This window comes from Candidatus Microbacterium phytovorans (genome assembly GCA_029202445.1).
Taxonomy (GTDB): Bacteria; Actinomycetota; Actinomycetes; order Actinomycetales; family Microbacteriaceae; genus Microbacterium; species Microbacterium phytovorans.
The window spans coordinates 2,848,907-2,905,565 of sequence record CP119321.1 but is presented as its reverse complement, the minus strand read 5'-3'; the positions used below and the strand labels follow the sequence as shown (position 1 = coordinate 2,905,565).

The following is a 56,659-nucleotide window of genomic DNA, read 5'->3' as shown; positions in this document are numbered from 1 at the left end:
GGCGCGACGACGGCCTACAACCTCGACGGGGGCGGGTCGAGCGAGATGTGGTTCAACGGCGAGGTGGTCAATCAGCCCTCCAACGGCGGCGAGCGCGCGACGAGCGACATCCTCTACCTGGCGGGGTGATCCGGATGCACATCGTCCTCATCCCCGCCTTCGAGCCCGACGCCCGGCTCGTGGACCTCGTGACGGCGCTCGCGCCCGACGGTCCCGTCCTCGTCGTCGACGACGGCTCGGGTCCCGCGTTCGCGTCCGTCTTCTCCGCTGCGGCCCACGCCGGCGCAATCGTCGTGAGCCACCCGCGCAACCGCGGCAAGGGCGCGGCGCTGCGCAGCGGGTTCGCGGAGGCCGCGTGCCGGTGGCCGTCGGCATCCGTCGTCACGGCCGACGCCGACGGACAGCACACGGCCCACGACATCCGCCGGGTCGCGGAGGTGCTGGCATCCGCCGACGCGGAAGGCCCCGCGATCGTGCTCGGCAGCCGGACGTTCCTCGCCGGCGCCGTGCCGCTACGGAGCCGAGTCGGCAACGTCGTGACGCGCACGCTCTTCCGCGCGACGACGGGCAGGCGCCTCACCGACACCCAGACGGGCCTGCGCGGCTTCCCCGCCGCGGCGCTCGGGTGGCTCCAGAGCGTCCCCGGAGATCGCTTCGAGTACGAGTTCGCCATGCTGCTACGGGCCAGGGATGCCGGATTCGGCATCGTGGAGGTGCCGATCGCCACCGTCTACCTCGACGGGAACGCATCGAGCCACTTCCGGCCCCTCGCCGACTCGGCCCGGATCTATGCACCGCTGGCGCGGTTCGCGGCATCCGCCGTGCTCGCCTTCGGAATCGACACGCTCGCGCTCCTCGTGTTGCACGCGGTCACGGGCGTGCTCTTGTTCTCGGTCGTGGCGGCGCGGGTGCTGAGCGCGAGCATGAACTTCGCCGTCAACCGGTCGCTCGTGTTCGGGGCGGGACGCACCATCCCGGTGCGCACGGCCGCCGCCCGGTACTTCTCGCTCGCGGGGCTGCTGCTCATCGCCAGCTACGGCCTGATCACCGCGCTCGCCGATGTCGGCGTGCCCCTCCTGGCGGCGAAGATCCTCACCGATGCGACGCTGTTCGCGGTGAGCTTCGCCGTGCAGCGGGCGGTGGTCTTCGCACCCGTCGCAGCTCCGCCGGTGGCCGACCCCGGACGAGCGTACGCGGCGGCGCGAGAACCGCTGTCCGTGCGGGAATGACCATGCCCCTGCATGCGTTTACCCCCTCAGGAGGACCAGTGGGCAAGAACTACGTCGACATCGAGAACGACCGGGGCGAGACGCTGCGTTACCGCAAGCACGTCAACGGTCGAGGCCTCATCGCGAACGGGGCCAAGGTACACGCGAGCGCGCTCGTCGAAGCCGGAGCCTATGTCGAACCCGGAGCACAGATCGCCGCGGGCGCGCACATCGGCCGCGGCGCCTGGATCGAACCGGATGCCGTCATCGGCCCCGACGTCGAGATCGCGCCCCACGCGCACATCGGACCGGGAGCGGCCATCGGGCCGCGCGCCAAGATCGGCGTCCGCGCCTTCGTCGGCGCGAACGCGCGTGTCGCGGGAGGGTCGCTGATCGGCGACGACGAGTCGATCGCCGATGGCGAGGCCGTCGCGACCGACCGGCGCGGGCTGCACCTCGCGGCCTGAGCCGCGCGGCCCGGGCCTGGGCCGGCGTGTGGTGTGTGGTTCCGCCGAGGCGTGTGGCTCCGCCGCGGCGCGTGGCAAGCCGGGTGTGTGGCTAACTCCTTCGAACTCGGCGGCGAAGGGGCTCTCGGGCCCTTCCGGAGCCTTGAGGGCACCGATCGAAGGAGTTGCCCGCAGCGGGCGCCGCGCACCGGCTAGGGTTCGGGGGTGAAACGCACCCGAACGGCCGTGTCCGCCGTGGCGATCGCCGTCGTGCTGGCCGGGGCGCTCTGGTTCGTCATCGCCTCGGGAACGCTGGGCGGCGGCGAGGCGAGGCCGGTGACGACACCGTCGGCCGACGTGCCACCTCGGCCGGCCGACGCCTTCGGGCTCACGGTTGCGCACGTGTCCGACGGCGACACGATCCGCGCGACCACGACGGGGGCGACCGTCATCGGGCCCGGCGACGTGCTCGCCGACGGCGCCACCGTGCGCGTGCGCTTGATCGGGATCGACACGCCGGAAGGAACCCCGACGGTGGAGTGCGGCGCCGACGAGGCGCGGGAACACTTGCGTCGGCTGCTCCCCGAGGGCTCACGCGTGTGGGCGGCCACCGATCGGGAGCCGCGCGACCGGTACGACCGCGTGCTGCTCTACCTGTGGACCGATGACGGCACGTTCGTCAACCACCGGCTGGTGGCCTCGGGAGATGCGCGCGCGTTGACGGTGCCGCCGAACACGACGCACGCCGACCTGTTCGCCGAAACGGAGACGGCGGCACGCGCGGCATCCATCGGCCAGTGGGGGTCGTGCTGACGTGTGCCCGCGAGGGCGGACCGGCCGCGGAAAACGCAGGGCGAAGCGCTGCCGAACGTCAGGCGAAGAGGAAGAGCACGAAACCGATCAGCGGGAGGGTTCCTTGCACGAGCGCCGGGCGCAGGTACTTGGCGCCGGAGGTGACGAGCACGAGGGATGCCGCGAGCATCGACCCGAGGCTGAACAGCACGAGCGTGCGTCCGGCGACGTCGCCCGCCGCGTCGGACCCGCCCGCCCAGAAGAGCGCGAGCCCGATGATCGCACCGATGGCGAGGAACAGGTTGTAGAAGCCCTGGTTGTACGCCATCGGCTTCGTGACATCCGCGGCGGCCTGGTCGGCCACCCCGAAGCGACGCCACACCTTGGGCTGCGTCCACTGGATGCTCTCCATGACGAAGATGTACACGTGGAGCAGCGCGGCCAGCGAGGCCGCGATCGTCGCGATGATCGGCACCATAGCCCGACGATAGCGCGACTACGCTGGCTGCATGGCTGCCGGACGCGCATCGAAGGGCGGGCGCCGCCCCCCGAAGCCCTCGCGGCCCGCGAAACCGCAACGCTCGACGACGTCGAAGGCTGCCCCGGCCGCCAAGAAGCGCACGCGTCCGACACCGCCTCCGCCGGCGGCCGTCCCGGCAGTCCCCGTGGGGCCGTTCCGCCTGGGCGCCGTTCCCGGCACGACGCCGGGCAAATGGATCGACATCTGGCAGGAACGGATGCCGGAGACGGCACTGGAGCTCGTGGCCGTGTCCGTGTCCGAGCAGCGGGAGGCCGTGGCATCCCGTGCCGTCGATGCCGCCCTCGTGCGGCTGCCGGTCGATCGCGAGGGTCTCCACGTGATCGCTCTCTATGACGAGGTGCCGGTGGTCGTGTGCGCGGCCGAGTCGCATCTGACCGCCGTCGACGAGCTCGGCCTCGACGACCTCGCCGGTGAGGTGGTCATCGTTCCCGGTGACGACGTACTCCACGTGGACGTGCCGGGGGCGGAGGCTCCCCGTTTCGCGCCTCCGGAGACGACAGCGGATGCCATCGCGACCGTGGCTGCGGGCGTCGGCGTCGTGATCGTGCCGATGTCGCTCGCCCGGCTACACCAGCGCAAGGACGTGGAGTACCGGCCGCTGCGCGATGCGCCCACGTCGACGGTCGCACTCGCCTGGCCGTCGGCAGATCCGTCGCCGCTCGTCGACACGTTCGTCGGCATCGTCCGCGGGCGCACGGCGAACTCCTCCCGCGGCTGACGTCGGACAGGCGAGACACCGCAGACAGACGAGGGGCCGGCGGTGCCCCCCGACCCCGCCGGCCCGAAGATCCGGCCCTCCCCCCAGAGTGCGTACCCGGTCTTCTGAACATCCTGGTGATCCCCCCCGGGGACGACGATCGCATCCCCATGCGGGCGTCATCAGGTCGTTCATTGATCAGGAGCGGGTCGGTGCCTCGCTGATACACGAACGGCGAACTTTTCTTCCCCGGGTGCGGAAGTGGTCCCCCGGGCGGTGGAGCGAGACGAAACGCCGCCACCTCCCCGGATCGACGTTTCGTCTCGTCGCTCCGCTCCTCGCTCAACGACCGGAACCCCAGCCACCCCCTCGGTCGTTGAGCGAGCGCAGCGAGACGAAACGCCGCATCCGGATCGACGTTTCGTCTCGTCGCTGCGCTCCTCGCTCAACGACCGGAACCCCAGCCACCCCCTCGGTCGTTGAGCGAGCGCAGCGAGACGAAACGCCGCATCCGGATCGACGTTTCGTCTCGTCGCTGCGCTCCTCGCTCAACGACCAGAACCCTCCGCCGCCACCTCCCCGGATCGACGTTTCGTCTCGTCGCTGCGCTCCTCGCTCAACGACCAGAACCCCCCACCCCCGGACGTTGAGCGAGCGCAGCGAGACGAAACGCCGCACCGCTCCTCGCTCAACGACCGGACGCGAGCGCGTCAGAAGCCGCTGCCGTGGCACTGGAAGGGCGCCACGATGCCGGTCGAGCGCTGCGCGGCGGCGAGCGCCTCCGCCGGCACGGTGCCGGCCGCAAGTCCTTCATGCACCGCGCCGAGCAGTTCGCACGCGTCATCGTCTGCGACGACGACCGGGGCGGCGATGACGCAATCCGCTCCCGCGTGCATCCACGCGCGCGTCATGCCGATCGCCTCCTCACCCCATCGCACCGATGACCGCCCCACCTCGCAGGCAGAGAGCACGACGGTGCGAGGCACGGGCCGCACCTGGTCGATGTCGTACCCGAAAAGGATGCCGTCGGCGAGCTCGAGCCCCGAGAAGAGCGGGTTGTCGGCCGCGTGCCGACCGTGCGCCGCGACGTGGAGGACGTCGACGTCGCGCGCCAGTTCGGTGACGCTCGCGACGGTCGCTGCGTCGGCCGGCAGGCGGCGGGCGGCATCCCACGCGGCCGCGGCGACCGCGATCTCCTCACCGCCACGCGCGACGCGCGGACCGGCGGCGAACCCGGCCGTACGGGGTGCCCGGAGCCGAGTACGCGCCCAGCGCGACGCGGACGGAGCAAGGGTGAAGGTGCGACCGACGAAGGCGGGCAGCATGCTCCACGGCACGCCCGCGAGCACGCCCGGCGTCGTCAGCACGAGCCGACGGTCGCCTGCGCGGCGCAGCGGCTCCTCGACGAGCGCGCGGGAGAGGTCGGCGAGGCGCCCCGACAGCGACCGCCGGATCACGTGGCTCATGGGGCCGGTCCGCACGGACGCCGCCATATCGAGGTCCGCGCGCAGCCCCGGCAGCGCCGCACGGGCCTCCGACCACCCCGGCAGGCCGACGAGCACGGCGTCAGCGGAGGTCACGACGAGACAGGCGAGACCCGCACTCCCGAAGACATACGCGAGCACCGCGGTGGCGGCATCTAGTCGCTGCTGCACCACCGCGAGGTCGAGTCGCTCTTCGACATCGGCGGCCCCCGTGCGCGTCCACTGGTGGTGGCGCACACGATCACCGAGGGCGACGGCCCGCGGGTCGGACAGCCAGTCCGCTCCCGGGAGGTCCGCGCGCAGCATGCGGAGTTTGGCGAGGTCGGCCGCCAGCTCCGGATCGGGCGGTGGCCGCAGCGGCACCACCTGCTGACTGAGCTGGCGCGCCCGCTCCGACCAGGCGAACACCCGCTCCGGACGCGCCGACGCGACCGCCGCGTCGATGCCCGTCAGCAGCAGACCCTGACCGTGCATCGCCACCGACGTCTGCAGATCGAGGCTGCCGAACGACGACTGCCACGTCGCGAGTTCGTCGAGTCCCGCCGCCGCGTGCCGCTCCGCCGCCGAAGGCGCATCGCCGCGGTGCGCCGCAGCCCCGACGACGCGGACGGCGCGGGCCGCGCGCACCTCGTGCGCCAGGAGCCGCACCTCGAGCGACGATGTCGGCGCGACGCGCGGCATCCGGGCCGCCGGCCGTCCCGTGCGGGCACGCCACAGCTCGCGGGCCAGGCGCAGCGCCGTCGCCTCGTTCGCGAACCCCGCCCCCGTGAGGCGACGGGCGACGCCATCGACCTCGGCCTCGTCGACCCTGTCGTCCACGTCGGCGACGATGCGGCCGGCGCGGTCCATCGCCCCGCCCGACAGAAGCGCGCGGAGACGGATGCCGTCGGCACGCGCCGCCCACGACGCGGAACCCACCTCGGTGAACCGGTCCGCCGCGACCCGCGCCACCGACTCGGCCCGCGCCGGGTCGTGGCGCAGGAGAGACGCGGCGAGGTGCAGTTCCGCCTCGGCGCGGGCCTGCGGCATCCCGTCGGCTCCGAACGCGGTCGCCGCCGCTTCGAGAAGCCGCTCGGCCTCGGTGACGAGCCCCGCGTCGCGGAGCACCTCAGCGCGGTCGCTGTCGCTGATCGCCGCATTGGCGGGGGAGAGATCGGCCAGCACAGGACGCGCGGCGCTCATCTCGCGCATCGCGCGGACGAGGTCGCCGGCGAGGAGCGCCGTGTACCCGAGGTTGTGCTGCGTCTCGGCGATGTCGGCCGCGGTCCCGTGCTCCGTGTACACGGCGAGCGCCCGTTCGAGATCGGAGAAGCTCGCGGCAAGGTCCCGACGCTGCATGTGCACGAGGCTGCGATTGACCCGCAGATTGGCGACGGCGAGGGGATCGTCCGGGATGGTGTCGATCGCTCGCCCCAGCCACTCGATCGCCTCGTCGAGCCGACCCTGGTGGACGAGCACGCTGCCCAGCTGACCGGCCAGGACACCACGCGTGTGGGCGCCGATCCGCTCATCGGAGAGGGCCGCGCGACATGTCCGCTCCCCCGTCTCGGCGTCGCCGATCTGCGTGAGCGCAAATGCGCGGGTGCCGATGATCCGCGCGGCCAGATCCGGGTCGGCGGCAGCGGCCGCGGCATCCGCGAGGACATCCGCCGCTTCGGCGTACCGGCGCTGCGCCGACAGCTCGCGCCCACGCGCGTAGAGCTCGTCGGCGGAGGGGGTCACTCCCTCAGCATGCCGTGACTCGGCCTTCGGCGCGATGCCGCGGGACCGGGACTGCCCGCTCAGCCCGCGCCGAGCACCCCCTCGACGACGTTTCGCACCGCGGGGATCTCCTTCTCCGGCGGCCCCGGCTCGACCGGCGGCGCCAGCTCCGCCGCGATCCGCCCGGCCACGAGCGGCGCGGCGAACGACGTGCCGCTCCAGACGGCGAAGCCACCGCGGAAGTCCTCCGGACCGATCGTCATCCGCTCGCGCTCGTACTGGTCGTCGCGCGCCGAGGCCTGGATGCCGCCGTAGAAGTCGGGCAGGGTGCTCACGACAGCCGCTCCTTCCGCATACGTCGCCACCCAGGGTCCGACATTGGAGAAGAGGGCGGTCGTGCGGCGGTCGGGGTTGAGCGCACCGACCGAGAGGTGCGGCGCACCGGCATCCGGTTCGATGCCGTTGTCGGATCCGGGCCACGGCCACAGCGAGGCCGGAAACGACGGGCGGTCGATGGCGTCGTTGCCCGCCGAGACGACGACGGTCGTGCCGAGGCTGCGGAGGACCGCGAGCAGGTCGTAGAGGTCGCGGGTGTAGAGCCCGTCCTCCGGGGTCTCGTGGTAGTAGCCGAGCGAGAGGTTCACGACGTCGATCGGGCGCCCGCCCTCCTCGCCGTGGACGTGCCGATGGACGAGGACTCCGAGATCCTCGATGACGGCCAGCAGGTTCGACTCCTCGACCATGCCGAGCGCGTCGGCGACCCGGATGGCGAGGATGTCGGCATCCGGGGCGGCCTGACGGACGATGCCGGCGATGAAGGTGCCGTGGCCGGCGACGTCGTCGAGCTCGCCGTCGAGCGGACCGTACAGGTCGGGGTAGATCTCGGGGTTCGCCTCGTCGTCGAGACCGATCACGTGCCCGTCGACGGTCACGTGCCGATCGACGATGTCGTCGGGCAGCCACGCGTGGACGCCCGCCCCCGTGTCGAGCACGGCGACCACGGCGCGGCGGCAACCCGGCGCGACGTCGGTGCGTCGAGGAGCCGCCCCGACCCAGGCGACCGGCTGACGCCCGCCCGACCCGCCCTCGGCGTATTCGCCGACGGGATTGGTCTTCGTGTACGGGTTGGTCTTCGTGTACGGGTTCGTCTTCGTGTACGGGTTCGTCTTCGTGTACGGGTTCGTCTTCGTGAAGGGATTCACGCCGATCGGGTCTACCGTCAGCACGTGATCGAGGCCGACGCGGTCCACTCCGGCGGCGCGCAGCGTCGCCGCGACATCCACCTCCCCGTCGCGTCCGCGCACCGCCTGCCGCATCGCGTCGCGCCGCACCTGCTGCAGCACGCGCCACGCATCGGGGAGCGCCGGGGAGATGCCGCGCGTCTTCTCGTCGGGCGTGGTGAGCCGCACCCGCAACACTCGGGGTGCGCCGGGGAGCCGCGCGGCGGGAAGCTCGCCGTCGACGTCGGAGCCGTCGAGCAGCTCCGGCACGACACCCCACCCGAACGCCCGCGCCGCACCGCGGACACGGTCGAACGGACCGCCCTCGCGGCCGAGCTCCTTGTCGTCGGGATCGAGGCTCACGAGCAGACGGTGCGGCACGTACACGGTCTGGAACGCCTCGATGCCGTCGAGAGGCTCCGACCCCGGGTCGAGCGTCGTCGCGGTGATCACCGACCCCCGCGCGCGGTCGCGCCACGACCATCCCTTCGGCAGCGGACCGTCCGAATCGCGTCGCTCATCGACCATGGGGGGAGTTCCTCTCGTGTGTTCCGGAACCGGTCACACCTCGAACCGCGGCGTGCGCAGTTCGGCGGGCGTGCCGGCATCCGTCGTGTCGGTCAGCACGATGCGCAACCGCGTCATGCCGGCCGGGATGTCTTCGAAGGCGAATCGGCCGTGCTCGGCCGCGGTCGTCCACGTGCGCTCGTCCTGTTCCAGTTCGACCGACGCGGCCGGCGCGTCGACCCAGCCGTCGACGCGCCGCAACCCGTCTGCGGCGGGAACGACATGCACGAGCACGCTCGCGGTGCCGTCGCTGAACTGCATCGTCAGCGCGTCGGCGTCGCCGCGGACCGCGGCCAGCTCCGTCGCCGTGACGAGCGTGAGCAGCGCGTACTCGCGCGACAGATCGGCCGTGGCGACAGCGGCGACCATGCGGTCGACCAGGTCGGCGGGCACCGGATCGAGTTCCTCCCACGTGCGCCGCAGCGCCCGGAACAGTTCGGCGTCGGTTTCAGCGCTCATCGGCGTCTCCTGTCCATCCGTCGGCGGTCAGCGCAGTACGCAGCTTCGCCAGGCAACGCTGTCGTGTGGGGCCGATCGACCCGACCGGCATCGCGAGGTCCTGCGCGATGTGCGCGTAGTCGGGTCGCTCCTCGAAAGCCACGATCCGCAGCAGCCGGCGACACCTCTCGTCGAGGCCGCCGACCGCCCGCCACAGCCGCGTGTCGCTGTCGGCGAGCTGTGCGCGCTCCTCGGCCGACACGTCGACCGGCAGATGGGGTTCGATCTCGGCATCCTCGGTGGGCCGCACACGCTGGTGCGCCTTCGCCGTGCGCCACGCCTCACGGCGGGCGCACGTCGTGAGCCATCCCGCGACGGCGCGCGTCTCGGCGATGCTGTCGTGGCGCCGCACGAGCGTCAGCCACGTCGTCTGCACGACGTCTTCCGCGAGCGCGCTCTCGAGCCCGTAGGCGCGCACGACGTGCCACAGGACGGGCGTCATGGTCCGCACGAGATCGTCCATCGCGCGTGTGTCGCCGCCGCGCCAGCGCGCGAACGCCGAGGCTGCGCGGTCCCAGATCGACGGGTCGCCCGACGGCCGCCCGTCGTCGTCGGGGTCGTCCCGCACGTGCGACGGGTCGGTTGCAGTCATACCGCCCATTGTGGCCACACACACAGGAGTGAGGCCAGCGCCCGCCTGATACATCCGGTTCGCAGGAAATCCGTCGGGCGCGACCGCGCACCGTCGTCAGCCTGGCCCCGTCCGCCCGCGCCCGCCTAGACTCGGGCCATGCGTCCGCTCGCCTACCTCTGCGTCCGTCCGCAGCGCGGTGCGGCCGCCGCCGAGTACGAGTCGTTCCGCAGCGCCATGCGCCTGGACGAGGAGAGCCTCCAGCGGTGGGACCTCGTCACCGACCCCCTCCCGGCGGATGCCGCCCAGCGCTGGCGGGGCGTCGTCGTCGGCGGCAGCCCCTTCAACGTCACCGACCCGGAGTCGACGAAGACCGACGTGCAGCGCCGCCTCGAAGCCGACCTGTCCCGTATCGCAGCGGCCGCGGCCTCCGGCGAGCTCGCCGCCCTTTTCACCTGCTACGGCATCGGCGTCGCCACCCGCACGCTCGGCGGCGAGGTCACGCGCGCGTACCCCGAGGACACGGGACCCACCAGCGTCACCCTCACGACGGATGCCGGCAGCGACCCGCTCTTCGGCGGCCTCGCCGATACGTTCGCCGCCCTCACGGCCCACAAGGAGGGCACCGGCCGGCTCCCCGAGGGGGCGGTGCTGCTCGCGACGAACGACACGTGCCCGGTGCAGGCCTACCGCGTCGGCGACCACCTGTACGCGACGCAGTTCCACCCCGAGCCCACGGGCCGCGCCTTCACCGAGCGGATGGCCGTCTACCGCGACGACGGGTACTTCGCGGCCTCCGACTACGACGCCATCGCCGGGCGGGTGCTCGCGGCATCCCTCACCGAGCCCGCGCGCATCCTCCGCGGATTCGCGCAGACGTTCTGAGACCGGCCGTCTCTCTGAGAGCGGCCGTCAGGCCACCCACGCCGCCTGCCGCGCCGCGCCCAGCGCGACGTACTCGCCGGGCTCCGGCACCTCGACGGGAACGCCCAGCACATCCGGCGCGATCCGGCGCACCGCTTCGGACTGCGCGCCGCCGCCGATCAGCAGCGCCCGCTCGATCGGAACGCCCTGCTCGCGCAGCGCATCCAGCCCCGCGCCGAGTCCACGGAGCATGCCCTCGACGGCGGCGCGCGCGAGGTTCTCGCGGGTGGTCGAGGCGAGGGTCATCCCGCTGAGGGATGCCGTGGCATCCGGCAGGTTCGGGGTGCGCTCGCCCTCGAAGTACGGCACGAGCGTGAGTCCGTCGGCGCCCGCCGGAGCGGCGAGCGCGAGGCGCGACAGCTCTGCGTGATCGACGCCGAGGAGGCGTCCGACCGCGTCGAGCACGCGCGCCGCGTTGAGGGTGACGACGATCGGGAGGAAGTGTCCGTCGGCGTCGGCGAAGCCGGCGATCGTGCCGGACGGGTCGCGCACGGGCTCCTCGCTGATCGCGAAGACGGTGCCGCTCGTGCCGATCGACACGACGACGTCGCCCACCCGCGCACCGACCCCGAGGGCCGCGCCCGCGTTATCGCCCGCACCCGGGGCGACGCGGCGGCCCTCGGGATCGGTGACCGACTCCCGCGGTCCGAGCACCCGCGGGAGGATCGCGTCGTGGCCGAGGGCCGCGACGAGCAGCTCACGGTCGTAGGCGTCGTCGGCGGGCCGCCAGTAGCCCGTGCCGGACGCGTCGGAACGGTCGGTCACGAGCTCGTCGAGCTCGGGTCGCTCGGGACCGAACCCGCGCAGGCGCCACGTGAGCCAGTCGTGCGGAAGGGCGACGGCCGCCACCCTCGCCGCGTTCTCCGGCTCGTGGTCGCGCAGCCAGCGGAGCTTCGTGATGGTGAAGGATGCCACGGGCACGAGCCCCGTCCGGGCAACGAGATCGTCGGCGCCGAACTCGGCGACGAGATCGGCCGCGGCACCGGCGGAGCGCGTGTCGTTCCACAGCAGCGCGTCGCGGACGACCCGCCCTTCGGCGTCGAGGGCGACCATGCCGTGCTGCTGCCCGCCGATCGACCATGCCGCGACGTCGTCGAGACCGCCGGCCGCAGTGATCGCCTCCTGGAGGGCGACCCACCAGGCATCCGGGTCGACGCTCGTCCCCTCGGGGTGGCGGGCGCGCCCTTCGCGGACGATCGCCCCGGTGGCGGTGTCGACGACGACGACCTTGCAGGACTGCGTCGAGCTGTCGACGCCCATCACGAGTGCCATGCGGGTCAGCGCGCTCCGAGCAGGTGCTCCGTCGCGAGCTGCTGCAGGCGGACGAAGCCGAAGCCCTTGCCGCCGAGGTAGGCGTCGGCGTCGAAGTCCTCGTAGGCCGAACGGTCGGCGACGAAGTCGTCGTACGTCTCACCCTCGGCGAACGTGGGCTGCGACAGCTCCGCGACGCGCGCGGCGGCGAGCGCCTCCTGCACCTCGGGGTCGGCGCGGAAGGCCTGCGCCCGCTCCTTCAGCAGCAGGTAGGTGCGCATGTTGGCCGCGGCGGAGTCCCACACGCCGGTCTCGTCCTCGGTGCGGCTCGGCTTGTAGTCGAAGTGCCGCGGGCCCGTGTAGGCCTGGCCGCCGTCGGGTCCGCCGTTTTCCAGCAGGTCGACGAGGGCGAAGGCGTTGTGGAGGTCGCCGTGGCCGAAGACGAGGTCCTGGTCGTACTTGATGCCGCGCTGACCGTTGAGGTCGATGTGGAAGAGCTTGCCGTGGTACAGCGCCTGCGCGATGCCCGCGGCGAAGTTGAGGCCCGCCATCTGCTCATGGCCGACCTCGGGGTTGAGGCCGACGAGCTCGGGACGCTCGAGCGACTCGATGAAGGCGAGGGCGTGGCCGACGGTCGGCAGCAGGATGTCGCCGCGCGGCTCGTTGGGCTTCGGCTCGATCGCGAACCGCAGGTCGTAGCCCTTGCTCACGACGTAGTCGCCGAGGAAGTTGACGGCCTCGCGGTAGCGCTCGAGGGCGGCGCGGATGTCCTTCGCGGAGTCGTACTCGGCGCCTTCGCGGCCGCCCCACATGACGAAGGTCTGGGCGCCGAGCTCCGCGCCCAGGTCGATCTGGCGGAGCACCTTGCGCAGGGCGAAGCGGCGCACGTCGCGGTCGTTGGAGGTGAAGCCGCCGTCCTTGAAGACGGGCGCGCTGAAGAGGTTCGTCGTCACCATCGGCACGATCAGGCCGGTGTCGGCGAGGGCGCCCTTGAGGCGGTCGATCTGCTTCTGACGCTCGGCGTCGGTCGAGCCGAACGGGAAGAGGTCGTCGTCGTGGAAGGTCAGGCCGGCCGCACCGAGCTCGGCGAGCTTCTCGACGGCGTGCACGACATCCAGCGGGGGTCGCGTGGGTCCGCCGAACGGATCGGTGCCGTTGTAGCCGATGGTCCAGAGTCCGAAGGTGAACTTGTCTGCCGGGGTCGGACCGGTGGAGGAAGTGGGCATGACGCTCCTTTGCGCGACGTGCGGGGAATTGTTGTGGTCTACAACCTATACCGCGGATGAGGCATCCGTCCAGTGCCGCTCACCGTCGTATCGTCCGTCGCCCTCCCGCGGCGCGCGCATTTCGGAAACGACGCAACAAAAGCCTCGCGCGCTCTACAGTGGACGGATGCGTGAGACGGTGGGCGTGCGGCAGACCAACCTCGCCCGGCTGCTGCAGCTCGTGCACCGGGGCGGCCCCCTCTCGCGCGCCGCACTGACCGAGGCGACCGGCCTCAACCGCTCGACCATCGCCGATCTCGTCGGCGAGCTCGTCGACGAAGGCCTCGTCGTGGAGCGTGCACCCGACCCGAGCCGCCGCGTCGGCCGGCCCTCGCCCCTCGTCTCCGCCGACCCGAGCGTGCTCGCCCTGGCGGTCAACCCCGAGGTGGATGCCGTGACGATCGCCGCCGTCGGTCTCGACCGGCGGATCGCCGCGCGCGTGCGCATCGACGTGCCCGCACCACCCACCCCCGAGACCACCGTCGCCCTCGTCACCGCCCAGCTCGACACGTGGCGCGCGGGCGACCTCGCGAGCGCCCGCATCGTCGCGATCGGCGTCGCGGTGCCCGGCCTCGTCCGCCGCGACGACGGCCTCGTGCGGGAAGCGCCGCACCTCGGCTGGGCCGACGCCCCCCTGCGCGAACAGATCCAGGTGGCCACCGGCATCCGCACCTCCGTCGCCAACGACGCGAGCCTGGGCGCCCTCGCGGAGCACCTGTTCGGCGCCGCGGTCGACGTCGACGACGCCGTCTACCTCAACGGCGGCGCGAGCGGCATCGGTGGCGGCCTCATCGTCAATGGGATGCCGGTGAGCGGCGCGGGCGGCTACGCGGGCGAGTTCGGGCAGAACCGTCCGGGCATCGCCGACGCGGGCGACCGGCGTGCGCCCGGGGGCGTGCTCGAGGACGAGGTGAGCCGCTCCCGCCTGCTGGATGCCGTCGGCCTCTCCTCCGCCGACGAGCCGACCCTCGCCGCCGCCCTCGCCGCCGACGTGTCCGCCGCGGTCGCCGACGAGGTCGATCGCCAGCGGCGCATCCTCTCGACGGCGCTGGCGAACGCCGTCAACGTGCTCAATCCTCAGGTCGTCGTGCTCGGCGGCTTCCTCGCGACCCTCGCCACGGCGGGGCTGGAGGAGCTCACCGCTCTCGTGCGGGCGCAGTCCATGCCCGCCAACGCCGCCGATGTCGTGATCCTGCCGGCCGCTCTAGGTGAGGATCGCCTGCTGATCGGCGCGGCGGAGGCCGCGTTCGGCGACCTCCTGCGCGACCCGATCAGCGCGGCGGAGCCGTCGTCGCCCGCGGGATGAGTTTCGTCGGCAGCCGCAGGTGGGTCACCTCCGGCTGCTCGCCGCGCAGGAGCGCCAAGAGCATACCCGCCGCCTCGGCGCCGAGCCTCCCCATCGGCTGACGCACGGTCGTGAGGGGTGTCGCGAGCCGCGTGGCCTCCGGGATGTCGTCGAAGCCGACGATCGACAGGTCTCGCGGGACGTCGAGGTGCAGCTCGGCGGCGACCTGGAGGATCGCCAGGGCGGAGATGTCGTTGGCGGCGAAGATCGCGGTGGGCCGGTCGGGCGCCGACAGCATGTCGATCGCCACCTCGCGCACGGTGGCCTCCTGGTAGCGCCCCGCGCCGACGTAGGCCGGATCGAAGCGGATGCCGGCATCCGCCAACGCTCGTCGGTACCCGGCGTCGCGGGCGATCGAGGAGCGCAGGTCGGCGCGACCGGCGATGTAGCCGATGCGGCGATGACCGAGTTCGATGAGGTAGTGGGTGGCCTCGCGTGCGCCGCCGAAGCTGTCGCACTCGACGATGGGGAGATCGGCGGGCCCCGCGTGGGGGTCGACCGCGACGAGCGGCACCTCGGTGCTGACGTTGACGACGGTGGGGGTGACCATGATCGCGCCGTCGATGAGGGTGCCGCTGAGGCGGGAGAGCGACCGCCTCTCCCAGCCGTCTTCGTCGCCGCGCGAGCCCGTGTAGGCGAGCAGGTCGTAGCGGGAGTCGCGGAGCGCCTCGCCGACACCCTTGAGCACTTCGGCGCTGAAGGGCTCGAAGTCGGCGACGAGCACGCCGATCACACCCGTGCGGTGCGAGCGCATGCTCCGGGCGATGAGGCTCGACTCGTAGCCGAGCTCTGCGACGGCCCGCAGCACACGGTCGGCCGTCTCGGTGGCGACGCCGTATCGCCCGTTCATCGCCTTGGAGACCGTGGCCACGGAGACGCCGGCGCGGTCGGCCACGTCGTGGATGGTCGGTCTGCGTTGACTCATGGGAGCACCTTAGCGTTTTGGAAAACGGTTTCGAAAACGTTTGACACCGTTTTGTTGTGTTTAGAAACTTATGCGACCGGCTGCACCGCCGGGATGCCGACTCGACGAAGAGAACAGGAATCACATGAAAGCCCACAAGATCCTCGCCGGAGCATCGCTCCTGGTCGCCGGCTCACTCGCGCTGAGCGCCTGCGGCGGGGGCGGTGAACCCACGGCGGAGGGCGGACCGGTCGAGATGACCCTCTGGCAGAACTCCACCACCGGACCCGGCCAGCAGTTCTGGAAAGACGCGATCGCGGCCTTCGAGGCCGAGAACGACAACGTCACCATCAAGATGCAGTCCGTCCAGAACGAGGACATGGACGGCAAGCTCCAGACAGCCCTCAACGCGGGCGACCCGCCCGACATCTTCCTGCAGCGCGGCGGCGGCAAGATGACCGCCATGGTGCAGGCCGGCCAGCTCATGGACCTGACCGACCTCATCAGCGACACGGCCCGCAGCGAGATCTCCGAGGGATCGTTCAAGGCCGAGACCTACCAGGACAAGGTGTGGGCGATGCCGCTAGCGGTGCTGCCGTCGGGCTTCTGGTACGCCTCCGACCTGTTCGACGAGGCCGGCGTCACCGCGACGCCCACGACCGTGGACGAGCTCAAGAGCGTCGTCGGCTCGCTCAAGGATGCCGGGATCGCCCCGATCGCGCTCGGCGCGAAGGATGCGTGGCCCGCTGCGCACTGGTACTACAACTTCGCGCTCCGCGAGTGCGCCCCGGCCACGATCGAGGCCACCGGCGACTCGAAGGACTTCAGCGACGCCTGCTGGCTGAAGGCCGCGCAGGACCTCGCCGACTTCGCCGCCATCGAGCCGTTCAACGAAGGCTTCCTCACGACCTCCGCACAGCAGGGCGCGGGAAGCTCCGCCGGCCTGGTCGCCAATCACAAGGCGGCGATGGAGCTCATGGGCGCGTGGGACCCGGGCGTGATCGCCTCGCTCACCCCCGACGAGAAGCCGCTTCCCGACCTCGCCTGGTTCCCCTTCCCGGAGCTGTCCGGCGGTGCCGGTGAACCCGGCTCGATGATGGGCGGCGTCGACGGCTACTCGTGCTCGGCCAAGGCCCCGAAGGAGTGCGCCGACTTCCTCAACTTCATCGCCTCCGCCGACCAGCAGAAGGCGTACTACGAGGCCTTCAGCGCCCCGCCGGTCAACACGGTCGCCCAGAGCGCCGTGCAGGAGGACTACCTGAAGCAGGTGCTCGAGGCCTACAACAAGGCACCGTTCGTCTCGCAGTGGCTCGACACCGTGCTCGGACAGAACGTCGGCAACGCGCTCAACGTGGCCGTCGTCGACCTCCTGGCCGGCAAGAGCACGCCCGAGCAGATGATGCAGTCGGTCGCCGACGCGGCCAAGAAGGGCTGACCGGGACCATGACCCTCAGCGAGACATCTGTGACGCCCGCGCCGCAGACGGATCTCGCGCAGCACGGCGGGGGCGGCCACACGCCGCCCCCGCCCTCGCCGCGCCGCCGTCCGCGAGGAATCGGCTGGACCGGCCGGCTGGAGATCGCCCTCCTCGTCGGACCGGCGCTCCTGATCTTCCTCGGCTTCGTCATCTTCCCCGTCGCGATGGCGGCCTACTACGGCTTCTTCCGGTGGCAGGGCTACGGTCCGCCCACCGACTTCGTCGGGCTGCAGAACTACCTGACGATCATCACCGATCCGACCTTCCTCGAAGCGCTCGGCCACAACGGCTTCATCGTGATCGCCTCGATCGTCCTGCAGGGTCCGGTCGCCGTGCTGCTCGCGCTCCTGCTGAACCGCCGCATGCGCGGACAGTCGATCATCCGCGTGCTCATCTTCGTGCCGTACGTCATCGCCGAAGTCGTGGTCGGCACGGGCTTCGGCCTCATGCTCCAGACGCAGGGAGCGCTCAACGGGATGCTGGAAGGCCTCGGTCTCGGCGCATTCACGCAGGACTGGATCTCCGACCCGTCGATCGCGATCTGGACCCTCATGGCGATCCTCACGTGGAAGTACGTCGGATTCGCCGTCATCCTCTTCCTCGCCGGCCTCCAGGGCATTCCCGAGGAGCTCTACGAGGCGGCCGCGCTCGACGGCGCCGGCTACTGGCAGACCCATTGGCGCATCACGCTGCCGCTGCTCGCGCCGACGCTGCGCATCTGGGCGTTCCTGTCGATCATCGGCGCCCTGCAGCTGTTCGACCTCGTCTACATCATCTGGGGCCAGTACGTCGCGTCCACCGCGGGCACCTCGACGATGGCGACCTACATGGTCGTCAACGGCCGCAACGCCGGCAACTTCGGCTTCGGCAACGCGGTCGCCGTCGTCATCTTCGTCATCTCGCTCATCGTCGCCCTCATCTACCAGCGCTTCGTGCTCCGGCGCGACACCGAGGGCGCCCTCACGGAAGGGAAGAAGGGCCGATGACCTCCGTCACCGCACCGGCATCCCCCGCCGCCTCCACCGACACCGTCGCTCTCGTCACGGGCGGGCGACACCGGCGCACGAGGGAGAAGCTGCCCTGGGGCAATCCCCTCGTCTACTTCGTGGCGCTCATCGTGATCGCACTGATGCTCGCCCCCGTGCTGTACATCATCATCGGCGGCTTCCGATCCAACTCGCAGATCACCGTCGACCCGGCAGGGTGGCCCGACCCGTGGAACATCGAGAACTACCTCACGGTGCTCACCGGACCGCAGTTCTGGGGCCAGGTACTCAACTCCGTCATCGCGGCGACCGCCACCACGGCGGGGGTCGTCGCCCTCGGGCTGATGGCCAGCTACGTCATCGCCCGCTACCGCTTCCGCGGGCGCGGCGCGCTGTACGCACTGTTCGCCGCGGGCCTGATGTTCCCCATCACGGTGGCCATCACCCCGCTGTACATCGTGATCCGCGACCTCGGCCTCATGAACTCGCTGGGCGGCATCATCCTGCCCCAGATCGCGTTCGCGCTGCCGACGACGATCATCATCCTCGTCCCGTTCCTGCGCGCGATCCCCGACGAGATCCAGGAGGCGGCCTTCATCGACGGATGCAGCCGGCTGGGCTTCTTCTGGCGGATGGTGCTGCCCCTGTCGGTGCCCGGCGTCATCACCGTCGGCATCCTCGCCTTCATCGGGAGCTGGAACAGCTACCTGCTGCCCCTGTTCATCCTCAACAACGAAGCGACCTACACGCTGCCGCTGGGGGTGCAGGCGTTCTCGTCGCAGTACTCCGTCGACACCGCCAAGGTGCTCGCCTTCACGTCGCTGTCGATGATCCCCGCCCTCGTGTTCTTCAGCCTGTTCGAACGCCGCATCGTCGGCGGCCTCACCGGCGCCGTCAAGGGCTGAGCCCTCCCGCCTTCCCCTCAAGGAGTTCCGTACCGTGACCCTGACCACCCCTGCCGTCTCGACCCGCGTCGCCGACCTCGTGGCCCGCATGAGCATCGAGGAGAAGCTCGCCCAACTCGTGGGCTACTGGGTCGACCAGGGCGACGACCTCGTGGCGCCCATGGCCGGCGAGATGGCGAGTTCCACCCGCTACGAGGATGCCTCGGCCCACGGGATCGGCCACCTCACGCGCGTGTACGGCACCCGTCCGGTCGATCCGATCGAGCGTGCCGCGTGGCTCTGGGGAGAGCAGCGCCGGCTCGTGCAGGAGACGCGCCTCGGCATCCCGGCGATCGTCCACGAGGAATGTCTGACGGGCCTCGCGGCGTGGAAGGCGGCGACCTTCCCGACGCCGCTCGCGTGGGGCGCGGCGTTCGACCCCGACCTGGTGGACCGCATGGGGCGCCTGATCGGCGAGTCGATGCGCACCCTCGGCATCCATCAGGGTCTGGCACCCGTGCTCGACGTCATCCGCGACCCGCGCTGGGGTCGGGTCGACGAGTGCATCGGGGAAGACCCGTACCTCGTCGGCGTCATCGGGACGGCGTACGTGCGCGGTCTGCAGGACGCGGGCGTGCACGCGACGCTGAAGCACTTCGTCGGGTACTCGGGATCGCAGGCCGGCCGCAACCACGCCCCCGTCCACGCCGGTCCCCGCGAGCTCGCCGACGTCTTCCTGCCCCCGTTCGAGATGGCCGTGCGCGACGGCGGGGTGCGCTCGGTCATGAACTCCTACGCCGAGATCGACGGGATGCCGGTGGCCGCCACCCCCGCCTACCTCACGGATCTGCTGCGCGCGCAGTGGGGATTCGACGGCGTGGTCGTCTCGGACTACTTCTCCGTCGCCTTCCTCCACACGATGCACGCGGTGGCGAGCGACCTCGGCGACGCCGCCCGGCTCGCGTTGGAAGCGGGCATCGACGTCGAACTGCCGACGGGCGACGCGTTCGCGGGACCTCTCCTCGACCTCGTGCGCTCCGGCGGCATCGACCTCGAGGTCATCGACCGCGCCGTCGTGCGCGTGCTGGCCCAGAAGGACGAGCTGGGGCTCCTCGACGAGACCTTCGACGACGCGCCGACCGCCATCGACCTGGACTCCCCCGCACACCGCGAGGTGGCGCGGGAGCTCGCGACCTCCTCGATCGTTCTGCTCACCAACGACGGCACGCTGCCGCTGCGAGAGCCTGGACGCGTCGCGGTGATCGGTCCCAACGGCGACAGCGCCGAAGCGCTCATGGGGTGCTACTCGTTCGCCAACCACGTGCTCGCCCACCACCCGGGAGTGCCGTTCGGGTTCGAGATCCCGACGTTCGCCGCGGCCCTGTCGGACGCGCTCGGCGAGGATCGCGTCGTGCGCGCGTACGGGTGCGACGTGGAGGGCGACGACCGGTCGGGCTTCGACGAGGCGGAGGCCGCCGCGCGCGGTGCCGACGTCGCGATCGTCGTCGTCGGCGACCGCGCCGGCCTGTTCGGCCGCGGCACGGTCGGCGAAGGGAACGACGCCGAGTCGCTGGAGCTTCCGGGCGTGCAGCGCGAGCTCATCGAGCACGTGCAGGCGACCGGCACCCCGGTTGTGCTCGTCGTGCTCTCCGGCAGGCCCTACGCGATCGACGGGGCACTGACCGGCGAGCGACCCGTCGCGGCGGCATTGCAGGCGTTCTTCCCTGGTGAGGAGGGCGGCACGGCGCTCGTCGACATCGTGACGGGCCGCGTATCCCCGTCGGGACGCCTCCCCGTCTCCCTTCCGCGCTCCGTCGGCGCGCAGCCCTACACGTATCTCCACCCGTTCCTGGGCGGCCCGAACGAGATCACGAGCGCCGACAGCACACCCGCGCTCCCCTTCGGCCACGGCCTGTCGTACACGACCTTCACGCACGACGAGCTCACCGCCCCGACCGAGTCGGCGGCCGGCGCACCGCTCACCGTGAGTGTGCGCGTGCGGAACACGGGCGCCCGCGCCGGCACCGATGTCGTGCAGCTGTACGCCCGCGACGCGTTCGCGAGCGTCACGCGCCCGGTCGCCCAACTCGTCGCCTTCGCCCGCGTCCCGCTCGAGGCGGGCGAGGAGGCGACAGTGTCGTTCGACGTGCCGCCGACGCGGTTCGCCTTCACCGGCCGCGACGGACGCCGCGTCGTGGAGCCGGGCGACGTCGAGCTGTGGGTCGGACCGTCGTGCGAGGCACGAGACGCCGAGACCGTCGTCGCTCTCACGGGCGAGGTGCACGTAGTGACCCCCGCCGACGCGCGCATCGCGTCGGTCACGGTGCGCCGCTGAGTCGGACGCGTTTCGTCTCGCTGCGCTCTGCGTTTCGTCTCGCTGCGCTCTGCGTTTCGTCTCGCTGCGCTCGCTCAACGACCGGGGGGGGGCGGGGAAGCGGGCGGCGTTTCGTCTCGCTGCGCGCTGCGTTTCGTCTCGCTGCGCTCGCTCAACGACCGGCGGGGCGGGGGCTCAGTCGAGCGCGAGCTCCACGGTGGCGAATGCGTGCGGCGGCAGCGTCAGCCGCAGGATGCCGTCGGCGTCGACAGCGGCCGCCAGCGGGGCCGGGGCCACGGCGGCGGGAGCCTCGGGCGTGTTGTGCGCCGCGGCATCCGGGCCCGTCAGCACCCGCGCCCGCGTGACGCGCGCCGCGCGGCCCCGGAGGTCGACGGCGAGGTCGATCGGCTCATCGACGCCCACGTGGGTGATCGAGACGAGGCCCGCGCCTTCCCGCGTGGAGGCCGACAGCGAGATGAGCGGCAGATCGTCGCCGTCGACGGCGACGACGGGCGTCTGGATCACGTGCGACGGCGCGAGGGCGGCGTCGTGGTGCGGAGAGTTCATCTCATACACGTGATAGGTCGGGGTGAGCACGAGCCCGCCGTCGTCGTCGGTGAGGATCATGGCCTGCAGCACGTTGAGGGTCTGCGCGATGTTCGCCATCCTCAGCCGCGCGGCGTGCCGGTGGAACGCGTCGAAGTGGATGCCGGCGACGAGCGCGTCGCGCACCGTGTTCTGCTGGAAGAGGAAGCCGGGGTTGGTGCCCGGCTCCACGGTCCACCAGGTGCCCCACTCGTCGCAGACGAGACCGATGCGCCGCTCGGGGTCGTAGGCGTCCATCACGGCCTCATGCGCCGAAATGACCCGCTCGACGCCGGTCGCGTGCGCGACGGTGCGGAAGTACTGCGTGCGGTCGAACTCCGTCGCCGACTCGCGCTGTATGCCGGTGCCGGCATGCGTGTAGTAGTGGAACGAGATCGCCTGATACGGAGAGGGTTGCGGGTCGGGGGTGTTCGACGACACGGCCGACGACATGAGCGCGTGGGTCCAGCGCACGTCGTCGTCGGCGGCGCCCGCCGCGATCCTCGTCAGGCGATTGCCGTCATGGTCGCGGCAGAAGGTCGCGTAGCGACGCGCGAGCGACGTGTAGTACTCCGGCGTCATGTGGCCGCCGCATCCCCAGGCCTCGTTCCCGAGGCCCCAGAACGCCACCGTCCACGGCTCGTCGCGCCCGTTCTGTCGGCGTAGGCGGGCCATGGGACTGTCGCCGGAGCGGGTGAGGTACTCGACCCACTCACTCATCTCCTGCACCGTGCCACTGCCGACGTTGCCGTTCACGTACGCATCCGCCCCGAGCATCTCGCACAGGTCCATGAACTCGTGCGTGCCGAAGGCGTTGTCTTCGACGACGTCGCCCCAATGCGTGTTCACCATCGTCGGGCGGTCCTGTCGCGGACCGACGCCGTCGCGCCAATGGTACTCGTCGGCGAAGCAGCCGCCGGGCCAGCGCAGGTTCGGGATGCGCAGCGCGCGGAGGGCCTCGACGACATCGGTGCGGATGCCGCGCACGTTCGGGATGGCCGAGTCCTCCCCCACCCAGAAGCCGCCGTAGATACACCGGCCGAGGTGCTCGGCGAAGTGTCCGTACAGGTGCCGGCTGATGGTGTCTCCAGTGACGTCCAGGTCGACGACGGCGTGCGCGGTGGTCATGGCACTCCCTTCCCGACCCCACCGTGGCAAACCAGGTCGACCGACACCAGCACTTTGCGCAAAAATAGAGGATGCCGTCGCGCCCCACTCTCGCCGCCGTGGCCGCCGCATGCGGGGTGAGCGTGGCCACGGCATCCCGCGCGTTACGCGGAATCGGCGAGATGTCGCCCGATACGCGCCGCCGCGTCGCCCGTGAAGCACAGCGCATGGGCTACGACCGCGCGCAGACAGCGAGGGGGCGCCCGGGCCGTCGCGCCGACACCCTCCTCGATCTCGTCCTGTCGCACGTCGACGGCGCGTGGGCCGACGAGGTCATCGCGGGCGCGCGCGCCGAGTCCACCCGCCTCGGCTTCGACCTCGTGCTGACGGCCGAGCGCGAGGACCCCGACGACGACTGGCCCGAGCGTCTGCGCGCGCGGCGACCGCCGGCCGCGATCCTCGGCCTCCTCCAGCCCACCGACCGACAGCTCGCGGCGGTCAGCGCAGTCGGCATACCGGTGGTGCTTCTCGACCCGCGCGGGGAGCCACGGCATCCTCTGCCGTCCGTGCGGTCGACCGACCCCACCGGGGTGCAGGACGCAGCACGGCTGCTGCTCGACCGGGGAGTGCACCGGATCCTCGTCGTCGAAGGCGCTCCGTCGTACCGGTTCGGGCGCGACCGGGTGGCCGGCTTCCTCGGCGGCCTGACGGCAGCCGGGACGATCCGTGCCGCGGTCGTGCCGGGCGCCGCGGGCGTGCCGGACGGCGCAGGTCTGCCGACCGTCGAACGGGTGCGCGCCTCGTGGGGCGCCGATCAGGCGCGGGAAGCGGCGCGACCCGCGCTCGCCCGCGCCGCCGCCGACGGCGTCGTGGTGGGCGTGTTCGCGTGCTCCGACGAGATGGCCGTCGGCGTGTACCGGGCGGCCGCCGACACGGGACTCGTCGTGGGACGCGACGTGCTCGTCGTCGGCTTCGACGACATTCCCGCCGCGGCATGGCTCTCGCCGCCGCTCACGACGGTGCGTCAGCCCATCCGCGAGATGGCCGCGGCGGCGGTGCGCACCGCCGCCGCGATCGTCGACGCGACACCGGCCTCGGCCGGCGACTCCGAGTTCCCTACGCGACTCGTGCGGCGCGGCTCCGCCTGAGACCGTCGCGTCGCTCCGCGCCGAGACCGCTCAGCTCTCCGCGCCCGCGTCCCGTCGCCCACACGATCACGGGAGCGAGAAGGACGATCGCCGCCGCCACCCACGCCGCCACCGCGATCGGCATCGACGCGGGCTCGCCGGTCGCGCGGGCGACACCGATCCACGTGAGACCCCAGGCCATCGCGAGCGCCGGGGCAAGGCGACCGCCGGTGCCCCACGCCACCGCGGCGCCGACGATGGCGACCACGGCGAGCACCGCTACGGCGACGGGCACCGCGGCATCCGCCCACGACGCGGGGGCCACCTCGGCGGTGAGCCATGCCGTCACGTTCGCGACGGTCGCCAGCGCCACCCACCCGAGGTGGAGCCCGACCATGAGGTCCATGAAGACGACATCGGCGACGGTCCGCTGCGGCACGCGCGTCAGCACGCGCAGCGTCACCCCGAGGGCGACCAGCAGCACCACGATGGCGAGTACCGTGACCGGGAGCGTCGTGAACTGCGCGGCCAGCAGCCAGCCACCGTTGAGGACGGCCGTCAGCGCGATCCACCAGCCCGCCGCCTGCTGGCGGTGCCGAGCGCGCTGGCCGGGGAGCGCCTGCCACACGGCGTAGGCGATGAGCAGGGCGTAGATGACCGACCAGATGCCGAAGGCGGGCCGGTCGGGCGCGAGCACCGTGGCATCCGCGTCGAGCGCACCGCCCTGCAGATCACGCACGTTCGTGCCGCCGAAGAAGCCGGTGCCGACCATCGCCGCGACGATCATGAACGACACCGCGGAGATCACCGCCACCTGGCGCAGGATGTCAGAGCGCTGGTTCATGACAGCGAGCGTAGGCGCCTCCGCCGCGGCTCGACAGACCCTTGCGACGACGCCCTCGCACCGCTAGCGCACCAGCCCCGGCGGCGCCCGCGCCTACCGCGGGCCCAGCACGACGGCGGTGTCCGGCGGGAGCACTCGACGGCCATCCCGCGCCGGCACCTCGTCGGTCGCGAGCCACTCCACCTCGTCGGCGCGCACCGGCACCTCCCACGGCACCGCCGAGAGGTTCACGAGCACCCGCGCGTCGCCGCGCTCCAGCTCGTACACGCGCCCGCCGATCGCCTCGGCCGCCGTCGCGCCGAGGGCGTCGGAGCGCGCGTCGGTGAGCTGGGGTCGCTCGCGTCGCAGCGCGGCCAGCCGCCGATACAGGTCGAGGAGGCGGGCGTGGTCGCCCTCGTCGCGTTCTGACCAGTCGAGCTGAGAACGGGCGAACGTCGCAGGGTCGTTCGGGTCGGGGACGATCGACTCGTCCCAGCCCATCGCGGCGAACTCGGCCTTCCGACCCCGCGCGGTGGCTTCGGCCAGCTCCGGCTCCGGGTGCGAGGTGAAGAACTGCCACGGCGTCGACGCGCCCCACTCCTCGCCCATGAACAGCATCGGTGTTCCGGGCGCCGTCATCGTGAGGACGGCCGTGACCGCGAGCCGACCGTACGAGAGGGATGCCGAGAGGCGATCGCCCGCGGCGCGGTTGCCGATCTGGTCGTGGTCCTGCGCGAAGGTCACGAGCCGCCACGTCGGCACGTCGGCGGGCAGCGGCGCGCCGTGGTCCCGCCCGCGGAACGACGAGTGCGTACCGTCGTGGAAGAAGCCGCCCCGCCACGTCTTCGGCACCGCGTCGAGCGCCGCGAAGTCGGCGTAATACCCCTGCGTCTCGCCCGTCACCGCAACGTGGACGGCATGGTGCCAGTCGTCGACCCACTGCGCGGCCAGCCCGTGCCCCCCGGCCTCACGCGGCAGGATCGTCACGGGATCATTGAGGTCGCTCTCGGCGATGAGCGTCAGCGGGCGACCGAGCCGCGCACTCAGGGCATCGGTCTCCTCCGCGAGCTCGCGCAGGATGTGCACGGGGCTCGCGGGCGACTCGTAGAGCGCGTGCACGGCATCCAGTCGCAGCCCGTCGACGTGATGGTCGCGCATCCAGGCGAGCGCGTTGTCGATGATGTACCGGCGCACGGCGGGCTCGTCGAGGTCGACGCTGGACCCCCACGTGTTGCTGAGCCCGTCGCGCAGGTACGGGCCGAACTCCGGCAGGTAGTTGCCGCTCGGACCGAGATGGTTGTAGACGACGTCCTGGATGACGGCGAGTCCCGCCCGGTGGGCCGCGTCCACGAACCGCTGATGCCCGGCCGGGCCGCCGTAGGTCTCCTGCACGGCGTACCAGAGCACGCCGTCGTAGCCCCAGTTGTGGGTGCCGTTGAACGCGTTGACGGGCAGCAGCTCGACGTGGGTGACGCCGAGCTCCGCGAGGTGCGGCAGCCGCTCGATCGCCGCGTCGAAGGTGCCCTCGGGCGTGAAGGTGCCGATGTGCAGCTCGTAGATGAGGCCGCCGGCCAGCGGCCGTCCGGTCCACGCGTCGTCGGTCCACGCGAAGGCGGTCGGGTCGTACCATGCGGATGCCGCGTGCACCCCGTCGGGTTGCCGCCGCGACCGTGGGTCGGGCCGGAGCGCGTCACCGTCGCCCAGGACGAACCCGTAGGCCTCCCCGTCGGTCAGCGTGACGTCGGCGCGCCACCAGCCGCCGTCGCCCGCGGTGAGGTCGACATCGGCATCCGCGGAGGTGCCGCTTCCGGGTCGACGCAACCGCACCCGCGCCGCTCGCGGTGCCCACACCTCGATCATCGTGCTCCCTCGCGTTCGTCGACGGGCGCCAGCAGCGCCACGGGGTACAGGTCCAGCAGTTCCGCCAGGGCGAGCTCGCCCCCCTCGAACACGCGTCCGGTGAGCACCTCCACCGTCGGTCCGCTGTGTCGCAGCAGCACCGTGTCGCCCCACCCGCCGCGCGCGGCGAGTCCGACGGGAAGCCTCGTGGCGACGGCGAGCGCGCCGCCGCGGTCGAACGCGATCGCGTGGTCTGCCGCGTCGCCGACGACGGTCATGGGGGTGTAGCGGGTGAACAGGTCGGGGCGGCGGCGACGCAGCCGCAGCGTGCGGGACACGAGGAGGAGCTTGGCGGCCCCACTGTCATCGACAGGAGGCAGCATGCCGCCGTCGAGTTCGGCCAGGAGGCGCCGGCGCGACGCGAAGTCGACGGCGCGTCGATTGTCGGGGTCGACGAGCGAGTGATCCCACAGTTCGGTGCCCTGGTAGACGTCGGGGACGCCGGGCCCGGCCAGCTGGAGGAGCTTGGCCGACAGGGCGTTCGAGCGGCCGGCGGCGGCGATGTCGGCGACCAGCTCGTTCACGATCGCCACGGCTCGTCCGTGCGAGGCGGCGACGAGGTCGTCGATCCGCGCCTCGAAGTCGTCGTCGGGCTGGGCCCACGTCGTGCGCTCGGCGGACTCGCGGGCCGCCTTGATGGCGTAGGCGCGGAGGCGCTCGGATGCCGCGGGCCACGCCCCCACGATCGCCTGCCAGACGAGGGCGTCGAACGGCCCGTGCCCCGTCGAGGCGATCTCGCGCAGCCGCGAGAGGCCCGATGCCCACCGGTCGGGGACCTCCGCGAGCACCGACAGGCGCGCGCGCACATCTTCGCTGCGCTTCGTGTCGTGCGTCGTGAGGGCGGTCATCGCCGCCGGCCACGCGGACTGTCGGCGCCCCGCCGCCGCGTGGAACCCGTCGACGTCGAGAGAGAACACCGACGGGTCTCCGCCCACCTCGGTGAGGGTGCCCAGCCGCGTGTCGCGGTAGAACGCGGCGTCCTCGACGCCCTTGGCCATGACCGGCCCGGTCGTCTGCATGAACCGCCGTGAGAGCTCGAGGCCGGGGTCGCCGATCAGGGGTTCGATCGCCGCGATGGCCCGTGCGAGGTCGGGGCGGCGCGCGGCCGCTTCCGCGGCGGCATGCCGCACGTGCTCGCGTCCGGCGGGCAGGTAGGAGCGGTAGACAGGGAACGCCGTCAGAAGCTCGGCGAGCGCGTCGCGCGCGACGTCGGCCCCGAGGCTGTCGCGGATGCCGCCCGGCAGGCAGCGGACGAGCCGGCCGACCTCGGCGGCCTGGGCCGTGTCGGCGACGGTGCGTTTGGTCGAGTGGACGAGGTCTGCCCAGCCCGTCGAGGGCGGCAGCCCCGTGGCGGCGCGCAGGTCCGCGTCGAGCGCCGCGAGCGGCTGCTCCCCGCGCGGGTCGATGAGCACACGATCGATCTCGGCCATCGCGTCGTAGCCGGTGGTGCCGTCGGTCGCCCACCAGGCGGGAAGCTCTTCGCCGTGCTCGAGGATCTTCTCCACCACCACGTAGGGCGGCTCCGGATCCCCCGTCGCCTCGCTCACCGCGCGCGCCAGGTCGTCGAGGTAGCCGCCGGGGTCGGCGAGTCCGTCGGGGTGGTCGATCCGGAGGCCGTCGGCGAGCCCCTCCCGGAACCATCGCAGCACCTCGATGTGACTGGCCGCGAAGACGTCGGGACGCTCGACCCGCACCCCGGCGAGGGTCGTGATGGTGAAGAACCGGCGGTAGTTGAGGGTGTCGGCTTCGGAGCGCCAGTGCACGAGCTCCCAATGCTGGCGGGCCAGCACGGCGGCGACCTCCTCGGCATCCGTCGTCTCGCGCTCCGGCGCCGTGCCGTCGGCCAACGGCAGGAACGTGTCGTAGTAGCGCGCGTATCCCGCCGCGCCCTGCCAGCCGATCGGAGGAGATCCGCCGTTCGGAGGGGCGGATCCCGCGGGGTCGCCCTCCGGAGCGCCGATCCCCTCCGGAGCGCCGATCCCCTCCGGAGCGCCGGGGGCGACGGTGATCTCCCCGGCGCGGACCACCTCGTCGAGGGTCGCCCCGAGCACGGGCAGGCGCACCCGGCCATCGCCGTGGCCGCCGTCGACGTCGAACGCGACCGCGAACGGCGACGCCCAGCCGCGCCGGAGCAGGTCGGCCCACCACGGGTTGCGCCGAGAGTCGGCGACTCCCTGGTGGTTGGGGACGATGTCGATGAGGATGCCGAGGCCCGCGGCCCGCGCCGCGCCGGCGAACCGTTCGAGCGCCGCCGGGCCGCCGCGCGCAGGGTCGACCCGCGTCGGATCGACGACGTCGTAGCCGTGATCGGACCTGTCCGCTGCGTGGAGGATCGGCGACAGGTACACCCAGTCGACGCCGAGGTCGCGCATGTACGGCACGAGGTCCGCCGCGTCGTCGAGCCCGAACGACGGCCGGATCTGCAGCCGGTAGGTGGAGACGGGGCGGCGGGTCATGGCGGACCTCCGGTCGGTCAGCGGGGCAGCTCGGCCTGCGGAGCCGGGGATGCCACGGTGTCGATAGCGCCCGTGCGCGCGGCCAGCGATGCCGCGACCGAGTGGTCGACCTCGGGCTCGGCCTCTTCGTGGTCGCACAGGACGATCAGCGTCTTCGCCTGCAGGCCGATCACCTCGCCGGCGGCCAGCGGTTCGGTGTCGGCGCGCTCACCGGACGTGTCGATGAGCACCTCCCACCGAGGGCTGGACTCGACATCGGGGACGGTGAAGTCGACCGTGTCGTCGCCCGCGTTGAACAGCAGGAAGAAGTGCCGGTCGTGGATCTCCTGTCCGCGGCGATCACGCTCGCGGATGCCGTCGCCGTTGAAGAACACACCGATGGCCCGGCCGAACCCGGAGTCCCAGTCTTCCGGCTGCATCTGCGTACCGTCGGGGCGCACCCAGGCGATGTCGGGGATCGGCGCCCCCTCCTCGCGGCGCACGGGGCGACCGTTGAAGAACCGGCTGCGGCGGAACGTCGGGTGCTCCCGGCGCAGCCGCGCGAGGGCGGCGGTGAACTCGACGAGCGGCTGGTCGACCGATGTCCAGTCGACCCACGTCACCTCGTTGTCCTGCGCGTACCCGTTGTTGTTGCCGCCCTGGGTGCGGCCGAGCTCGTCGCCGTGGCTGATCATCGGCACGCCCTGGCTGAGCAGCAGCGTCGCGAGGAAGTTCCGCTGCTGTCGCGCTCGGCGCGTGAGGATCTCGGAGTCGTCGGTGGGACCTTCGGCGCCGTTGTTGGAGGAGCGGTTGTGCGACTCGCCGTCGTTGCCGTTCTCGCCGTTGGCGTCGTTGTGCTTCTCGTTGTACGACACGAGGTCGCGCAGCGTGAAGCCGTCGTGCGCCGTGACGAAGTTGATGGATGCCACGGGCCGGCGGCCGGAGTGCTCGTACAGGTCGGCCGAGCCCGTGAGCCGGGAGGCGAACTCGCCCAGCGTCGAGGGTTCGCCGCGCCAGAAGTCGCGCACGGTGTCGCGGTACTTGCCGTTCCACTCGGTCCACTGGGGCGGGAAGTTGCCCACCTGGTAGCCGCCGGGGCCGATGTCCCACGGCTCGGCGATGAGCTTGACCTGCGACACCACCGGATCCTGCTGCACGAGCTCGAAGAAGGCCGCGAGGCGGTCGACCTCGTAGAACTCGCGGGCGAGTGTGGCGGCGAGGTCGAAGCGGAAGCCGTCGACGTGCATCTCGAGCACCCAGTACCGCAGGGAGTCCATGATGAGCTGCAGGGTGTGCGGGTTGCCGACGTTGAGGCTGTTGCCGGTGCCCGTGTAGTCGGTGTAGTACCGCTTGTCGTCGTCTTCGAGCCGGTAGTACGCGAGGTTGTCGATGCCCTTCATCGACAGCGTCGGACCCAGGTGGTTGCCCTCGGCGGTGTGGTTGTAGACGACGTCGAGGATGACCTCGATGCCGGCTGCGTGGAGCGCGCGCACCATGCCCTTGAACTCCTGCACCTGCTGACCGCGCTGGCCGAGAGCCGTGTAGGTGTTGTGCGGGGCGAAGAAGGCGATCGTGTTGTAGCCCCAGTAGTTCGAGAGGCCCTTCTCCTGCAGCGTCGAGTCGTTGACGAACTGGTGCACGGGCATGAGCTCGATCGCGGTAACCCCGAGCTTCTTGAGATGCTCGATGACGACGGGGTGCCCGATCGCGCTGTACGTGCCCCGGATCTCCTCGGGGATCTCCGGGTGCAACTGCGTGAGGCCCTTGACGTGCGCCTCGTAGATGACCGACTCGGCGTACGGCGTCTTGGGCAGCCGGTCGCCCGCCCAGTCGAAGTACGGATTGACGACCACGCCCTTCATCATGTGCGGGGCGGAGTCTTCGTCGTTGTGGGAGTCGGGGTCGCCGAAGGTGTAGCCGAAGACGGCCTGTCCCCACTCGATCTCGCCGTCGACCGCTTTCGCGTAGGGGTCGAGGAGAAGCTTGCTCGGGTTGAACCGGCATCCGTTCTCGGGGTCGTCGGGCCCGTATACGCGATAGCCGTAGCGCTGCCCAGGCTGAATCGTGGGCAGGTACGCGTGCCACACGTACGCATCGACATCGCGCAACTCGACGCGCGTCTCGCTGCCGTCGTCGTCGAACAGGCAGAGCTCGACACGCTCTGCGCCCTCACTGAACAGCGCGAAGTTCGTCCCGTTACCGTCGAACGTCGCCCCGAGGGGATAGGGGGCTCCCGGCCATACCTGCATGCGAACCTCCTCGACGCAACATTACGCCGCCCGGCGGACAGCCAGGAACGAGGTCCCGACCGTTGACACGGCACGGTGGCACGTGCATGAGGGATGCGCCAGACGATCCGGTATCCGAACCCTCCGTCACCGACCCGCCAACGTCAGCAGGTCGTCGAGATAGTCCGCCAGCGCGCGCGGCGCAGCGGCCGCGCTCCAGCGCACCGTGAGGATGCCGTTCGCACCGTCGAGCGGTCCGGACCGGCCTCCCGCGTCGACCGCCGCCACGTCGAGCTCCGTCCAGCCGACGTGCACCGTCGCGCCGTCGGGGAAGCCACCGCGGAAGGCGGCGGCGGCACGTTCGGCGCGTTCGCGCTGCGACTGGGCCGTGAAGCCGCGAACGACGTCTTCTCGCGCGCGGAGGACTTCGCCGGTCGCGTAGACGGCGGAGTCTCCGAGAAGGAGGACACCGAGGTGCCACACCTCGTCCACGGGGACGATGCGGGGCGCGCGGCCGAAGCCGAGCAGCCGACGACTCGACGCCCAGTCTCCCAGCGGCTCCCGAGGGGCGCCCGCCAGACGCACGCGCGCGGATGCCAGCAGCGCAGCAGCGGTGGGGGCGGCGGAGGAGGCGATCATCGTCCCATCGTGCCTGTCCGGAACGTTTCCAGGCTGACGGAGGACGTTTCCGGGGTGACGGAAGGCGAAGACGGGCGCTCCGGCGCGCACAGACGATGAATTTCCCAGGTAAACAAGGTAGTCTGACTGCGGAACGCATGCGCGCCCGCAACGGATGCCCCCCAGCTCCACCTGCGGCCATTCCCCCAAATGGTTCTAGGCGCCGCGATCCAGGTTCCCCTCAGGAGCCATCGCTCTGATGACCACTCCTGAGGGGAACCTTTCTCGTCGTTTTTCCCAAACGGTGACGTTGTGACCCCAGTCCCCCCGAGATCCGTCTGGGGCGCCGAGCCTCCCCCCGGTGGCCGGCGCTGATGACACAATACATGTCCCCCATTCGGGGGACAAACTCGAAACGAAAAATTGCGTAGATTCGAGTATGACTCACTCGAGCTCCCTCGGGAGGTCGAGTCCGACAACCGTCCGGACGGGGATTGCAGCAGCTGGGGATCCCCTCTCGGATCATGACGAAGAGGCCCCGATGTCCTCGAGCTTCGCCCTACCCGAACCGCACGTGACCGTGCGGCGATTCTCGATCCCTGCCCGTGCACCGCGCCCCTCTGCCATGTGGGGCGCGACGGTTCTGTGCCTCGGCATCCTCATCGCCGCGCTCACCACGACCGACCCCGTGTGGTGGCATCTGCACTTCAGCCGCCTCGGAACCTTCGCCGACGCGTCAGGCTACACCTTCAACACCGGCGTCGTCATCAGCGGTCTTGTGATCGCCGCCGCCGGCATCCCGCTCGCCGTCAACCTCGCGACCGCGCTCTCCGAGGGTCGCGTCGCCGACGCCCGCGCCGCTCGTCTCCTGCCGCCGCTGCTGGTCACCCTGGGCCTCTGCCTCGCTCTCATCGGCATGATCCCGCTGACCCTCAACGAGTTCGCCCACGACCGCGCGGCGAACGGGGTCATGCTCAGCTTCCTCGGACTCGTCGTCGTCAGCCGCAAGACGCTGCCGGAACTGCCGCGTCTCCTGCCGCGTTACGCCCTGACCGCCGTCGTGGTGCTCGTGGTCGGCATCACGCTGATGTTCGTCGGCATCCTGAACCTCGCCGCCTTCGAAGTGCTCGCGTTCGGCGGCGTGCTCTCTTGGGTTCACCTGCTCGAGCGGGCCGTGCGCCGGCTCGGCGTGACGGCTCCGACGATCGCCGCCCTCGACGTCGACATCGACATCGAGGCCGAGGCCGTCCGCGCCGCCGCGCACGACAGTATCGCGCGGGGCTCCCGTCGTCGGCGCCCCGTCACCTCCGACGCGCGATCGCGCCGACGGATCGTCGCGAACCGCCGACCCGCTACGGCGCGATCAGCCGCATCGGGGCGCGGAGTCACCTCAGATCTGCGCGGCGCGGTGGTCGATGAAGACCGCCGAGCCGACTTCCCCCGGCCGGCTCGCACCGCCCGCGCGTCGGTGCGCGTGCGTCGCGTCGTCCGCGGTCACAGGCCGCCGTCGATCGACCGGGTGTAAACGTCGGGCTCGTCGGGCACCATGACCTCGGTGTCGCGGTTGAGGCTCTTCCCCTGGAAGAACGGCTTCGACCGCGGGAAGAGGAACCACACGAACATCAGGACGACGCCCACCAGGAGCGCGCCGATGCCGATGACGAACGTGCCGCCGATGCCGAAGAGCACCGTGTAGCCGTAGTCGACGTCCCACATGTCGATCGCCGACTGCACGAACGCGTAGGTGAGCATGAGGGCACCCAGCAGCGGCAGCACGAGCCGGTACACGACGTTGCGCGCTGACGTGAAGAGGTCCTTCCGGAAGTACCAGACGCACGCGAAGCCCGTGATGGCGTAGTAGAACGCGATCGCGAGGCCCAGCGACAGGATCGAGTCCTGCAGGATGTTGTCGCTGATGAGCGACATCCCGAGGTAGTACAGGGATGCCACGACGCCCATCACGAGCGTGGAGAACGACGGCGTCTTGAAGCGGGGGTGCACGTCCTTGAAGCGCGCCGGCAGGGCGCGGTAGACGCCCATCGCGAGCGTCCCGCGTGCCGTGGGGAGGATGGTCGTCTGGGTCGAGGAGACCGCCGAGATCAGCACCGCCACGACCAGGAGCCAGCCCCACGGCCCGAGCAGGCCGTCCTTGATCGCGAGGAAGAAGTCATCCGCGTTCGCCTCGTTGCCGAGGCCGACGCCGTCCTCGCCGAGCCCCGCGTACATCATCGCGGCGATCGTCACCGAGACGTAGGTGAAGAGCAGGAGCACGCACGTGAGGAGGGCCGCCCGACCCGGGATGCGCTGCGGGTCCTTCGTCTCCTCGTTGAGGGCGAGGCAGGTGTCCCAGCCCCAGTAGATGAACAGTGCCAGCAGGATCGCCTCGGTGAATCCGCCCCAGTCCGTGAAGCCGAACGGGTTCAGCCACCCCCACTCGAACGGCGTCGGGTTCGGGGCCGTTCCCGATAAGAACTGCCAGAGGGCGGCGACCACGAAGATGCCGAGCGCGAGGTACTGGATGCCGAGGAGCACGTTCTGGATGCGTTCGCCGATCTCCACACCGCGCCAGCTGACGTAGGTCATCGCCGCGATGAAGACCACGGCGACCAGCAGGATCCGCCAGTCGTTGTTCGCGAACTCCAGGCCGAACAGGTCCCAGAAGTAGATCGACGCGATCTGTGCGAGGTTGGCGAGGACGACCATGCCCGCCACGGCCACGCCCCAGCCCCCCATCCAGCCGACCCACGGCCCGAAGGCCTTCGTGCCCCACGTGAAGGTCGTGCCGCAGTCGGGGACGGCGTTGTTGAGCTCGCGATACGCGAAGGCGATGAAGAGCATCGGCACGAATGCGATGACGAAGGCGATCGGCGCCTGCGCCCCGACGGCGAGGACGACGAAGCCGAGCGTCGCCACGAGGGAGTACACCGGCGCGGTCGACGCGAGGCCGATGACGGTCGACCCCCACAGCCCCAGCGTGCCGGCAGCGAGCCCCTTGCCCTCGCTGCGCTCGAGGTGGATCGGTGTCGTGGAACCGAAATCGCTCATGGCATCCCCTCCGCGACAGCGCTCCGGTGCGCCGTCTGCATGTCCTGACGGGACACTAGTGCATGCCGCGCGCCGCGCGACGGCTCGGGCCCGCCGTGTCAACCCCGAGACGGCGGGGTGGCCCGGCGACGGAAGTCAGCGGGGGCCCGGCCGGACCGTGATGTCGGTCAGTGTCGCGTCGGGCGTGGCGTCGAGGGCGGCGAGCACGGCGGCCGCCACCGACTCTGCGTCGATGAAGCGGGACGGGTCGTAGGCGGCGCCCTCCTGCGCGTGGACCTTCTCCTGCATCGGCGTCGCCGTCCGTCCCGGGTAGACGCTCGTCACGCGCACGCCGTGCGGCGCCTCCTCGCCGCGAAGGGCGTCGGCGAGCGCCCGCAGGCCGTGCTTGCTGGCCGCGTAGGCGCTCCACTCCGGATGGGCGGTCAGGCCCGCCCCGGAGTTCACGAAGAGCACCTGGCCGCGCGCGGCGCGCACCCGCGGGAGCAGCAGGCGCGTGAGCTCGGCGGGGGCGACGAGGTTCACGGCGAGCTGCGCCGTCCACGCCGACACGGGGAGCTCCTCGACCGTGCCGAGCTCGACGATGCCCGCCGCATGCACGATCCCGTCGATGGCATCCGGGAGGTCGGCAGCGGCCACGGCGCCCGCGAGGGCGTCCGGGTCGGCGAGGTCCGCCACGATCACGGAGCTCCCGGGGAGCTCCGCCCGGAGAGCATCGCCGCGCGCGGCATCCCGCGCGATCAGGACGAGTCGGTCTCCGCGACCGAGGAGGCGGCGAGCGAGGACGGCGCCGATGCCCGACCCGGCCCCCGTGACGACGAATGTGCGGCTCATGCCTCCATCCTCCCCCGCCGGGCGGCCCGAGATCGCACGAACTGTGCGCCGCGACCGTTTCCCCCGCGCACTTCGTGCGATTTCGACGGTCCGAGCGTGAACGCGGCGCGGTCGCGCGAGTAGGTTCGGGTCATGACGGGTGCGCAGCGGACCGAGGCCGAGCTCCAGCAGATGGCGAAAGACCACCTGTGGATGCACTTCTCGCGACAGTCGACGATGGAACGCGGCGTGCCGATCATCGAGCGCGGCGAAGGCCATCACATCTGGGATGCCGCGGGCAAGCGGTACATCGACGGGCTCTCCGGGCTCTTCGTCGTCAACGCCGGACACGGACGCCGCGTGCTCGCCGAGACCGCCGCCGCGCAGGCCCAGAAGCTCGCCTTCTTCCCCATCTGGTCGTACGCGCACCCGTCGGCGATCGAACTCGCCGACCGTCTCGCCGACCTCGCGCCCGGCGACCTCAATCACGTCTTCTTCTCCACCGGGGGCGGGGAAGCGGTGGAGACCGCGTTCAAGCTCGCGAAGCACTACTGGAAGCTGCAGGGCAAGCCCGGCAAGCACAAGGTGATCTCGCGATTCATCGCGTACCACGGCACACCCCATGGGGCGCTCGCCATCACGGGGCTCCCTGGGATGAAGGCCATGTTCGAGCCGGTCGCGCCGGGCGGGTTCCGAGTGCCGAACACGAACTACTACCGCGCCGCCGAGCAGGGCTTCACCGGATCGACGCCGGAGGAGTTCGGCGTCTGGGCGGCCGACCGCATCGAGGAGATGATCCAGTTCGAGGGGCCCGACACCGTCGCCGCCGTGTTCCTCGAGCCCGTGCAGAACTCCGGGGGCTGCTTCCCCCCGCCGCCGGGATACTTCCAGCGCGTGCGGGAGATCTGCGACCGCTACGACGTGCTCCTCGTCAGCGACGAGGTCATCTGCGCGTTCGGTCGCATCGGCGAGTACTTCGCCTGCGATGCGTACGGTTACGAACCCGACATGATCACCTTCGCGAAGGCCGTCACGAGCGGTTACGTTCCCCTCGGGGGCACGATCGTCAGCGACCGCATCTACGAGCCGTTCACGAAGGGCGACGTCTCCTTCCCCCACGGGTACACGTTCGCAGGGCATCCCGTGGCATCCGCCGTCGCGCTGGCCAACCTCGACATCTTCGAGGAGGAGGGCCTCCTGCAGAACGTGCGCGAGAACTCCCCCGTGTTCCGCTCGACACTCGAGCGCCTCACCGACTTGCCGATCGTCGGCGACGTCCGCGGCGACGGGTACTTCTTCGGCATCGAACTCGTCAAGGACAAGGCGACGAAGGAGACCTTCGACGACGACGAGTCGGAGCGGCTGCTGCGCGGGTTCCTCTCCGGTGCCCTTTACGAGGCGGGGCTGTACTGCCGGGCCGACGACCGCGGCGACCCCGTGATCCAGCTGGCTCCGCCGCTGACCATCGGGCCCTCGGAGTTCACGGAGATCGAGCAGATCCTGCGCTCGGTGCTCACCGAGGCCGGTAACCGACTCTGAGGTCAGCCGAACCAGAGGTTCGGCGGGAAGACGAGCATGAGCAGCACGATGGCCGTCGCCCCGATCAGCAGCAACGACACCTTCGCGAGGTTGTTCGGCTTCGACACCACGAGCGAGATGAGTCCGACGACGACCGCGACGACGGCGATGGTCCCCACGGCATAGAGTCCGAGGATCGCGACGCCCAGCGCGCCCATGCCCGGAGTGACGCCCGCCCAGATCAGCGCGATGACCGCCGTGACAGGCGTCGCGATCGCGAGGACCAGCGACGCGATTCCGAGGCCGTGCCCGGTGGCGCGCGTCACCGTCGTCTGTTCTGTGGTGGTCATGACTCCGACGCTAACAAGTGACGCCACCGTGCGGCAGTCGGCTTTTCGGGGGACAAAATTCTCCGCGCGTGGGGGTGTCGTCGTCTCGTGTGAAACATGGTGATTCGTGAGGAAGAGACGAGCCCGTTTGCGCACATCAGATGTACGAAGTGGCTCGATCTGTGAAATGCAAGCCTGAAGACACGGTAGCGTTGAGCAGTCTGATGGGGGTCAGACATACACCCTGGGGGGCCATCGAGGGGGTTCGGGCGAGTCGCTCTCGTCGGACCCCCTCCGTGTGCGCCGCGCACGTGTCCACGCGCTCAGCGGCGCAGCGCCGGCAGCCGCGTGGTGAGCCCGTCGAGGAACAGGTCGAGGCCGAACGCGATCTGATGCGCCGAGGTGATCGGGTGCGCGGTCGCCGAAAGCGGATAGCGTGTCTCCGCCTCCGTCGGCGCGATCTCCGAGAGCGGGCGCCCCATGTCGGGCCAGATCGGCTCGGCATCCGGAAGGAAGACCTCCGGGTAATGGCGCGCCGAGCCGTCGACGAAGCGGGCGATCTCGTTGAAGATCAGCAGCGCGTCGGACGGCGACGCACCCCACGAGACGAGCGTGACGACCTCCCGCTCCTGCATCACGAAGAAGTCCTCGCCGTACTCGAAACCCTTCGCCAGCGCGACGTCGTGGATGAACCGATACGTCACGAAGTGGCGCGCCGACTCGACCACGTAGCGGCGCAAGGCCTCGCGGGGCGGATCGGTCGGAGACAGTGTCGGCATCCGACGAAGCCATCGCGCCACAGCGATCCTGGCCAGTCCGTCCCGGTCGGGGACGTAGTGATAGATCGCCCGGGGTGTGACCTGCAGCCGACGAGCGACGGCGGCCACGGTGAGCCGGGCGAGACCCGTGACGGCCACTTCGCTCAGCGCCGCCTCCGCGACGGCGTCCACGTCGAGCACCGGTCGACCGCCCAGTCGCTCCGGTCGACGGCGGGAAGGGACGGAGCCGTCGGGGTGGTGCACGCTTCGAGGCTACGCGCCTGGGCTCCGTCGCGGTCACGCCTCGGGGTCGGACTCCTCCCGGTCGGACTCCTCGTGGCCGAACGACTTGGCTTCCAGGAACGCGCACAGTTCCGCCGCGACCTGCAGCTCGACGGCCATGCCGTGCAGTTGGTGGCTGCTGAGGATCGTCGTGTCGGGCTGCGGCTCGATCGTGATGCGCCAGCGGGCATCGCCGATGTCGATCGGCTCCATGAACACGGAGACGGTCGCGTTCTGCAGGGGGACGACCACGAGTCCGGTGTCGGCACCCTCGGTGCCGTCTTGCACGATCACTCGAATGAGGTCGCCCGCACCACGGGCGTCGTGGAACTCCGCGAGCCAGTGCTCGAGCGTCTCTCGACTGCGAAAAGGCATGGTCATCACTCCTTTCGACTGCCTCCCTCAACGGTACCCGCGGATCCCGAATGTGAGGGAAGGCCTTGCGTTTGCCGGATGCAGCGGTTACGGATGCCGGTCAGCGTGCGGTGAGGTCGCCGAGTCGTCTCACGAGAGAGCGGCCTGCGCGGATGCCACCCGGCGTGCCGCCGTCCGGGCATCGGCGGCGGCCCGAGACGCAGCCGCGCCGAGCTCGTCGAGCTCGGACGCCGCCTCGGCCGCCTCGCGCTCGGCGCGCTCGAGGTCGGCGCGCAGGGCCTCCACTCGCTGGCGGAGCCGGTCGGCGCGCTCCTGTGCACGCTCACGCTGCTCGAGCGCCTTCGCGCTGTCGCGTTCGGCCCGTTCGAGCTCGCGCTCGGCTTCGCGCGCAGCCCGCTCCGCCTCACGCCGCGCACGACGTTCCGCGAGCTCGTCCTCGGGAAGATCGCGGGATGCCGGGTCGCCCTGCGCGGCGTCGGGAACGGTGCCGCTGACCGCGTCGGCGAGGTCGACGTCGCCCGACGGGTCGAGCGGCGCGGCCAACCGGGCCGTGGCGACGGCCGCGGCGGCATCGGCATGGATCAACGCGGCGTTCAGGGTCGCCTCGATGTCGGACTGCGCGGCGGGGCTGACGCTCACCCCTGCGGCGGACGCGAGGTCGACGGCCGTGCGGGCGAGTGCCGCGACGAGCTGCCGACGCTGTCGACCGAGACGGGCGAGCTCGGCGGCGTCGAGCTCGCCCTGCGCCTCGCGCAAGGCGGCTCCGAGCTCCAACGCGTCGGCGAGACGGCCCTCGCGGGCCAGGAGGTCGACGGCCCACGCCGACACGACGGGCTTGCGCACCTTCGCCACCTGCCGCGCGAGAGCGGGTTCGGCATCCTTCGCGCGGCGGGTGCGGGCGGCAACGAAGTCGGCGGGCGCGACGGCGTAGAGCTCCGCGATGATCGCGTCGAGCGCGGCCGTCTCGTCGGTCGACATGGAGCCATTCTCCGTCACCGCGCGCACACCGTCACGACGACCCACGCTCGACGCGCGCTACGGCATCCACGCCCACCTGGCAATCCCTTCGTCTCACCACCCTGCCGTCGTCTACCGTCGATAGCACCGTGCACCCGCCGACCGCGCGCACTCGATCACCGGAGGAGCAGTAATGGCACGCAACGCGCGACACCTCGCCTGCCCGCCCTCCGACGTGTTCGCCGTGCTCGCCGACGGCTGGCTCTACCCGTCCTGGGTCGTGGGCGCCGCGCGGATGAGAGAGGTGAGCGGCGAATGGCCGCTCCCGGGCGGGCGCCTGCATCACTCCTTCGGCGTGTGGCCTTTCCTCATCGACGACACGACGCATGTGGAGCACACGGAACCTGGCCGTCGCCTCGTCATGGTTGCACGCGGCTGGCCCATGGGCGCCGCGCGCGTCGACGTGCGGCTGGAACCCGTCGAGACCGGCACCAGCGTCACCATCGAGGAGACGCCGATCTCGGGGCCCGCCGCGTGGCTGCGTGCGCTCGTGGAGCCCCTGCTCTTGTGGCGCAACCACGAGACCCTCCACCGGCTCGCGTATCTCGCGGAGAACGGTGCCGGCGGGCGACCGACGCCATGAGCCCTGCATGCACGGCGTACGACGCGGTGATCGTCGGCGCCGGACCCAATGGTCTCGCTGCCGCGGTCACGCTGGCCCGGGCGGGACTGCGGACGATCCTGTTCGAGAGGGCGCCCGTCGCCGGCGGCGGCGCGGCGACGGCCGAGCTCACGCTGCCCGGCTTCCGCCACGACGTGTGCTCGGCGGTCCACCCGCTCGCCGTCGAATCCGCCTTCTTCCGCGCGTTCGAGCTCGACCGCCGCATCTCGCTCATCACCCCCGACGTCTCGTTCGCGCATCCGCTCGACGACTCCTCCGCCGTCGCCTACCGCGACCTGGCGCGAACCGCCGACGCACTCGGCCGCGACGGGCGCGCCTACGCCCGGCTTCTCGGCCCCCTCGCCCGCCGCTCCTCGTCGGTCGCCGCGACGACGGGCAGTCCGCTGCTCCGTATGCCACGGCATCCCGTGACGGCGGCGCGACTGGCCGCCCGCTCCTTCGAGCAGGGCACGCGCCTGTGGGGCGCCCGGTTCCGCGAGGATGCCGCTCCCGCCCTGCTCACCGGGGCCAGCGCGCACGCCATCCTCCCGCTGCCGAGCCTCGCCGCCGCGGGTGCCGGCCTGGCGCTCGCGGCCTACGCTCACGGGCGCGGCTGGCCGCTTCCGGTAGGCGGCAGTCAGGCCATCGTCGACGCGCTCGTGCAGGACTTCCTCGCCCACGGCGGCGAACTGGTGACAGCACACCATGTGAACGACCTTCGCGCCCTGCCTACCGCTCGCGTACGCCTGCTCGACGTCACACCGCGTGCCCTGCGCGCGATCGCGGGCGATGCCCTGCCCCGGGGTTATGCTCGCGCCCTCAGCCGGTTCCGCTACGGGAACGGGGCTGCGAAAGTCGACTTCGCGCTGTCCGAGCCCGTGCCGTGGCGAGACACCGCCCTCCGCGACGCGCCGACCCTCCATCTCGGCGGCACCCGTGCGGAGATCGCCGCCGGCGAGCGCGAGGTGGCGCGCGGCATCCATCCGGCGTCGCCGTACGTGCTCGTCTCGCAGCCGTCGCTGTTCGACCCCACGCGGGCGCCCGCCGGTCGCCACACACTGTGGGCGTACACCCACGTGCCCGCAGGGTCTCGCGAGAATCGCACGGCGGCCGTCATCGCCCAGATCGAACGGTTCGCACCCGGCTTCCGCGACACGATCCTCGCGACGTCGAGCCGTACCGCCGACGATCTCGCCCAGCACAACCCCAACTATCCCGGCGGAGACATCGCCGCGGGCTCCCCCGACCTCGCGCAGTTGTTCCGTCGCCCCGTCCTCCGGCCGTCCCCGTGGCGCACACCGGTTCGCGGCCTGTACCTGTGCTCGTCGTCGACGGCGCCCGGCCCGGGCGTCCACGGGCTGTCGGGCTGGTACGCGGCGCTGACCGCACTGCGGGACGAGTTCGGGGTGACCGCGCCGCCCGACCTGTCGCTCCTCACCGCGTGAGAGACCTCCGCGGTGGAGAGGATCATCGGCACGGGGTTGTCGGGTACCGGGCACGGTGTCGGGCGTCAACCCCGACGACCCGACCACCGAGGCGTCTTATCGTCGAAGCGCGGGCCGCGATGACGTCGGCTCCGACGACGGGAGGATGCCATGCACGATCACCAGGAAGACCCCATCGAGCGAGCAGCGCCGACCGACGACGGCCCGGAGAGCAAGGGGGCACCGGTCGCGGAGTCGCACTACCTGATCTCGGAGCACGACGGCGTCACCCGCATCGATATCGCCGCCGACGCACAGGCGCGCCCGGGCCCCGGCCCCGGTCAGCCCGAAGCTGACACAGAGGCCGACGCCGACCGCTGATCGGCTGGCATCCGGTTTCGCATACCGGAGGAGATCTGCGCAACGGAGGGCGGGATGCCGTCAGCGCGCCTCCGCAGCGAGGATCTCCTCCGTTGCGCCGGCGATGGGATCAGGCCGGGCGGTAGGAGGCGACCATCGGGCAGTCGAACGGATCGCGCGCCGCGAGACCGACCCGGTTGAGGTAGGCGATGACGATGCCGTACGAACGCCACAGCGTCGTCTCGGTGTAGGGCACTCCGAGCGTGCGGCACTGGTCGCGCACGATCTCTCGCGCCCGCGCGAGGTGAGGCCGCGGCATGTTCGGGAAGAGGTGGTGCTCGATCTGGTAGTTCAGCCCGCCCATGAGCCACGTGGCCCACCAGCCGCCGCCGATGTTGCGTGACGTGCGCACCTGCTTGCTGAAGAAGTCGAGCTTGGCGTCGGGGGCGATCACCGGCATGCCCTTGTGGTTGGGGGCGAACGACGCGCCCATGTACACGCCGAAGACCGCCAGCTGCACCCCGAGGAAGGCGAACGCCATGCCCAGCGGGAGGAAGACGAACACTGGCACGGTGAAGATCGAGAAACGCAGAACGATCAGCCCGATCTCGGTCCACCGGCCCTTGACGGGCTCGCGGCTGAACAGGTGACGGATGCCGATGGCGTGGAGGTTGAGGCCCTCCAGCGTCAGGAGCGGGAAGAACAGCCAACCCTGCTTCTTCGTCAGGAGACGGCGCAGACCGCGGGCCTGCGCGGCATCCTCGTCGAGGAAGGAGATCGTGTCGACTTCGATGTCGGGATCCTTGCCGACCCGGTTGGGGTTGGCGTGGTGACGGGTGTGCTTGGTGGTCCACCAGGAGTAGCTCATGCCGACGACGCCGTTGGCGAGCACCCGGGCGAGGCGATCGTTGGCGGGACCGGAGGTGAGGATCTGACGGTGCGCGGCCTCGTGCCCGAGGAAGGCGACCTGCGTGAACAGGATGCCGAGCGCACCGGCGATGAGCAGCTGGAACCAGCTGTGCCCGAACAGGATGAATCCCGTGATGCAGCCGGCGAAGCCGAGGGCGATCACGGTGCCGACCATCGCGTAGAACCACGGTGTGCGGCGCAGGAGGCCGGTCTCGCGGACGACCTGGGACACGTCGGTGAAGGCGCGGGCCATCGGGGGGAACTCGGCGGTGCCGGCGTAGGTCTGGCGGACGGGGCCGAGCCGGGAGGGGGAGACGGTGGTGGAGGAGATGATGCGCCCTGACGATCGGGACCCGCAGGCCGGAGCGGCCCGAAGGCCCGAAGCCAAGGGCGGATGCCGTTCGCTACCCCCACGCTACGCAGGTCGACATAGCCGTAGCGGCATGAAAGGCGACCTCAGGGCGGATCGTCAGGTGAAACCTAGGGTCTGCGAGGTGAAGGTTCCGCCGACGCGCACGATGTCGCGTCGGCGGAACCCGCAGATCACAGGGCGCGGATGTTCGCAGCCTGCGGGCCCTTGGAGCCCGCCTCGGTGTCGAACTCGACCTTCTGGGCCTCTCGGAGTTCCTTGAAGCCGTCGCCGGCGATCGCGCTGAAGTGCGCGAAGACGTCGGCGGTGCCGTCGTCGGGGGCGATGAAGCCATAGCCCTTCTCGGAGTTGAACCATTTCACGGTGCCAGTGGCCATCGTGTCTCTCTTCTTGTTACGTGGGCCGTGAACTCGGCCCGCCGTGCCGCCCCGATGAAGCCGGTGCGGACGATAGGGGGTGCGGCGCGCCCGCGGAAGGGCGACCGATGCGGAGACGGCCGCGCGGGCCGCCTCGAGGGAGGGGAAGGCGCCGAGCGCCTCACCGCGGCTCCCCTGCGCTTCCCAGCCGGTCTGGGAGTGCGCGACGAAGCCGGCGTATTCGCCGACGCTGTGCGCCACGTGGAGGTCGTGATCGGCCTGACGCCACGTGACGGACGGAAAGAAGGACAGAGAAGAGATGAGGGGACTTTCGAAAGGACGCGACCGCGTCGGGAGAACCGAGGACCTCGGGAAAAACCATCATCAACCCACTCGCCGCTCTTCGATGAGTACGAAAGATCGGGGACGAACCAACACGAAGCCGTCAACCAGTCTACCCTGTCGCGGCGGCGCGTGCGTCGAGCATCTCGGCGAACAGGTCGATCGAGCGCTCGAGCTGGTTGCGGTCGCCGGTGAGGAGCAGGTCCTGGATGAGGCCGCGGAACCCGGCGAGCGCGAGACGCCCGGCCGCGTGGGCCTCTCCTTCCGCGTATCCCTCACGCTCGGCCACCTCGGTGAAGAACGCTTCCCATTCCGAGACGGCGGTGTCGGTGAAGGCGGTGAAGTCCGTGGGATTCTCGAACGCGCGCGCGGCGAGGTGGTGGAACAGCTGCATGTGCGGCAGCCGCGCGACGTAGTAGTCCCACGTGGCGCGCACGGCGGCGGAGAGCGTGTCGAGACGGCGAGCGCGCAGGTCGATCGTCACCCGGTGGCGCAGTTCGCGCTGCACGCGCGCGAGCAGTTCGTCGCGCGATCCGAAGTGATAGATGAGCATGCGGCTCGAGGTGCCGAGGGCGGCGGCCAGGCGGGCGAGGGTGAAGTCCTCGATGCCGACGCGGGTCAGGTGCTCGACGGCGCCGTCGAGCAACGCCGCCGACCGTGCGGTGGCGACCTGAGTGCGGGGATCGTGTTCGGTCACGAGAATCTGCCGACGCGGGATCAGACGACACGGATGCCGGCTCGCCACACACCGTCGGTGAGCGGTACTCCGGGACGGTAGGCCAGGTGGGAGATCCCCGGAGCGGCGAGCGACTGCAGATCGGCGCGTGCCCCCACGCGGATCACGCCGATGTCGTCGCGACCGACCGATCGCGCCGGCACGATCGTCGCCGCACGCACCGCCTCCTCAATCGTCAGCCGCATCTGGAGCACGGCGGTCGCGACGCAGAACTGCATCGATGTCGTGAACGAGGTGCCCGGGTTGCAGTTGGTCGCAAGCGCCACCGCTCCTCCGGCATCCAGGAGTTCCCGGGCGGGCCCGAAGGGTTCGCGCGTGGACAGGTCGCACGCGGGGAGGAAGGTGGCGACGGTCTCCGACGCGGCGAGCGCCTCGATGTCGGCGGCGTCGAGGTGATTGCAGTGGTCGACGCTGCGCGCACCGACCTCGACCGCGAGGGCGACGCCGCCCGACCGCCCCAGCTGGTTGCCGTGCACGCGTAGGGCGAGGCCTGCCTCGCGGCCCGCGTGCAGCACGGCCCGCGACTGCTCGACCGTGAACGCCCCCTCCTCGCAGAAGACGTCGATCGCGTCGACATAGGGGCGGACGGCCCGCAGCATGTCGCCCGTGACGAGGGCGACGTAGTCGTCGGCGTCGACACCCGCCGGTACGACGTGGGCCCCGAGGAACGTCACCGTGTCGGCGACCTCCCGGGCCACCCGCGCCGACCGCACCTCGCTGTCGACGTCGAGGCCGTACCCGGTCTTCGTCTCGAGGAAGGTCGTGCCCCCGCGCAGCGCCTCTGCCCGAAGGGCGCCCGCCGTCGTACGCAGGTCGTCGACGGATGCCGCCCGCGTTGCGGCGACGGTGTGCGCGATGCCGCCGGCGCGGTACCGCTCCCCCGCCATGCGCGCCTCGAACTCGGCGGAGCGGTCGCCGGCGAAGACGATGTGGCTGTGGGTGTCGACCCACCCCGGCAGCACCGCCGCACCCTGGAGGTCGGTGCGCTCGTCGGCGGCCGGCGCTGCCGCCGCGTCACCGACCCACACGATGCGGCCGTCGTCGATCACGACGGCCGCATCGTGCCGGCGCCCGAGCTCGGGGTCGTTCGTGGTGAGTTCACCGATGCCGGTGAGGAGCAGGCTCATGATGCGACCTCCGCGAGTGCTGTGGCGAGGAGTTCGGCGGGGGAGGTCCCGTCGGCGAGCAGGCCCGCCTCAGCGACGACCCGACCGCCGACGACGACGCGGCGGACGTCGGATGCCGTGGCGCACAGGAGCAGCTGAGCCGGCTCGGCGCCGACGGTGCGCACCGAACCGGTGTCGATCTCGACGAGGTCGAGCGGACCGCCGACCGTCCCGGCCGGGCGGTGGCCGAGCGAGCGGTATCCGCCGGCGCTCGCGGCGTCGGCGAGCTCCGGGAGAGCGAACCGGCCACGCCGGAGGCTCCGCAGCCGGTCGTGCATCTCCAGGCCGCGCACCTCCAGCAGCGGATCGACGACGGCGTTCTGATCGGAACCGAGGGCGAGGGTCGCTCCGGCATCCCGCAACTCACGGGCGGGACCGATGCCGTCGCCGAGGTCGGCTTCCGTCGTCGGGCACATGACCACCGACACCTCCGCCGCGCCGAGGAGGGCGATGTCGTCGGCGGTCGGGTGGGTCGCGTGGACCACGCTCAACCGCGAGGTGAGCGCGCCCGCGTCGGCGAGGATGCCGGTCGGCGTGCGGCCGTAGGCGGCGAGCGCGTCGGCGTTCTCCTGGGGCTGCTCCGACAGGTGCACGTGGAGAGGGATGCCGTCCGGCAGCCCCGCGACGATCGTGCGAATGTCCTCGGGCGGGACGCCGCGCACGGAGTGCAGAGCCGCACCGATCGACACGAGGCCGAAGCCGGAACCCGGGGCGACGCCGGCGAGCGCGTGCCACCGTCGCAGGTAGGCCTCGGCATCCGCGTCGCCGAAGCGCGCCTGTTCGGGGGCGAGGGGCCGGCCGACCCCGCCCGCGAGGTAGGCGGTGTCGAGCAGCGTGAGCCGGATGCCGATCGCCTCGGCGGCCTCGGCGACCGCGCGCTCCATGGCGTGCGTCGGGTCGGAGCCGGCGTCGCTCCCGTAGGGCTGCCCGCCGGGTCGGTGGTGGACGTAGTGGAACTCGCCGACCGCGGTGAAGCCGGCGGTGACCATCTCGGCGAAGACCGCACGCGCGAGGAGGGCGTAGCGCGCCGGCGTCAGCGCCGCGGCGGTGCGGTACATCTGCTCCCGCCACGACCAGAAGTCGCCGCCGTCGTCGTGCGTGCGCCCGCGCAGCGCGCGGTGGAAGGCGTGCGAGTGGGCATTGGCGAATCCGGGCGCCGCCGTGTCGAGCACGAGGTCGCCGGCCGCGGCATCCGTGTCGGGGGTCACCGCGGTCACGCGACCGTCGGCGCCCGCCTCGAGTCGCACTCGCTCGTGCACCTGCCCGCTCACCACCAGCCGGCGACACCACACGGTCATGCGATCATGCTCCCCACGACGCTCTCCAGTGCGGCCACCCCGGCGAGGCAGTCGTCGAGCTCCGCGTACTCCTCGGGGGCGTGCGAGACGCCGGTCGGGTTCCGCACGAAGATCATGGCGGTCGGCACGACCGGCGATAGCACGCCCGCATCGTGGCCGGCGCCGCTCGGCAGCACGGGCACGTCGCCGATCGCGTCGGTGAGGCGGGAGGCGAGGACCCGGTCGAAGTGCACCTCGGGGCTCCAGGAGTTCTCGGCGAACTCGCTCGCCCCCACCCGGTCGGCGATGGATGCCACGAGCGCGCGGGTCTCCTCGTCCGAGGCGGCACGGGCGTCGAGGGTGAGCGAGACCGACGAGGCGATGACGTTGGAGCCGCCCGGCACGGCCAGGAGCCGCCCGACGGTGGCCCGCGAACCGGGGATCGCGAGGGCGGCCTCGCGTACCTCGAGCACGGCGCGCGCAGCGGCGATCATCGGGTCGTCGCGATCGGACATGAGCGTCGCACCGGCGTGGTTGCCCTGGCCGCGGAAGGTGAGGGTCCAGCGGCCGTGCGCGAGGATGCGGGAGGCGATGGCGACCGGAGCGCCGAGGTCGATCAGCCCGCGCCCCTGTTCGACGTGCAGTTCGAGGAAGACGCCGATACGGGCCAGGGCTTCGGGGTCGCGGCCGAGGTGCGCGGTGTCGAAGCCGACGCGGCGGGCGGCGTCGGCGAACGTCGCCCCGTCGGCGTCGCGGAGGGCACGGACGCGGTCGGGAGAGATCGCGCCCGTCATCAGCTGCGAGCCGAGGCAGGCCACCCCGAACCTCGAGCCCTCTTCCTCCGCGAAGGCCACGACGGCGACGGGGCGACGGGGCACGACGCCCCGCTGCCGCAGTCGCTCCACCGCCTGGAAGGCGGTCTCGATGCCGAGGGGCCCGTCGAAGGGGCCGCCGCCGGGTACGGAGTCGAGGTGACTGCCGGTGACGACCGCGTCGTCGCCGGGCGGGCCCCACCAGGCCCACAGGTTGCCGTTGCGGTCGGTCTCGACGTCGAGGCCGAGCGCGGTCGCACGCCCGGCGAACCACTCGCGCAACTCGAGGTCGGCCGCCTGCCACAGGTGCCGGGAGTACCCGCCGCGCTGCGTGTCGCGGCCGACGTCGGCGATCTCGCTCAGCCCCGCCAGGAGGCCGTCCTTCGCGGTGGAGCTCATGCGCGCATCCCCTCTCGGATGGTCGAGTGTAACAGGATTACATAATCGGGATGCCGGCCTCGACGACGCTCAACCGGCACGGTGACGGATGACCGTCACGAGCGCGTCCACCCCGTGCTCGCAGTCGGCATCGTCGGCCCATTCCTCCGGCGCGTGGGAGACCCCCGAGGGATTGCGCACGAGGATCATGGCGGCCGGAACCCCCGCCCGGGCGAACACTCCGGCGTCGTGCCCCGCACCCGACGGCAGCACGGGGACGCCGCCCAGCGCGGCGGCCAGGGATGCCGTCATCCCGCGGTCGAACGCTGTCTCAGCGCTCCAGGACTCCTCCGTCGCGTGCGTGCCCGTGACGCGTCGGACGTGCGCGAGCACCCGGCGCACATCCGCCTCCTGATCGGCTCGTGCATCGATCCACAGCGAGGCATTTCCCGCGACGGCGCTGATCGCCCCGGGAACGACCCGCACCTTGCCGACCGTCGCGAGCGCCCCCGCGGCGATCGCCCCCTCGCGCACCGCCAGGACGATGTGCGCCAATCGCACGAGCGGATCGCGCCGCGACGCCATCGCCGTCGTTCCCGCGTGGTTCTGTTGCCCGGGGAGCTCCACGCGCCACCGGCCGTGCGGCCAGATGCGGTCGGCGACACCGATCGGCGCCCCCGCGCCCGCGAGCCCCGCCGCACCGTCGGCAGTCGCGAGATGCCCCTGCTCGATGTGGAGCTCGACGAACGCGCCGATCCGCGCCAGGCGCTCCGGATCCGACCCGACGTGCGCGGGATCGACACCGGCAGCCGACATGGCGTCCGCCATCGTCGTGCCGTCGTCGTCGCCGAGGCCCAGCACCCGCTCGGCGGGCAGCTCCCCCGTCAGCAACCGCGAACCGACCCCGGATGCCCCGAAGCGCGCACCCTCGGCGTCGGCCAGCGCGGCCACCGCCACCGGCCGCGACGGGACGAACCCGTCGCGGCGCAGCGACGCGATCGCGGCGAACGCCGACGCGACGCCCAACGGCCCGTCGAAGGCCCCACCGTTGGGCACGCTGTCCAGGTGGGAGCCGAGGACGAGCGCCGACCCGTCGCGCTCGGCGTGCCACCACGCCCACAGATTGCCGTTGCGGTCGGTCTCGACCTCGAGGTCGAGTACGTCGGCGCACTGCACGAACCACTGGCGGCTCTCCAGGTCGGCGCCCGTCCACGCGAGACGGTCGTACCCTCCGGAGGGGGTGCGACCGACCTCGGCCAGCTCGCCGAGCAGACCACCGACGAGTGAGGTCATCCGCGTCCCATCGGAATGCGCACGCCGCGTTCGGCGGCGACCGCCTCGGCCTCGGGATACCCCGCGTCGACGTGCCGGATGACCCCCATGCCGGGGTCGTTCGTCAGCACGCGGGCGAGCTTCTCGGCCGCGAGCGCCGTGCCGTCGGCGACGGCGACCTGGCCCGCGTGCAGCGAACGTCCGATCCCCACCCCGCCGCCGTGATGCAGCGACACCCACGACGCCCCCGACGCGGTGTTCAGCAGCGCGTTCAGCAGAGGCCAGTCGGCGATGGCATCCGAGCCGTCCTTCATCGCCTCCGTCTCGCGATACGGGCTCGCGACACTGCCGGAGTCGAGGTGGTCGCGTCCGATCGCGAGGGGCGCGGCCAGCTCGCCGGATGCCACGAGATCGTTGAAGCGGAGGCCCGCCTTGTCGCGCTCCCCGTAGCCGAGCCAGCAGATCCGGGCCGGGAGCCCCTGGAAGTGCACGCGTTCGCCCGCGATCCGGATCCACTTCGCGAGCGACTCGTTCTCGGGGAAGAGGTCGAGGATCGCCTTGTCGGTCACCGCGATGTCGCGGGGATCGCCGCTGAGGGCGGCCCACCGGAACGGACCCTTGCCCTCGGCGAACAGCGGACGGATGTAGGCGGGGACGAAACCGGGATAGGCGAAGGCATCCGCGTATCCGGCCGTCTTCGCCTCCGTGCGCAGGTTGTTGCCGTAGTCGAAGACCTCCGCGCCGGCGCGCGAGAAGCCCACCATCGCCTCCACCTGGGCCGCCATCGACTGACGGGATGCCTCGGCGAATCCCTGCGGGTCGCGCGTGCGCGCCGCGTGCCACTCGTCGAACGAGTACTCGCGCGGGAGGTACGCGAGCGGGTCGTGCGCACTCGTCTGGTCGGTCACGATGTCGATCGGCGCCCCCATCGCGAGCAGGCGCGGGAAGACGTCGGCCGCGTTCCCGAGGAGTCCGATGCTGAGGGGACGACGCGCATCCCGGGCCGCGGCGGCGAGCTCGACGGCATGGGCGATCGAGTCGGCGCGCACGTCGAGGTAGCGGTGCTCGAGACGGCGACGGATGCGGGTGTCGTCGACGTCGACGCAGATCGCGACGCCGTCGTTCATCGTCACCGCGAGGGGTTGAGCGCCGCCCATGCCGCCGAGCCCGCCCGTCAGCGTGACGGTGCCGGCGAGCGTGCCGCCGAAGCGCTTGGCCGCCACCGCCGCGAACGTCTCGTAGGTGCCCTGCAGGATGCCCTGCGTGCCGATGTAGATCCACGAGCCGGCCGTCATCTGGCCGTACATCGTGAGACCGAGGTGCTCGAGGCGACGGAACTCGTCCCAGTTGGCCCAGTCGCCGACGAGGTTCGAGTTCGCCAGCAGCACGCGCGGGGCCCACTCGTGGGTCTGGAAGACACCGACCGGCTTGCCCGACTGCACGAGGAGCGTCTCGTCGCCGCGCAGGGTCGCGAGCGTGCGGGAGATGGCGTCGAAACTCTGCCAGTCCCGCGCCGCCTTGCCGGTGCCGCCGTAGACGATGAGCTCGTCGGGGTGCTCGGCCACCTCGGGATCGAGGTTGTTCTGCAGCATCCGGAGGGCGGCCTCCTGGGGCCAGCCGAGCGTGTGCAGCTCGGTGCCGCGGTGGGCGCGCACGGGGCGCGGTCCAGAGGTCGTCATGCGAGGTCTCCTCTTGCCGCCCGGGCGGCGTCGAGCAGCGAGCCGTCGGTCACGAGGGCGTGCGCCGCCGCGATCTCGGGCGCGAGGTGGCGGTCGGTGCCGGGGCCCTCGACGCGGGTCCGCAGGCGGGCGATCACGGCGGCCGACACGGGCGAGGGCTGGAGGGGCGCCCGCATGTCGATGGCGCGCGCGGCCGTCAGCACCTCGACGGCGATGACGCGCGACAGGCCGTCCACCGCGCGACGGAGCTTCCGCGCCGCGGCCCACCCCATCGAGACGTGGTCCTCCTGCATCGCGCTCGACGGGATCGAGTCGACGGATGCCGGCACCGCGAGACGCTTCAGCTCGCTCACGATGCCCGCCTGCGTGTACTGCGCGATCATGTGCCCGGAGTCGACGCCGGGGTCGTCGGCGAGGAACGCGGGAAGACCGTGGTTGCGCGACGGGTCCAGGAAGCGGTCGGTGCGCCGTTCGCTCATGCTGGCGAGGTCGGCAGCCACGATCGCGAGGAAGTCGAGCGCGTAGGCGACGGGCGCGCCGTGGAAGTTGCCGTTGGACTCGACGCGGCCGTCGAGGGTCACGGCGGGGTTGTCGACGGCGGAGGCGAGCTCCCGCTCGGCGACGCCGCGCGCGTGGGTCACGGTGTCACGGGCTCCGCCGTGCACCTGCGGTGCGCACCGCAGCGAGTAGGCGTCCTGCACGCGGGTGAAGCCCTCGGGTCGCGCAAGGAGGCCCGAGCCCGCGAGCACCGCGCGGATGTTGGCGGCGGAGACGCGCTGACCGGGGTGGGGACGCAGGTCCTGCAGGTCGGCGGCGAACACGCTGTCGGTGCCGAGAAGGCCTTCGACGCTCATGGCGGCGGCGAGGTCGGCGAGGGAGAGCAGGTCGCGAAGGTCGGTGAGGGCGAGCACGAGCATGCCGAGCATGCCGTCCGTGCCGTTGATGAGGGAGAGGCCCTCCTTCTCGCGCAGCACGAGCGGCTCGATGCCGGCGGCGGCGAGCGCGGATGCCGCGGGCACGATCTCGCCGGACGCGTCGCGCACGTCGCCCTCGCCCAGCAGCGCCAGGGCGCAGTGGGCGAGCGGGGCGAGATCGCCCGAGCAGCCGAGGCTGCCGTACTCGGAGACGATCGGTGTGATGCCCGCGTTGATGACGGCCGCGTAGGTCTCCGCGACGACCGGACGTACACCCGTGCGTCCCGTCGCGAGGGTCGACAGGCGCAGCAGCATGAGCGCGCGGACGACTTCGCGCTCCACCTCCGGCCCCGAACCGGCGGCGTGGCTGCGCACGAGCGAGCGCTGGAGCTGCGCCCGCAGCTCCAGCGGGATCTGCTTCGACGCGAGAGCGCCGAACCCCGTGGAGACGCCGTAGTGCGGCTCGGTGTCCGAGGCGAGCGCGGCGATGACGTCGGCGCTGGATGCCATGGCGGCGATCGCGTCGTCGGAGAGTCGGACGGACGCGTCGTGCCGCGCGACGGCGACGACGTCTTCGAAGGTGAGCGCGCCGACGCCGACGGACACGTCGGTGATCGCGGTGCGGTGCAGGACTGCGGTGTTCACGGATTCCTCACAGAGCGGGGGGAAGGGCGGATGCATCCCCGACGACGCCGGTGTACGCACGGCGCCGTCGGGAACGGGGTGTCAGTTCGCGATCTCGAGCGAGACGACCTGGCCCTGCTGGAGCCAGTTCTTCATGCCGGCGAGTGCGAGCTCGAGCTCGCCCTCGACGACCTCGCCGATGTAGCTGATCTTCAGCGGCTCGTCGGCGAGGTCGTCGCCGTAGACGACGCAGAACTGCTGACGCGGGTTGTACCAGCAGACCGAGCCGCGGGCGTAGCCCTTCTCGGCGCGACGCATCGCCCCGACCTCCTCGGTCAGGTAGACGTTCTCCCACGGCGCGACGATCGGCATGGTCCAGAAGACCATCTCGCCGACGATCTTCCCGTGCTGCAGGATGCTCTTCTGCGGCAGGTTCTCCTTGAGCGCCGCGACGATGCCGGGCACGAGTTCCTCGAACACCTGGATCGTGCAGACCTGGGTGTCGTCGACGGACATGATGAGCTTCATGAGCGGGTTCTCCTTCGTGTTCTCGAGGTCGTTCAGGCTTCGACGCGCTTGAAGCCGTTGGTGACGCCCCAGGGGAAGACGGCGTCGACCCACATGTGGACCTTGTTGACGTAGCTGATCGCGGCGCCGGTGAGTTCCAGGAACTCGGCGAGCGTGGTGGCGGCCTCGGCCGCTTCGACGTAGCGGGCGACGAATCCGCCGGCCTCCGGCATCCCCACGAAGTCGAAGAACGCGGCCTTGTAGCCGACGATCTGCTTCGTGAGCACCTGCAGGGTCACGAGGTCGAGTGCGTTCTCCTCGGCGGCCTCGATGATGCCCCAGAGGTATTCGTCGGACAGGGTGCGGGCCTCACTCTCGGCGAACATGAGGGTGGTCAGGTACTGCCCGTGCGTACCCGTGCGGCGCGGGATGATCCCCTTGCCCATGTTGACGATCTCCTGGGGGCACTCCAGCCAGATCCGCTCGCGTTCCGCGGTGAGCTCCGCGATGACGTCGGTGACGATGCTCATTTCGTTCCTTCCTTCGTTGGTTCTCGTTGCGGCCGGGGCCCTCGCGGCTCGCGCGAGGGCGCACTCGGCCAGCGGTCGGGACCTCAGGGCGGTCCGGACCGTGACGATCGGCGGGGTCAGGCCGCGGCGGCGGCCTCGTCCCGGATGCGCAGTTCGACGAACTTGTCCTGCTTGCGCCAGGTCTCCTCGCCGACGAGCGCGAGTTCGGTGAGGCCGTCGATGACCTCGCCGATGAAGCTGTTGCCGAGGGGCTCGATGGCGAGGTCGTCGCTGTAGGTCACACCGAACACCTGGCGGGGGCTGTAGAAGACGACGGTGCCGGCGACGGTGCCCTTTTCCTTGCGGCGCATGTCGCCGAGGTCCTGCGTGAGGATGTAGTTCTCCATGGGGATCACCAGCGGCAGCACGGCGAACAGCTGGTCGCCCACGAGGGTGGCGTGCTGCAGCTTCGTGCGTAGGGGCAGCTGGCGGCGGAACTCGGCGGCGGTCTCGGGGACGAGGTCCTCGAAGATCCGGATGCCGCAGATGTACTTCTCGTCGACGATGAAATCGATGATCATGCTCGGGTTCTTCTTTCTCGGTTTCGGGGGCTCAGGCGGTCTGCTTGGCGTCGGATCGCGGGAAGGCGCTCGCGATGCCCCACGGGAACACGCTCTGGATCCACATGTGGACGCGGTTGGTGTACGAGAGGGCGGCCCCCGTGACAGCGGCGAACTCCTCGAGGGTCTCGGCGGCGCGGGCGCCCTCGGCGTAGCGGTGGATCCACTTGCACGTCAGCGGCAGTCCGACGAAGTCGAAGAAGTCCGCCTTGTAATCGATGATCTGCGTCACGAGCTTCTTCATCGTCGCGAGGTCGGTCTCGGGGTCGCGAGCGACCTCGATGAAGCCCCACAGGATCTCGTCGGCGAGCGTGCGGGCCTCGCCCTCGGCATACAGCAGCGACGTGAAGTACTGCTTCTTGGGTCCGGTCAGGCGCGGCAGCACGCCGTTGCCGAGGTCGCGGACGTCTTCGGGCAGCGTCAGCCAGATGCGCTCGCGTTCGGCGTCGAGTTCGGCGATGACGTCGTCGGTTACAGACATGGGGATCCTTTCGGTGGGTGAGGGGCGCGCCGGGGCTCGACGCTCAGATGAGGGCGCGTCCTCCGTCCACGCGGATGGTCACGCCGTTCACCGCGGCGGGTGCCGAGGCGAGGAACAGGAGGACGTCGACGACGTCGGCGAGGGTCGTCTCGCGCACCGGCAGTCCTTTGACGACGGTGAGCTCGGAGGCCACCGGGTCCTCGCCGCGCGCGCGGCGGAGCTCGTCGTTCACCCCGTCGTCGGAGCGGTAGAACTGCGTCGGGGCGACGCTGTTGCACGGCACGAGCGGGCTGAGTGCCACCGCGAGCTGCTCCATGAGCCGGGCCAGGGCGCTCTTGGCGACGATGTGCGGCACGAGATCCGGCCAGGACTCCTCGAGCGAGTTGCCGAGGATCGCGAGGATGCGGCCGCCGCCCTGCGCCGCCATGACGTCGCCGGCGGCCTGCGAGAGGAAGAGGGGGCCCCGCAGGTTCACCCCGAACGACGAGTCGACGTCGTCCACGGTCAGCTCGGCGAAGGGCCGCGGGCGGAACGTGCTCGCGTTGTGCAGCAGGAGGTCGAGGCGGCCCGAGCGGGCGACGACCTCCGCGACCATCGCGCGGGCCGCAGCGGGGTCGGACACGTCGGCCTCGATCGCCCGCACCGTGCCCGGCAGCCCGGTCGAACGGGCACGCTCGATCACCGCGGCGGCCTGGTCGGCCTGCCCCCAATGGTTGATGTGGACGTCGTACCCCTGCGCGGCGAAGGCGAGGGCGATCTCGGCGCCCGCCCGTTCGGCCGCCCCCGTGATGAGCATCGTCGGGGCACTCATACGCGCTCACCCCCCGCGAGGGTGATGGTCTGCCCCGTCACGGCGGCCGACTCGTCCGAGATGAGCCAGCGGACGGCGGATGCCACGTCGCGCGGCGACGGCAGGGGCAGCACCCGGCGCAGTTCGCCGATGCGGTCGAGCGCGGCGAACGCGGGGTCGGACTCGGCGAGGTCGTCGGCCGCGTCGACACCGATGCGTCCGAGGCTGAGAACGTTGGCCCGCACCCCCGATGCCCCCTCCTCCAGCGCCAGCACGTGGGTCAGGGTCGCCGCGGCAGCCTTGACCGCCCCGAATTGTCCGAGCCCCGGATGCAGTCGCGTCGACAGCGCGCCCCCCAGGAAGACCACCGAACCGCGGGTGCGCCGCAGGCTCGGCACGGCGGCGCGGCACAGGTGCGCGTGGGCGCGGTAGCCCCGGAGACCGGCGTCCAGTGCGGCGTCGTCTGTCTCCGCGACGGGCGCGGCGGGCACGGTCGGCCAC

General features: G+C 71.4%; 52 protein-coding genes (2 of these 52 cut by a window edge). 17 read left to right on the top strand and 35 right to left on the bottom strand.

Annotation, left to right across the window (positions count from 1 at the left end; all coding sequences use genetic code 11):
• The 4 genes from P0Y48_13785 to P0Y48_13770 all read left to right on the top strand — a co-directional run.
• Positions 1-129, top strand: the 3' end of a protein-coding gene (locus P0Y48_13785) for a phosphodiester glycosidase family protein (protein ID WEK13510.1). 813 nt of this gene lie to the left of the window's left edge; only the last 129 of its 942 coding nucleotides appear in the window; its start codon lies off the left edge, out of view; its stop codon occupies positions 127-129.
• Between the two features lie 5 nt (positions 130-134).
• On the top strand, positions 135-1,229 hold the full coding sequence (locus P0Y48_13780) for a bifunctional glycosyltransferase family 2/GtrA family protein (GenBank protein WEK13509.1): 1,095 nt from the start codon (positions 135-137) through the stop codon (positions 1,227-1,229).
• 38 nt (positions 1,230-1,267) lie between these two features.
• Entirely contained in the window at positions 1,268-1,675 is a 408-nt protein-coding gene (locus P0Y48_13775) for a transferase (protein ID WEK13508.1), read from the top strand.
• A gap of 204 nt (positions 1,676-1,879) precedes the next feature.
• Positions 1,880-2,467, top strand: a complete 588-nt coding sequence (locus tag P0Y48_13770) for a thermonuclease family protein (protein WEK13507.1) — start codon at positions 1,880-1,882, stop codon at positions 2,465-2,467.
• A 58-nt stretch (positions 2,468-2,525) separates the two neighbouring features.
• On the opposite strand, the gene P0Y48_13765 is transcribed toward P0Y48_13770, so the two are convergent.
• Positions 2,526-2,924, bottom strand: a complete 399-nt coding sequence (locus P0Y48_13765) for a DUF1304 domain-containing protein (protein WEK13506.1) — start codon at positions 2,922-2,924, stop codon at positions 2,526-2,528.
• A 31-nt stretch (positions 2,925-2,955) separates the two neighbouring features.
• Here P0Y48_13765 and P0Y48_13760 point away from each other — a divergent pair, with 31 nt between their 5' ends.
• The gene (locus tag P0Y48_13760; GenBank protein WEK13505.1) at positions 2,956-3,705 is read left to right on the top strand and encodes a LysR substrate-binding domain-containing protein; all 750 of its coding nucleotides are present in this window, start codon (positions 2,956-2,958) and stop codon (positions 3,703-3,705) included.
• Positions 3,706-4,394: 689 nt separating this feature from the next.
• Here P0Y48_13760 and P0Y48_13755 read toward each other — a convergent pair.
• Genes P0Y48_13755 through P0Y48_13740 form a run of 4 tightly spaced genes read right to left on the bottom strand, consistent with a single transcriptional unit; the run spans position 4,395 to position 9,746 of the window.
• The gene (locus P0Y48_13755) at positions 4,395-6,890 is read right to left on the bottom strand and encodes a CHAT domain-containing protein (GenBank protein ID WEK13504.1); all 2,496 of its coding nucleotides are present in this window, start codon (positions 6,888-6,890) and stop codon (positions 4,395-4,397) included.
• Between the two features lie 59 nt (positions 6,891-6,949).
• Positions 6,950-8,617, bottom strand: coding sequence for a S8/S53 family peptidase (locus P0Y48_13750; GenBank protein ID WEK13503.1), 1,668 nt, complete (start codon positions 8,615-8,617; stop codon positions 6,950-6,952).
• Between the two features lie 33 nt (positions 8,618-8,650).
• Entirely contained in the window at positions 8,651-9,115 is a 465-nt protein-coding gene (locus tag P0Y48_13745; GenBank protein ID WEK13502.1) for a hypothetical protein, read from the bottom strand.
• Positions 9,105-9,746: a sigma-70 family RNA polymerase sigma factor gene (locus P0Y48_13740; GenBank protein WEK13501.1), complete on the bottom strand. Its 642-nt coding sequence runs from the start codon at positions 9,744-9,746 to the stop codon at positions 9,105-9,107. The genes P0Y48_13745 and P0Y48_13740 overlap by 11 nt, the downstream gene beginning before the upstream one ends.
• Before the next feature lie 138 nt (positions 9,747-9,884).
• Here P0Y48_13740 and P0Y48_13735 point away from each other — a divergent pair, with 138 nt between their 5' ends.
• Entirely contained in the window at positions 9,885-10,610 is a 726-nt protein-coding gene (locus tag P0Y48_13735) for a GMP synthase (GenBank protein ID WEK13500.1), read from the top strand.
• A gap of 27 nt (positions 10,611-10,637) precedes the next feature.
• On the opposite strand, the gene xylB is transcribed toward P0Y48_13735, so the two are convergent.
• Together xylB and xylA are read right to left on the bottom strand one after the other, a co-directional pair.
• On the bottom strand, positions 10,638-11,921 hold the full coding sequence (xylB, locus tag P0Y48_13730; GenBank protein ID WEK13499.1) for a xylulokinase: 1,284 nt from the start codon (positions 11,919-11,921) through the stop codon (positions 10,638-10,640).
• Between the two features lie 5 nt (positions 11,922-11,926).
• Positions 11,927-13,126, bottom strand: coding sequence for a xylose isomerase (xylA, locus tag P0Y48_13725; protein ID WEK13498.1), 1,200 nt, complete (start codon positions 13,124-13,126; stop codon positions 11,927-11,929).
• 166 nt (positions 13,127-13,292) lie between these two features.
• On the opposite strand from xylA, the gene P0Y48_13720 reads away from it, so the two are divergent.
• Positions 13,293-14,471 (top strand): ROK family transcriptional regulator, encoded by a 1,179-nt coding sequence (locus P0Y48_13720; protein WEK13497.1) that lies wholly within the window; start codon positions 13,293-13,295, stop codon positions 14,469-14,471.
• Here P0Y48_13720 and P0Y48_13715 read toward each other — a convergent pair.
• Positions 14,437-15,435 carry a LacI family DNA-binding transcriptional regulator gene (locus tag P0Y48_13715; protein WEK13496.1) on the bottom strand — a complete coding sequence of 333 codons (999 nt, stop codon included), beginning with the start codon at positions 15,433-15,435 and terminating at the stop codon, positions 14,437-14,439. The genes P0Y48_13720 and P0Y48_13715 overlap by 35 nt on opposite strands.
• Before the next feature lie 124 nt (positions 15,436-15,559).
• On the opposite strand from P0Y48_13715, the gene P0Y48_13710 reads away from it, so the two are divergent.
• The 4 genes from P0Y48_13710 (at position 15,560) to P0Y48_13695 (ending at position 21,096) form a co-directional block, all read left to right on the top strand.
• Positions 15,560-16,849 (top strand): extracellular solute-binding protein, encoded by a 1,290-nt coding sequence (locus P0Y48_13710; GenBank protein WEK13495.1) that lies wholly within the window; start codon positions 15,560-15,562, stop codon positions 16,847-16,849.
• A gap of 8 nt (positions 16,850-16,857) precedes the next feature.
• The gene (locus tag P0Y48_13705) at positions 16,858-17,877 is read left to right on the top strand and encodes a sugar ABC transporter permease (protein ID WEK13494.1); all 1,020 of its coding nucleotides are present in this window, start codon (positions 16,858-16,860) and stop codon (positions 17,875-17,877) included.
• Positions 17,874-18,782, top strand: a complete 909-nt coding sequence (locus tag P0Y48_13700; protein ID WEK13493.1) for a carbohydrate ABC transporter permease — start codon at positions 17,874-17,876, stop codon at positions 18,780-18,782. The genes P0Y48_13705 and P0Y48_13700 overlap by 4 nt, the downstream gene beginning before the upstream one ends.
• Positions 18,783-18,870: 88 nt before the next feature.
• Entirely contained in the window at positions 18,871-21,096 is a 2,226-nt protein-coding gene (locus P0Y48_13695) for a glycoside hydrolase family 3 N-terminal domain-containing protein (GenBank protein WEK15086.1), read from the top strand.
• 174 nt (positions 21,097-21,270) lie between these two features.
• On the opposite strand, the gene P0Y48_13690 is transcribed toward P0Y48_13695, so the two are convergent.
• Positions 21,271-22,788, bottom strand: a complete 1,518-nt coding sequence (locus P0Y48_13690; GenBank protein WEK13492.1) for an alpha-L-arabinofuranosidase C-terminal domain-containing protein — start codon at positions 22,786-22,788, stop codon at positions 21,271-21,273.
• 71 nt (positions 22,789-22,859) lie between these two features.
• Between P0Y48_13690 and P0Y48_13685 the strand changes: the two genes are divergently transcribed.
• A complete protein-coding gene (locus P0Y48_13685) occupies positions 22,860-23,915 on the top strand; it encodes a LacI family DNA-binding transcriptional regulator (protein ID WEK13491.1) in 1,056 nt (351 codons plus the stop codon).
• Here the strand turns inward: P0Y48_13685 and P0Y48_13680 are convergent.
• The 5 genes from P0Y48_13680 to P0Y48_13660 all read right to left on the bottom strand — a co-directional run bounded on the left by P0Y48_13680 (position 23,884) and on the right by P0Y48_13660 (position 31,918).
• Positions 23,884-24,738 carry a tryptophan-rich sensory protein gene (locus P0Y48_13680; protein WEK13490.1) on the bottom strand — a complete coding sequence of 285 codons (855 nt, stop codon included), beginning with the start codon at positions 24,736-24,738 and terminating at the stop codon, positions 23,884-23,886. The two genes, P0Y48_13685 and P0Y48_13680, sit on opposite strands and share 32 nt — an antisense overlap.
• 93 nt (positions 24,739-24,831) lie before the next feature.
• Positions 24,832-26,577, bottom strand: a complete 1,746-nt coding sequence (gene treZ / locus P0Y48_13675; GenBank protein WEK13489.1) for a malto-oligosyltrehalose trehalohydrolase — start codon at positions 26,575-26,577, stop codon at positions 24,832-24,834.
• Complete coding sequence (gene treY / locus P0Y48_13670; GenBank protein WEK13488.1) at positions 26,574-29,072, bottom strand: malto-oligosyltrehalose synthase; 2,499 nt, start codon at positions 29,070-29,072, stop codon at positions 26,574-26,576. The genes treZ and treY overlap by 4 nt, the downstream gene beginning before the upstream one ends.
• Before the next feature lie 17 nt (positions 29,073-29,089).
• On the bottom strand, positions 29,090-31,300 hold the full coding sequence (glgX, locus tag P0Y48_13665; GenBank protein ID WEK13487.1) for a glycogen debranching protein GlgX: 2,211 nt from the start codon (positions 31,298-31,300) through the stop codon (positions 29,090-29,092).
• Positions 31,301-31,426: 126 nt separating this feature from the next.
• Positions 31,427-31,918 (bottom strand): glutaminase, encoded by a 492-nt coding sequence (locus tag P0Y48_13660; GenBank protein WEK13486.1) that lies wholly within the window; start codon positions 31,916-31,918, stop codon positions 31,427-31,429.
• 520 nt (positions 31,919-32,438) lie between these two features.
• Here P0Y48_13660 and P0Y48_13655 point away from each other — a divergent pair.
• Positions 32,439-33,422 carry a hypothetical protein gene (locus P0Y48_13655; GenBank protein ID WEK13485.1) on the top strand — a complete coding sequence of 328 codons (984 nt, stop codon included), beginning with the start codon at positions 32,439-32,441 and terminating at the stop codon, positions 33,420-33,422.
• Here P0Y48_13655 and P0Y48_13650 read toward each other — a convergent pair.
• Positions 33,392-34,942 carry an APC family permease gene (locus P0Y48_13650; GenBank protein WEK13484.1) on the bottom strand — a complete coding sequence of 517 codons (1,551 nt, stop codon included), beginning with the start codon at positions 34,940-34,942 and terminating at the stop codon, positions 33,392-33,394. The genes P0Y48_13655 and P0Y48_13650 overlap by 31 nt on opposite strands.
• A 135-nt stretch (positions 34,943-35,077) precedes the next feature.
• On the bottom strand, positions 35,078-35,773 hold the full coding sequence (locus P0Y48_13645) for an SDR family oxidoreductase (protein ID WEK13483.1): 696 nt from the start codon (positions 35,771-35,773) through the stop codon (positions 35,078-35,080).
• 132 nt (positions 35,774-35,905) lie between these two features.
• Between P0Y48_13645 and P0Y48_13640 the strand changes: the two genes are divergently transcribed.
• Complete coding sequence (locus P0Y48_13640) at positions 35,906-37,291, top strand: aspartate aminotransferase family protein (GenBank protein ID WEK13482.1); 1,386 nt, start codon at positions 35,906-35,908, stop codon at positions 37,289-37,291.
• 2 nt (positions 37,292-37,293) lie between these two features.
• Here the strand turns inward: P0Y48_13640 and P0Y48_13635 are convergent, their stop codons facing one another.
• From P0Y48_13635 to P0Y48_13620, 4 genes are all read right to left on the bottom strand, one after another.
• The gene (locus tag P0Y48_13635; GenBank protein WEK13481.1) at positions 37,294-37,620 is read right to left on the bottom strand and encodes a hypothetical protein; all 327 of its coding nucleotides are present in this window, start codon (positions 37,618-37,620) and stop codon (positions 37,294-37,296) included.
• Positions 37,621-37,922: 302 nt separating this feature from the next.
• Entirely contained in the window at positions 37,923-38,621 is a 699-nt protein-coding gene (locus P0Y48_13630) for a TetR/AcrR family transcriptional regulator (GenBank protein WEK13480.1), read from the bottom strand.
• 33 nt (positions 38,622-38,654) lie between these two features.
• Positions 38,655-39,014 carry a hypothetical protein gene (locus tag P0Y48_13625; GenBank protein WEK13479.1) on the bottom strand — a complete coding sequence of 120 codons (360 nt, stop codon included), beginning with the start codon at positions 39,012-39,014 and terminating at the stop codon, positions 38,655-38,657.
• A gap of 129 nt (positions 39,015-39,143) precedes the next feature.
• Entirely contained in the window at positions 39,144-39,992 is an 849-nt protein-coding gene (locus P0Y48_13620; protein WEK13478.1) for a transposase, read from the bottom strand.
• A gap of 172 nt (positions 39,993-40,164) precedes the next feature.
• Between P0Y48_13620 and P0Y48_13615 the strand changes: the two genes are divergently transcribed.
• From P0Y48_13615 to P0Y48_13605, 3 genes are all read left to right on the top strand, one after another.
• Complete coding sequence (locus P0Y48_13615) at positions 40,165-40,614, top strand: SRPBCC family protein (protein WEK13477.1); 450 nt, start codon at positions 40,165-40,167, stop codon at positions 40,612-40,614.
• Positions 40,611-42,077, top strand: a complete 1,467-nt coding sequence (locus P0Y48_13610; GenBank protein ID WEK13476.1) for an NAD(P)/FAD-dependent oxidoreductase — start codon at positions 40,611-40,613, stop codon at positions 42,075-42,077. The genes P0Y48_13615 and P0Y48_13610 overlap by 4 nt, the downstream gene beginning before the upstream one ends.
• 150 nt (positions 42,078-42,227) lie before the next feature.
• Positions 42,228-42,437, top strand: coding sequence for a hypothetical protein (locus tag P0Y48_13605; GenBank protein WEK13475.1), 210 nt, complete (start codon positions 42,228-42,230; stop codon positions 42,435-42,437).
• 109 nt (positions 42,438-42,546) lie between these two features.
• Here P0Y48_13605 and P0Y48_13600 read toward each other — a convergent pair whose 3' ends face one another.
• From P0Y48_13600 to P0Y48_13530, 15 genes are all read right to left on the bottom strand, one after another.
• Complete coding sequence (locus P0Y48_13600) at positions 42,547-43,659, bottom strand: acyl-CoA desaturase (protein ID WEK15085.1); 1,113 nt, start codon at positions 43,657-43,659, stop codon at positions 42,547-42,549.
• Between the two features lie 209 nt (positions 43,660-43,868).
• Positions 43,869-44,072, bottom strand: a complete 204-nt coding sequence (locus P0Y48_13595; protein ID WEK13474.1) for a cold-shock protein — start codon at positions 44,070-44,072, stop codon at positions 43,869-43,871.
• A gap of 433 nt (positions 44,073-44,505) precedes the next feature.
• Positions 44,506-45,090: a helix-turn-helix domain containing protein gene (locus P0Y48_13590; GenBank protein ID WEK13473.1), complete on the bottom strand. Its 585-nt coding sequence runs from the start codon at positions 45,088-45,090 to the stop codon at positions 44,506-44,508.
• 20 nt (positions 45,091-45,110) lie between these two features.
• The gene (hutI, locus tag P0Y48_13585; GenBank protein ID WEK13472.1) at positions 45,111-46,256 is read right to left on the bottom strand and encodes an imidazolonepropionase; all 1,146 of its coding nucleotides are present in this window, start codon (positions 46,254-46,256) and stop codon (positions 45,111-45,113) included.
• Positions 46,253-47,593, bottom strand: a complete 1,341-nt coding sequence (locus P0Y48_13580; protein WEK13471.1) for a formimidoylglutamate deiminase — start codon at positions 47,591-47,593, stop codon at positions 46,253-46,255. Before P0Y48_13580 ends, hutI begins: the two co-directional genes overlap by 4 nt.
• Entirely contained in the window at positions 47,590-48,783 is a 1,194-nt protein-coding gene (locus P0Y48_13575) for an allantoate amidohydrolase (protein ID WEK13470.1), read from the bottom strand. Before P0Y48_13575 ends, P0Y48_13580 begins: the two co-directional genes overlap by 4 nt.
• 69 nt (positions 48,784-48,852) lie before the next feature.
• Positions 48,853-50,055 (bottom strand): allantoate amidohydrolase, encoded by a 1,203-nt coding sequence (locus P0Y48_13570; protein ID WEK13469.1) that lies wholly within the window; start codon positions 50,053-50,055, stop codon positions 48,853-48,855.
• On the bottom strand, positions 50,052-51,713 hold the full coding sequence (gene hutU / locus P0Y48_13565; GenBank protein ID WEK13468.1) for a urocanate hydratase: 1,662 nt from the start codon (positions 51,711-51,713) through the stop codon (positions 50,052-50,054). Before hutU ends, P0Y48_13570 begins: the two co-directional genes overlap by 4 nt.
• Positions 51,710-53,257, bottom strand: coding sequence for a histidine ammonia-lyase (gene hutH / locus P0Y48_13560; GenBank protein WEK15084.1), 1,548 nt, complete (start codon positions 53,255-53,257; stop codon positions 51,710-51,712). Before hutH ends, hutU begins: the two co-directional genes overlap by 4 nt.
• Before the next feature lie 96 nt (positions 53,258-53,353).
• On the bottom strand, positions 53,354-53,779 hold the full coding sequence (locus tag P0Y48_13555; GenBank protein ID WEK13467.1) for a hypothetical protein: 426 nt from the start codon (positions 53,777-53,779) through the stop codon (positions 53,354-53,356).
• A gap of 32 nt (positions 53,780-53,811) precedes the next feature.
• Positions 53,812-54,288, bottom strand: coding sequence for a hypothetical protein (locus tag P0Y48_13550; GenBank protein WEK13466.1), 477 nt, complete (start codon positions 54,286-54,288; stop codon positions 53,812-53,814).
• Between the two features lie 116 nt (positions 54,289-54,404).
• Positions 54,405-54,848, bottom strand: a complete 444-nt coding sequence (locus P0Y48_13545) for a DUF3830 family protein (GenBank protein ID WEK13465.1) — start codon at positions 54,846-54,848, stop codon at positions 54,405-54,407.
• A 31-nt stretch (positions 54,849-54,879) separates the two neighbouring features.
• Positions 54,880-55,368 (bottom strand): hypothetical protein, encoded by a 489-nt coding sequence (locus P0Y48_13540; GenBank protein ID WEK13464.1) that lies wholly within the window; start codon positions 55,366-55,368, stop codon positions 54,880-54,882.
• Positions 55,369-55,411: 43 nt separating this feature from the next.
• Complete coding sequence (locus P0Y48_13535; GenBank protein WEK13463.1) at positions 55,412-56,179, bottom strand: SDR family oxidoreductase; 768 nt, start codon at positions 56,177-56,179, stop codon at positions 55,412-55,414.
• Positions 56,176-56,659 carry the 3' portion of an SDR family NAD(P)-dependent oxidoreductase gene (locus P0Y48_13530; GenBank protein WEK13462.1) on the bottom strand. 260 nt of this gene lie beyond the right edge of the window, so only the last 484 of its 744 coding nucleotides appear in the window; its start codon lies beyond the right edge, outside the window; its stop codon occupies positions 56,176-56,178. Before P0Y48_13530 ends, P0Y48_13535 begins: the two co-directional genes overlap by 4 nt.

Excerpts from the sequence above, each read along its gene's own strand:
- P0Y48_13780 (WEK13509.1), top strand. The coding sequence starts at position 135 with ATGCACATCGTCCTCATCCCCGCCTTCGAGCCCGACGCCCGGCTCGTG.
- P0Y48_13765 (WEK13506.1), bottom strand. The coding sequence starts at position 2,924 with ATGGTGCCGATCATCGCGACGATCGCGGCCTCGCTGGCCGCGCTGCTC.
- P0Y48_13760 (WEK13505.1), top strand. The coding sequence starts at position 2,956 with ATGGCTGCCGGACGCGCATCGAAGGGCGGGCGCCGCCCCCCGAAGCCC.
- P0Y48_13750 (WEK13503.1), bottom strand. The coding sequence starts at position 8,617 with ATGGTCGATGAGCGACGCGATTCGGACGGTCCGCTGCCGAAGGGATGG.
- P0Y48_13745 (WEK13502.1), bottom strand. The coding sequence starts at position 9,115 with ATGAGCGCTGAAACCGACGCCGAACTGTTCCGGGCGCTGCGGCGCACG.
- P0Y48_13740 (WEK13501.1), bottom strand. The coding sequence starts at position 9,746 with ATGACTGCAACCGACCCGTCGCACGTGCGGGACGACCCCGACGACGAC.
- P0Y48_13735 (WEK13500.1), top strand. The coding sequence starts at position 9,885 with ATGCGTCCGCTCGCCTACCTCTGCGTCCGTCCGCAGCGCGGTGCGGCC.
- xylB (WEK13499.1), bottom strand. The coding sequence starts at position 11,921 with ATGGCACTCGTGATGGGCGTCGACAGCTCGACGCAGTCCTGCAAGGTC.
- xylA (WEK13498.1), bottom strand. The coding sequence starts at position 13,126 with ATGCCCACTTCCTCCACCGGTCCGACCCCGGCAGACAAGTTCACCTTC.
- P0Y48_13720 (WEK13497.1), top strand. The coding sequence starts at position 13,293 with ATGCGTGAGACGGTGGGCGTGCGGCAGACCAACCTCGCCCGGCTGCTG.
- P0Y48_13715 (WEK13496.1), bottom strand. The coding sequence starts at position 15,435 with ATGAGTCAACGCAGACCGACCATCCACGACGTGGCCGACCGCGCCGGC.
- P0Y48_13710 (WEK13495.1), top strand. The coding sequence starts at position 15,560 with ATGAAAGCCCACAAGATCCTCGCCGGAGCATCGCTCCTGGTCGCCGGC.
- P0Y48_13705 (WEK13494.1), top strand. The coding sequence starts at position 16,858 with ATGACCCTCAGCGAGACATCTGTGACGCCCGCGCCGCAGACGGATCTC.
- P0Y48_13700 (WEK13493.1), top strand. The coding sequence starts at position 17,874 with ATGACCTCCGTCACCGCACCGGCATCCCCCGCCGCCTCCACCGACACC.
- P0Y48_13695 (WEK15086.1), top strand. The coding sequence starts at position 18,871 with ATGAGCATCGAGGAGAAGCTCGCCCAACTCGTGGGCTACTGGGTCGAC.
- P0Y48_13690 (WEK13492.1), bottom strand. The coding sequence starts at position 22,788 with ATGACCACCGCGCACGCCGTCGTCGACCTGGACGTCACTGGAGACACC.
- P0Y48_13685 (WEK13491.1), top strand. The coding sequence starts at position 22,860 with ATGCCGTCGCGCCCCACTCTCGCCGCCGTGGCCGCCGCATGCGGGGTG.
- P0Y48_13680 (WEK13490.1), bottom strand. The coding sequence starts at position 24,738 with ATGAACCAGCGCTCTGACATCCTGCGCCAGGTGGCGGTGATCTCCGCG.
- treZ (WEK13489.1), bottom strand. The coding sequence starts at position 26,577 with ATGATCGAGGTGTGGGCACCGCGAGCGGCGCGGGTGCGGTTGCGTCGA.
- treY (WEK13488.1), bottom strand. The coding sequence starts at position 29,072 with ATGACCCGCCGCCCCGTCTCCACCTACCGGCTGCAGATCCGGCCGTCG.
- glgX (WEK13487.1), bottom strand. The coding sequence starts at position 31,300 with ATGCAGGTATGGCCGGGAGCCCCCTATCCCCTCGGGGCGACGTTCGAC.
- P0Y48_13660 (WEK13486.1), bottom strand. The coding sequence starts at position 31,918 with ATGATCGCCTCCTCCGCCGCCCCCACCGCTGCTGCGCTGCTGGCATCC.
- P0Y48_13655 (WEK13485.1), top strand. The coding sequence starts at position 32,439 with ATGTCCTCGAGCTTCGCCCTACCCGAACCGCACGTGACCGTGCGGCGA.
- P0Y48_13650 (WEK13484.1), bottom strand. The coding sequence starts at position 34,942 with ATGAGCGATTTCGGTTCCACGACACCGATCCACCTCGAGCGCAGCGAG.
- P0Y48_13645 (WEK13483.1), bottom strand. The coding sequence starts at position 35,773 with ATGAGCCGCACATTCGTCGTCACGGGGGCCGGGTCGGGCATCGGCGCC.
- P0Y48_13640 (WEK13482.1), top strand. The coding sequence starts at position 35,906 with ATGACGGGTGCGCAGCGGACCGAGGCCGAGCTCCAGCAGATGGCGAAA.
- P0Y48_13635 (WEK13481.1), bottom strand. The coding sequence starts at position 37,620 with ATGACCACCACAGAACAGACGACGGTGACGCGCGCCACCGGGCACGGC.
- P0Y48_13625 (WEK13479.1), bottom strand. The coding sequence starts at position 39,014 with ATGCCTTTTCGCAGTCGAGAGACGCTCGAGCACTGGCTCGCGGAGTTC.
- P0Y48_13620 (WEK13478.1), bottom strand. The coding sequence starts at position 39,992 with ATGTCGACCGACGAGACGGCCGCGCTCGACGCGATCATCGCGGAGCTC.
- P0Y48_13615 (WEK13477.1), top strand. The coding sequence starts at position 40,165 with ATGGCACGCAACGCGCGACACCTCGCCTGCCCGCCCTCCGACGTGTTC.
- P0Y48_13610 (WEK13476.1), top strand. The coding sequence starts at position 40,611 with ATGAGCCCTGCATGCACGGCGTACGACGCGGTGATCGTCGGCGCCGGA.
- P0Y48_13605 (WEK13475.1), top strand. The coding sequence starts at position 42,228 with ATGCACGATCACCAGGAAGACCCCATCGAGCGAGCAGCGCCGACCGAC.
- P0Y48_13595 (WEK13474.1), bottom strand. The coding sequence starts at position 44,072 with ATGGCCACTGGCACCGTGAAATGGTTCAACTCCGAGAAGGGCTATGGC.
- hutI (WEK13472.1), bottom strand. The coding sequence starts at position 46,256 with ATGAGCCTGCTCCTCACCGGCATCGGTGAACTCACCACGAACGACCCC.
- P0Y48_13580 (WEK13471.1), bottom strand. The coding sequence starts at position 47,593 with ATGACCGTGTGGTGTCGCCGGCTGGTGGTGAGCGGGCAGGTGCACGAG.
- P0Y48_13575 (WEK13470.1), bottom strand. The coding sequence starts at position 48,783 with ATGAGCTCCACCGCGAAGGACGGCCTCCTGGCGGGGCTGAGCGAGATC.
- P0Y48_13570 (WEK13469.1), bottom strand. The coding sequence starts at position 50,055 with ATGACCTCACTCGTCGGTGGTCTGCTCGGCGAGCTGGCCGAGGTCGGT.
- hutU (WEK13468.1), bottom strand. The coding sequence starts at position 51,713 with ATGACGACCTCTGGACCGCGCCCCGTGCGCGCCCACCGCGGCACCGAG.
- P0Y48_13555 (WEK13467.1), bottom strand. The coding sequence starts at position 53,779 with ATGAAGCTCATCATGTCCGTCGACGACACCCAGGTCTGCACGATCCAG.
- P0Y48_13550 (WEK13466.1), bottom strand. The coding sequence starts at position 54,288 with ATGAGCATCGTCACCGACGTCATCGCGGAGCTCACCGCGGAACGCGAG.
- P0Y48_13545 (WEK13465.1), bottom strand. The coding sequence starts at position 54,848 with ATGATCATCGATTTCATCGTCGACGAGAAGTACATCTGCGGCATCCGG.
- P0Y48_13540 (WEK13464.1), bottom strand. The coding sequence starts at position 55,368 with ATGTCTGTAACCGACGACGTCATCGCCGAACTCGACGCCGAACGCGAG.
- P0Y48_13535 (WEK13463.1), bottom strand. The coding sequence starts at position 56,179 with ATGAGTGCCCCGACGATGCTCATCACGGGGGCGGCCGAACGGGCGGGC.